Raw genomic sequence first — 56,065 nt, 5'->3', positions numbered from 1 at the left:
CGGCATCGCCTGGGCCGTTCCACTGAGCACCTTCACAGCAGGCAGAGAGACACTGAGTTGCTCTCTCATGGCCGCCACCGGCTCGATGGCGGTGACCTGCGCACCGGTGCGCAGCAACAGAGAAGTGAACTTCCCGGTACCCGCACCGAGGTCGACCACTTCCTTGCCGTTACCTATGCCCAACTCCTCGCCGAGCCAGCCCAGCAGCTCGTCGGGATAGTCCGGGCGCCCATGGGCGTATGCCTTCGCTTCGCGGGAGAAACCGTCCTGCGCACTGCCATGTACATCCGTCATCGTGCCTCCAGAGCCCGCCCGGCCCGAGCATCAGCGCTCAGCGGAACCGGCAGGCCTTGCCGTCGAGATAACTACGGTAGCAGCTGAGCAGGCGCGATTCCTTGATACGGCAGCGCTTCTGCCGGCATTCGCTGGAGAATTCGAAGCGCCCACCATCCGGATCGGCCAACTGGATGCGGATCGCCGGCCAGCCTTTCTTCGGTGCCTTCTCCGGCGTACTGAGCACGCCGTTCTCGTTTTCCACCAGGGCTGCGCCCGCCTCGGCATAGTCGAAGACGAACAGCAGGGTGCGTGAGGTCTTCAACGTGCATTCCTGGTGAGTCAGGCAGTTCTGCGCGTCCACCGGCAGGTCCACCGGCGGCTTGGCCGGCGGCGCGACAGACGCGGGCGGACGCAGCGAACAGCCGGCAAGGAGCGTCAGCAGGAGGAGGGAACACAAGGCACGCAGCATCGGCGGCTTCCTTCTGGCGGATACGAAAGAGCCCCGCGGGGCGGGGCTCTTCAGGGACAAAGCAGTAGCGGGATCAGTTGATCTTCGCGGCCAGCTCACCCTTGGCGTAACGCTGGAACATGCCTTCCAGGGAGATCGGCTTGATCTTCGAGGCATGGCCGGCGGTGCCGAAGGCTTCGTAGCGGGCGATGCAGATATCACGCATGGCGACGATGGTCTTGGCGAAGAACTTGCGCGGGTCGAACTCGCTCGGCTGCTCGGCCATCATGCGGCGGATGGCACCGGTGGAAGCCAGGCGCAGGTCGGTATCGATGTTGACCTTGCGCACGCCGTGCTTGATGCCTTCGACGATTTCCTCGACCGGCACGCCGTAGGTTTCCTTGATGTCGCCGCCGAACTCGTTGATCACCTTCAGCCACTCTTGCGGCACCGAGGAGGAGCCGTGCATCACCAGGTGGGTGTTGGGGATGCGCTTGTGGATTTCCTTGATGCGCTCGATGGAGAGCACGTCGCCGGTTGGCGGCTTGGTGAACTTGTAGGCGCCGTGGCTGGTGCCGATGGCGATGGCCAGGGCGTCGACCTGGGTCTTCTTGACGAAGTCGGCGGCTTCTTCCGGGTCGGTCAGCAGTTGGCTGTGGTCCAGCACGCCTTCGGCGCCAACGCCGTCTTCCTCGCCGGCCATGCCGGTTTCCAGGGAGCCGAGGCAGCCCAGCTCACCTTCCACGGACACGCCGCAGGCGTGGGCGAAGGCAACGGTCTGCTGGGTGACGCGGACGTTGTACTCATAGTCGGCCGGGGTCTTGCCGTCTTCCTTCAGCGAGCCGTCCATCATGACGGAGGAGAAGCCCAGCTGGATGGAGCGCTGGCAGACGTCAGGGCTGGTGCCGTGGTCCTGGTGCATGCACACCGGGATGTGCGGGAATTCTTCGATGGCCGCGAGGATCAGGTGGCGCAGGAAGGGCGCACCGGCGTATTTGCGGGCACCAGCGGAGGCCTGCACGATCACCGGGGAATCGGTCTTGTCGGCCGCTTCCATGATGGCGCGCATCTGCTCGAGGTTGTTGACGTTGAAAGCCGGAACGCCGTAGCCGAACTCGGCGGCGTGATCCAGCATTTGGCGCATGCTGATGAGTGCCATGGTCTTCGCTTCTCCCAGAAGTTAGGCTCGGTTACACGAGCCCCTTAAATACATGTTTGGAAGCCTGCCGCAGGGGCAGGCCGTGTTCAAGTCTTCCGGCGCATGCCGGACAGTCGGCGCTCAGCGCGCCTGGCAACCACGACCAATCAGGTCGTTGCTCTCGACCCAGTAGACCAGGCCCTGGTCACCTTTGATGCTCAAGCCGATCAGCCCGTCGCTATAGAAAGCGCCGGAGCCGCCGGGTTCCTCTTCCAGGTGATGAACCACGTCGTCCTCACCCAGCTTCAGGTCGACGACCGACTTGCTGGGGTCGACGTAGCGCCATCGCACCTCGGCCTCGCTGTCGCAGACCCAGTGGTTCCAACTGCCCTTTGAGGCAGTGCTGCCGCCTGTCGAGTGGCTGGAACAACCCGCCACCAGCGCAAGCGCCAGGGTCGGGACGAGATAACGCAGCATCGGGCGACTCTCCTTCGGGCGGACGCGCCGCCGGATATCCAATACGCCAGATTGCCCGTCCCGCCGCAGGAACGCCAGTGCCGCCTGTACTCACGCACAGGCGGCACTCTCGGATCGTTATCCCGACCGGCCACCCCTGTCTCAGGGACAGTTCACCGGCTTCTGGTCGGGCGTCGGATCGCCGCTGCTCTGGCTATCCACCCGTTCGCGGTTCTGGTCCGAAGGCACCATGACCGAAGGCGGGCTCATCACTTCACAGGTACTGGGAGCTCCACCGCTTCCGGCACAGCCGACCAGCACGAGGCAAAACGACAACAGAGGGACGACAGCTCGCATGACCGTTCTCCTTGACATCCGTACAAGGCTTGTGACCCGGGGATGCCGCAGAGGTTTGCTTTACTGTCGCCCGGCGGTGTCGCCAGGATCAGGCCTTGGCGCGCTGCTCCAGCACTTCCACGGCCGGCAGGACCTTGCCCTCGACGAACTCGAGGAAGGCGCCACCACCGGTGGAAATGTAGGAGATCTGCTCGCCGATGCCGTACTTGTCGATAGCCGCCAGGGTGTCGCCACCGCCGGCGATGCTGAAGGCGGTGCCTTCAGCGATGGCCTTGGCCAGGGTTTTGGTGCCTTCGCCGAACTGGTCGAACTCGAACACGCCGACCGGACCGTTCCACAGGATGGTCTTCGAAGTCTTCAGCAGCACGGCGAACTGGGCGGCGGTCTTCGGACCGATGTCCAGGATCATGTCGTCGTCGGCCACGTCAGCGATGTCCTTGACGGTGGCAACGGCGGTCTCGGCGAACTCCTTGGCAACCACGACGTCCACCGGCAGCGGAACGCTGACCTTGGCGGCGATGGCCTTGGCGGTGTCGACAAGATCAGCTTCGTACAGGGACTTGCCGACCTTATGGCCCGCCGCAGCGAGGAAGGTGTTGGCGATGCCGCCGCCGACGATCAGCTGGTCGCAGATCAGCGCCAGGCTGTTCAGCACATCGAGCTTGGTCGACACCTTGGAGCCGGCAACAATGGCCGCCATTGGCCGGGCCGGGTTACCCAGGGCCTTGCCGAGGGCTTCCAGTTCGGCGGCCAGCAACGGGCCGGCCGCGGCGACCTTGGCGAACTTGGCCACGCCGTGGGTGGAACCCTCGGCACGGTGGGCGGTGCCGAAGGCGTCCATGACGAATACGTCGCACAGGGCTGCGTATTGCTGGGCCAGTTCGTCGGCATTCCTCTTCTCGCCCTTGTTGAAGCGCACGTTCTCGAACAGCACGACTTCACCGGCCTTCACTTCGACGCCGCCCAGGTAGTCCTTGACCAGCGGCACGGCGCGGCCCAGGGCTTTGGACAGGTAATCGGCGACCGGCTGCAGGCTGTTCTCTTCGGAGAATTCGCCTTCGGTCGGGCGGCCCAGGTGCGAGCAGACCATCACCGCCGCGCCCTTCTCCAGGGCCAGCTTGATGGTCGGCAGCGAGGCCAGGATGCGCGCGTCGCTCTTGACCACACCGTCCTTCACCGGAACGTTGAGGTCTTCGCGGATCAGTACGCGCTTACCTTGGAGGTCGAGGTCGGTCATCTTCAACACGGTCATGACAGTCAGTCCTGTTGGGGCTGTTTGATTAACGTTCGGTAGCGGCGACCCGCAGGAAGTGCCCTGCGGTGTCGAGCATGCGGTTGGCGAACCCCCACTCGTTGTCGAACCAGGCCAGCACGTTCACCAGGCGGGGGCCGGAAACGCGGGTCTGGCTGCCATCGACGATGGCCGAATGCGGGTCGTGATTGAAATCGCAGCTGGCGTGGGGCAACTCGGTATACGCCAGCAGGCCTTTCAGCGGGCCTTCGGTGGCGGCCTGGCGCAGCACGCGGTTGATCTCCTCGGCGGATGTATCGCGGGAGACCTGCAGCGTGATGTCCAGGGCCGAGACGTTCACCGTCGGCACCCGAATGGCTTTGGCCTGGATTCGCCCGGCGAGTTCCGGCAGCAGGCGCTCGATGCCCCGCGCCAGCCCCGTGGACACCGGGATCACCGACTGGAAGGCCGAGCGCGTGCGGCGCAGGTCTTCGTGGTGGTAGGCGTCGATCACCGGCTGGTCGTTCATCGCCGAGTGGATGGTGGTGATCGAGACGTACTCGATGCCCACGGCCTCGTTCAGCAGCTTGAGCAGCGGCACGCTGCAGTTGGTGGTGCAGGAGGCGTTGGATACCAACATCTCAGCGCCGGAAAGGCCTTGCTGGTTGATGCCGAAGACCACGGTGGCGTCGATGTCCGCCTCGCTGGCCATCGGCTGCGAAAACAGCACCCGCGGCGCGCCTGCACCGAGGAAGCGCTCGCCGTCGGCGCGGGTGTTGTAGACGCCGGAGCATTCCAGCACCAGATCGATGTCCAGGGCGCGCCAGTCGATGGCCTCGGGTTCGGCTTCGCGGAACACCTTCACGCAGTCGCCGCCCACGTGCAGGCAGCCGTCGGCCACACTCACCTCGCCGGGGAAGCGGCCGTGGGTGGAGTCGAAGCGGGTCAGGTATTCCAGGCTGGCCAGGTCCGCCAGGTCGTTCAATGCGACGATGGAGAAATCAGCCTTGGCGCCGCGTTCGTGCAGGGCACGGAACACGCAGCGACCGATACGGCCGTAGCCGTTGAGGGCAACTCGGTAAGGGCGCTTGGACATTGTTATCCCTTGGGGTTCTTCGTAGGAGCGAGCAGGCTCGCGAACCGAGCAGTGCCATTCGCGAGCAAGCTCGCTCCTACAAGAGCCGGATCAAGCTTCGAGCAGCTCGGCAGCGACTTCCAGCACGTTCTCGACGGTGAAGCCGAAGTGCTCGAACAGCGCCGGGGCCGGGGCCGATTCACCGAAGGTGGTCATGCCGATGACGCGGCCTTCCAGGCCGACGTACTTGTACCAGTAGTCGGCGTGGGCGGCTTCGATGGCGATGCGCGCGCCGACCTGCACCGGCAGCACGGCCTGCTTGTAGCCGGCGTCCTGCTGGTCGAAGACGCTGGTGGACGGCATGGAAACCACGCGCACCTTGCGGCCTTCGGCGCTGAGCTTGTCGAACGCCTGGACGGCCAGGCCGACTTCGGAGCCGGTGGCGATCAGGATCAGTTCCGGCTCGCCGTCGCAGTCCTTCAGCACGTAGGCGCCACGGGCCACGTCGGCCAGCTGGGCGGCGTCGCGCGGCTGGTGCGGCAGGTTCTGGCGGCTGAAGATCAGCGCGGACGGACCATCAGCACGCTCGATGGCGTACTTCCAGGCCACTGCGGATTCCACGGCGTCGGCCGGGCGCCAGGTGTCCAGGTTCGGGGTCAGGCGCAGGCTGGCCAGTTGCTCGATCGGCTGGTGGGTCGGGCCGTCTTCGCCCAGACCGATGGAGTCATGGGTGAACACGTAGAGCACGCGCTGCTTCATCAGGGCGGACATGCGCACCGCGTTACGGGCGTACTCCATGAAGATCAGGAAGGTCGCGCCGTAGGGGATGAAGCCGCCGTGCAGGGCCACGCCGTTCATGATGGCGCTCATGCCGAACTCGCGTACGCCGTAGAACATGTAGTTGCCGTTGGCATCGTCGGCGGTCACCCCCTTGCAGCCCTTCCACAGGGTCAGGTTGGAACCGGCAAGGTCGGCGGAGCCGCCCAGCAGTTCCGGCAGCAGCGGGCCGAAAGCGTTCAGGGCGTTCTGGCTGGCCTTGCGGCTGGCGATGGTCTCGCCCTTCAGGGCGACATCGGCGACGTAGGCGGCGGCCTTCTCGGCGAAGTCCGCTGGCAGTTCACCGGCAACACGGCGCTCGAACTCGGCGGCCAGTTCCGGGTGCGCAGCCTGGTAGGCGGCGAAACGCTTGTTCCACTCGGCTTCACGGGTGGCGCCGATGTCCTGGGCGCTCCACTCGGCGTAGATGTCCGCCGGGACTTCGAACGGCGCGTGGTTCCAGCCCAGCGCGGCGCGGGTGGCGGCTACTTCGTCGACGCCCAGGGCGGCGCCGTGGCTTTCTTCCTTGCCCTGCTTGTTGGGCGAGCCGAAGCCGATGATGGTCTTGCAGCAGATCAGGGTCGGCACGTCGCTCTTGCGGGCGGTCTCGATGGCGGTCTTGATCTCGTCGGCGTCGTGGCCGTCGACGTTGCGGATCACCTGCCAGCCGTAGGCTTCGAAGCGCTTGGGGGTGTCATCGGTGAACCAGCCGTGGACTTCGCCATCGATGGAGATGCCGTTGTCATCGTAGAAAGCGACCAGCTTGTTCAGGCGCAGAGTGCCGGCCAGCGAGGCGACTTCATGGGAGATGCCCTCCATCATGCAGCCGTCGCCCAGGAAGGCGTAGGTGTAGTGGTCGACGATGCTGTGGCCGTCGCGGTTGAACTGGGCAGCCAGCACCTTTTCGGCCAGCGCCATGCCCACGGCATTGGCGATGCCCTGGCCCAGCGGGCCGGTGGTGGTCTCGACGCCGGCGGTGTAGCCGTACTCCGGGTGGCCCGGGGTGCGCGAGTGCATCTGGCGGAAGTTCTTCAGGTCATCGACGGTGACGTCGTAACCGGTGAGGTGCAGCAGCGAGTAGATCAGCATCGAGCCGTGGCCGTTGGACAGCACGAAGCGGTCACGGTCGGCCCATTGCGGGTTGCTCGGGTTGTGCTTGAGGTAGTCGCGCCAAAGCACCTCGGCGATATCCGCCATGCCCATGGGGGCGCCGGGATGGCCGCTGTTGGCTTTCTGCACGGCATCCATGCTCAGTGCGCGGATGGCGTTGGCTCGCTCACGACGGCTGGGCATCGCTAATCTCCTGCGGGGGCTGCTTCGAAAGATCGAAGGGAATGAAAAAAGGCCGGTATTTTCGCCCAGCCGGGCCCCGCGGGGCAATGACAGATCGGCAGATGCCTGATGCAAGGCACGCGCTTGGATAGTGCAACTGGTCAAAAACCACTCATCAGCCAATATCAAAACTTTTTGATACAGCTATTGCCCACCCTGAAAGCCGCGACTAGACTGCGCGACCTATGAGTCTGCGCCTGCCCGAAATACGCCACGACGATTGCGATCAACTAGCTGCCCTGTGCAAGGCCGGCGGCGATCCGCTGCGGCTGAACGTACTGCGGGTGCTGGCCAACGATTCGTTCGGCGTGCTGGAGCTGGCGCATATCTTCGGCGTCCGCCAGTCGGGCATGAGCCACCACCTGAAGGTGTTGGCCCAGGCCGGCCTGGTCGCCACGCGCCGCGAAGGCAACGCGATCTTCTATCGCCGCGCCCTGCCCCAAGGCGAAAGCCTGGGTGGCACGCTGCACGGTGCGCTGCTCGAAGAAGTGGACGAACTGGCGCTGGCCGACGACGTCAGCGCCCGCATCGATGGCGTACATGCCCAGCGTGCCGCCGTCAGCCGCGACTTTTTCGCCCGCAGCGCGGAGAAGTTCCAGGCGACCCAGGACCTGATCGCAGGACTGCCGCAATACCGCGAAAGCGTGCTGGCGGTGCTCGATGCCTTGAGCTTCGCCCCTGGCGCTACGGCGCTGGAAGTCGGCCCCGGCGACGGTGGATTCCTCCCCGAGCTGGCCCGGCGTTTCGATCAGGTCACGGCGCTGGACAACAGCGAGACCATGCTCGAGATGGCGCGGCAACGTTGCGCCAGCGCAGGTTTGAACAACGTCCGGCTGCGGCTGGGCGATGCCTTGCAGGACGTCGACGACGCGGCGGACTGCGTGGTGCTGAACATGGTGCTGCACCATTTCGCCGCACCGGCAGAGGCCGTGAAGCAGTTGGCCCACCTGGTGAAACCCGGTGGCAGCCTGCTGGTGACCGAACTCTGCAACCACGACCAGAGCTGGGCGCGCGAGGCCTGTGGTGATCTCTGGCTGGGGTTCGAACAGGAAGACCTGGCCCGCTGGGCCGACGCCGCCGGGCTCGCGTCCGGCGAAAGTGTGTACATCGGTTTACGCAATGGCTTTCAGATCCAGGTACGGCACTTCGCCAAACCGGATTCGCGAAGCGTCCTCACCCACCGGTAAATGATAGGAACCGTTAGATGAGCGAATACTCTGTTTTCACCTCCGAATCCGTCTCCGAAGGCCATCCGGACAAGATCGCGGACCAGATTTCCGATGCCGTGCTCGACGCCATCATCGCCAAGGACAAATACGCCCGCGTGGCCTGCGAAACCCTGGTGAAGACCGGTGTCGCGATCATCGCCGGTGAAGTCACCACTTCTGCCTGGGTCGACCTGGAAGACCTGGTGCGCAAGGTCATCATCGACATCGGCTACAACAGCTCCGACGTCGGCTTCGACGGCGCCACCTGCGGCGTGCTGAACATCATCGGCAAGCAGTCGGTGGACATCAACCAGGGCGTCGACCGCGCCAAGCCGGAAGACCAGGGCGCTGGCGACCAGGGCCTGATGTTCGGCTACGCCAGCAACGAAACCGACGTACTGATGCCCGCGCCGATCTGCTTCTCCCACCGTCTGGTGGAGCGCCAGGCCGAGGCCCGCAAATCCGGCCTGCTGCCGTGGCTGCGCCCGGACGCCAAGTCTCAGGTCACCTGCCGCTACGAGAACGGCAAGGTGGTCGGCATCGACGCCATCGTCCTGTCCACCCAGCACAACCCGGAAGTCAGCTACAAGGACCTGCGCGAAGGCGTGATGGAGCTGATCATCAAGCAGGTGCTGCCGGCTGAACTGCTGCACAAGGACACCCAGTTCCACATCAACCCGACCGGCAACTTCGTGATCGGCGGCCCGGTGGGCGACTGCGGCCTGACCGGTCGCAAGATCATCGTCGACTCCTACGGCGGCATGGCCCGTCACGGCGGCGGCGCGTTCTCCGGCAAGGACCCGTCCAAGGTCGACCGTTCCGCTGCCTACGCCGGCCGCTACGTGGCCAAGAACATCGTCGCTGCCGGCCTGGCCGAGCGTTGCGAGATCCAGGTGTCCTACGCCATCGGCGTGGCCCAGCCGACCTCCATCTCGATCAACACCTTCGGCACCGGCAAGATCAGCGATGACAAGATCATCCAACTGGTCCGCGAGCACTTCGACCTGCGCCCGTACGCGATCACCAAGATGCTCGACCTGCTGCACCCGATGTACCAGCCGACCGCGGCCTACGGCCACTTCGGTCGCAACCCGTTCGAGATGACCTACGGTGACGACACCTTCACCGCCTTCACCTGGGAGCGCACCGACAAGGCTGCCGCCCTGCGTGACGCCGCCGGCGTGTAAGACCCGGTAGCAGGAAAAGCCCCGCCTCGGCGGGGCTTTTTCGTTTCTGTTCTCCCACAAAACCTCGCGAAAAATCCATGTCCTTCTCGGCATCGAGCGCTGCTTTCCGGTCCTAGCCTTGCGGGTTTCCTCCATCCGGACGCTCGCCATGCCTCGCCTCGCCCTAGTTTTCCTGCTGAGCCTTCCCCTCGTCGCCAACGCTTGTCCCGACTGGCCGGCCGAGCAGGTCCTCCGTCATGTCGACGCGCTCCGCATACAACTGGAACAGTGGGATAACGCCTACCATCGTGACGGCCAATCACCGGTCGCCGACGAACTTTACGACCAGGCCCGCGAGCGCCTGCATCAATGGCAGGCGTGCTTCCCGCAGGTCGTTTCCGCCCCCGAATCACCGCTGGCCAATAGCACTGGGGAGGTTCGGCACCCCTTCGTCCACACCGGCCTCGACAAACTTCCCGACGCCTCGGCCGTAGATACCTGGCTGGCCAATCGCAGCGATCTCTGGGTGCAGCCCAAGGTCGACGGCGTGGCGGTCACGCTGATCTACCGCAACGGCCGGTTTACCCGGGCGATCAGCCGCGGCGACGGTACACGCGGACAGGACTGGACCGCCAATGCACAACGGATCGCCGCAATCCCCAAGGAACTACCCGACACGCGCGATACGCTGGTCCTGCAAGGCGAGCTTTACTGGCGCCTGCCACAGCATGTGCAGGCGCTGAAGGGCGGAGCGGGTGCACGCGGCAAGGTCGCCGGACTGATGGCGCGCAAGGAGCTTGGCGATGAGGGCACGCAGATCGGCCTGTTCATCTGGGAATTGCCAGACGGACCGCTGGAGATGGCCGAGCGCCTGGCACGCCTGCGTCAACTGGGATTCGGCGACAGCGCCGAGCTGACCAAGGCGGTGGCGGGGCGACCCGAAATCGAAGCCTGGCGCGAACGCTGGTATCGCCAGCCCCTGCCGTTTGCCAGCGACGGCATCGTCATCCGCCAGGGCCGCCGGCCACCCGGCAAGGCCTGGAGCGCACAGGCACCTGGCTGGGCAGTGGCCTGGAAGTACGCGCATCAACAGGCACTGGCCGAAGTGAGGCGTGTGGAGTTCAAGGTCGGCCGCAGCGGGCGGGTTACACCAGTGCTGCATCTCGCCCCGGTAGAGCTGGATGGACGGACCATCCAGCGCGTCGGCGCCGGCTCGCTCAAGCGCTGGCGCACTCTCGACATCCGCCCCGGCGATCAGGTCGCCGTCGCCCTCGCCGGACTGACCATCCCTCGCCTGGACGGCGTGGTCTGGCGCTCGCCAATTCGCCCCGAGATGGTTGTGCCGGCGGACGAACAGTTCAACGCCCTCTCCTGCTGGCAGCCCACCGAGGGCTGCGCGGAACAGTTTCTCGCCCGCCTGCAATGGCTGAGCAGCAAGAACGGTCTGGGACTATCGGGCGTCGGTCCGGGCACCTGGCGGCGCTTGCACGAAGCCGGCCTGCTGTCGGGACTGCTCGACTGGATGACGCTGACCCCGGAACAACTGAGCCAGGTGCCCGGCCTGGGCGAGCGCAGCGCCGCTAGCCTGCACCAGCAGTTCCAACTGGCTCGCCAGCGCTCGTTGGTTGTCTGGTTGCGCGCCCTCGGTGCTCCCTCCCCAAGCGCCCATCCGGCGGGAGAGGACTGGTCCGCACTGGCCGCCCGCAGCGCGCCGCAATGGCAGGAGCAACCGGGCGTCGGCAAGATCCGCGCGGCGCAATTGGAAGCCTTCTTCAAGGCGCCGGAAGTCGTGCAACTACGCGAGCGGTTGCACGACCTCGGTGTCGCCGGCTTCTGAGCGCCTCAGCGCATCTGGAAGGCTTCCTGATGGAAGCGGCTGCCCGGCATGCCTTGGCGGCGCAGGTCGCGGCGCAGCAGTTCGGCAAGCGCCTGCGGACCGCAGAACCAGACGCTCGGCCAGCGCCCCTGCGATCCGGGCTGCAGGCCAAGCTCCGCCGCCTGCAGGTAACCCTCGCTTTCGCTGTAATGCACGCGCAGATCGATGCGCGGCAACTTCGCGCACAACTCACGCAGCCGGCCCGCGTAGATGGCATCGGAGGGCGAGCGCACGCAATACAGCAGCCTCACTTCCGGGCAGTCCTCCGGCCGCGCCTGGAGCGACTCGAGCCAGGCCAGGAATGGCGTGATGCCGATGCCACCGGCGATCCACACTTGCCGCTCGCCCTTGTCGCGGCGGAAGTCGAAGCGGCCGTAGGGGCCTTCCACCTTCACCGGATCACCGACCTTCAGGGCATCCTGAAGACGCTGCGTGTAGTCGCCGAGCGCCTTGATGCTGAAGCGCACCTCGCCGTTGCCCTGATCGCCGCTGGAGAGGGTGAAGGGATGCTGCCCCTCCAGGCGATCACAGGTGAGGAAGGCGAACTGCCCAGCACGGTGCTGCCAGCGGCCCTGCAGCTTGCACGTCACGTCCAGCATGCGCTCGCCGGGGCGCTCGATCGCTACGACGACGCCTTCATGGGTGCGCCGGCGGCCGATCTGCCCGGTCAGCGCCCAGAGCGCGCAGAGGCTGCCCACCACTGCACAGAGGGCCACCAGCCAGCCCACCGGCTGAGCCCAGTAGCCCGCTGGCGCCAGCACCACGCCATGGAAGGCGAGCACCAGGTAGACCACCGCGAGGGTTTTGTGGACGTAGCGCCACAGGTGGTAAGGGAAGCGCTGCCAGAGGGTGATGACCAGCATCGCCGCCAGCAGCCAGGCGGACCACTCGCCCAACTCCTTGGCCGAGCCACGGAACGCGTCGAGGAAGGTTTCCACCCGAGGCCCCTTGGCCGGCTTGGCGATGAACTCGGCAAGCAGCGGCCCGCCCAGTTCCATCAGGTAGTGCAACAGGCCCAGCACGATGGCCAGGATGCCCGCCCACTTGTGCGCGCGGTACATGCGGTCGAGGCCGTCCAGCGGCTTTTCCAGCCAGACCGGGCGCACCGCCAGCAGCATGATCAGTGACATCAGCGCGAAGGATGCGACGCCGGTAAAGAGTATCGCCTGCTTGCGCAGAACCCAGATGTCCAGGGTTGCCGGCGGGTCGACGAACAGCGCCAGGCCAAAGGTGGCCGCGACGGCCAGAAGTACGATCCAGATAAGTTTCATGAGTCCTCCTTGGGGCGCCAAAGCAGCGAACCCAAGCGGAAGCTGAAGGAACCTTCTGAATTATCCCTTAATTTCGAAAGGTCTTTAGGCGGGCAACGGCGATGCCATGATTTATGTCAAAAGCATTGTCCTTCGTTATGCTCGGAACATCCTCCTTAGACCAATGACATGCCATGCGTCTGCGAGTCCTATCTGACCTCCACCACGAACACTTTCCCAACGGCCGCCGCGAACTACCGCAGGCAGCCGCGGATGTCGTTGTGCTGGCCGGCGACATTCACGAGCACCTGCAAGGCCTGCACTGGGCGCGCGAAGAGTTCCCGGACAGTGAAATCATCTACGTCGCCGGCAACCACGAGTTCTACAATTCCGATCTGCCCGAACTGACGCAGTCCATGCGCAACCTGGCACAGGCGCTGGATATCCGCTTCCTCGAGAAGGATGCGGTGATCCTCGGCGGCGTGCGTTTCCTCGGCACCACCCTGTGGACGGACTTCCAGCTCTACGGCGAACACGCGTCGGAACTGGCCTGCGAGCAGGCGCAATTGCTGATGCCCGATTTCACTACGGTGGATTACTTCGCCCAGCCCTTTACACCGCAGATGAGCCGCGAACTCTGCGGCGCCAGCTGCGAGTGGCTGGCGGCAGAGCTGGATCAACCCTTCGCCGGCCCGACCGTGGTGGTGACGCACCACGCGCCCAGCGCTCGCTCCATTCCCTCACACTACGTCGGCGACGCCCTGTCGCCCGCCTTCGCCTCAAACCTGGAAGGCCTGGTCGAACGCTGCGACCTGTGGATTCACGGGCACGTGCATGAGTGCCTGGACTATCGGGTCGGCCAGAGTCGGATCATCGCCAACCCCGGCGCCTACCCCGGCGAGGACAGCGGCTTCGATCCCTGTCGGGTGATCGAACTCTAGAACGGCGGTTCAATGCGTGGCGGCTCGGCAGGCACCAGCTCGCTGAAGAAGCGCCAGATCTCGGCCGGCCCGTCCAACTGCGGGTCGACCTGGCCAAGCAGGCGCGGCGGCCGGTACAGCGGCTGCGAAATCAGGTGCCCGCCGCCGAACACCGTCACCAGCTCCACAGGAGGCCCGTCGCCGGTGGCCCAGCGCTGCCGCTGCGTCCACACCGGCCCCGGCTGGGTCAGCTTGTCCACCTGCGGCTCGCCGCCTTGCCCGTTTCGCCGCGCCAGCGCGAGGGCAGATTCCTCGGCGGAGAGCACGTTGCCGCGATCACCGAAGCCGAACAGCGTGACTCGGCCCCCCGCGTAGGGATTGATCGGGTCCCGTGTGCCGTTCATCAACAGCGCCGCCTTGGGCCTTTCGGCGGGATGGCAGGCGTCGTTGTCAGTGGCCGGCAGACTGGCGGCCACGGCGGCAACGCCATCAACCTTGTCCGGCGCCTCGGCCGCCAGCCGCAACGCCATCTGCCCGCCGTTGGAGTACCCCGTGACGAACACCCGCTCGGGGTCGACGCCACGCTCGCGCTGCAGGCTATCGATCATCTGCGAGAGGAAACCGACATCGTCGATGTTCAGGCGTCGCGCGCTGTAGGAAGCAACCCGTCGACAGTCGTTCCAGTGCCCTTCGAAACCATCGGGATAGAGCACAAGGAAACCATCGCGATCAGCCAGGGCATCAAAGCGGTAGCCGCTGTCACGGCGCATGCGCTCGCCGTTGCTCTGCGAGCTGTGCAGGACCACCAGCAGCGCCGGGCGCACGGCCAGTTTCTGCGGCACGTAGAGGACATAGCTGCGGCGCCGTTCGCCCTGGCGCACCGAGGCATCCTCGCTGCTGCCGGTCAGCACCGGCTGCAGCTTCAGCTCACCGGGCACGTACCACCAGCCGCCCACCAGCAGCGCCAGCACCAGCAGCGCGATGAGTGCCTGCACGATCCGCATCGCCACCCGCATACCGCCTCTCCTTGCCCGCCTGGCGGGCCTTGCGAGTCCCGGCTTTCTCCTGGCAATCGAACGAGGGCGATTGTCCTGGGGCAGCCCCTCGCCGCACCGTCCATGGCAAACTCTAGCCGTTGACTCCAACGTCATAGTGTTTGGTAACCAAGGACTCCGAAAATGTTCCGAAGCTCTGCCCTGATGGCCGCCGCTCTCGCCCTCGGCTGCGCAAGCCCGCTGTTTGCCGCCGAGGCCGCCAAACAGCCACTGACCGGCTGCGCCGCCAAGCGCGCCGCCATCGAAACCCAGCTCGAGCAGGCCAAGGCCCAGGGCAACGGCAACCGCGTCGCCGGCCTGCAGACCGCCCTGGAGAAGGTAAAGACCTACTGCACCGACGCCAGCCTTACGCAGGAGCGCAAGCAGAACGTGCTGGACGCGGAGAAGGACGTCGCCCAGCGCGAAAAGGACCTGCGCAAGGCGATGAACAAGGGCGACGCGGACAAGATCGAGAAGCGCAAGGACAAGCTGGCCGAGGCCCGCGCCGAACTGGAGCAGGCCAAGCGCGAGCTGGAGGAGTAAAGCCCTATTTGGCGGGTCACGCTGACTGTAGGAGCGAGCCTGCTCGCTCCTACAAAGGACTACGGCGTTAGAGCGCGCGGAATTTCTTGTGGCAGGCTTCGCAGGCGTCTTCCACCGCGGCAAAGTCCTTGCGCACGCCCTCAGGCGTCGGCGCGGCATTGCGGGTGTTCTCGCCCAACGCGCGGACGGCCTGCTGGAAGGTCTTGGCGTCGGCCTGGAACTCCAGCTGGCGCTGCCAGATTTCCGCCTTGGCGCGGGTGTCGTCGCTTTCCACCTGGTCAGCCGGCGGCTGGGTGCTGGGGAAATACTGCCAGGGCTTGCCGGCCAGCTCGCCGAGCTTGGTCGAGTTCGCGCGGAACTTGTCCGCATCGAAGGGGATGCGTCCGCGCAGCATGCCGCCCATATCCTCGCTGGTCTTGAGCATCTCCTTGAACACCGCCTGGCGCTTGTACTCCGGCGAGTTGGGGTCCTGGCGATGGCAGCCGGCGAGCGCCGTGCCGGCGAGCAGCAGAACGAGCAGGGTCTTCAACTTCATGGGGGACTCTTGTAGGACGGCTATTCACGGAAGCGCCGGATTATCCGCCCCGATTTCCGAATGTTCCAGACCACGCCCAAGCAGCTGCGGCCATCCGCCGCAGCCGTGCATCTTTCGTTCAGCCGCCGTTCAGGCGGCCGAAACGACGAAGATCGCGATGATCAGGCCCATGCCGAGGAACCAGACCAGCGAGCGCAGCAGCGCCAGATCGGCGATATAGAAGATCAGGTAGAGCAGGCGGCTGGTGACCCAGGCGATGGCCAGGCGGTCGATGGTGGCCGGCTCGGCGTTGTTCACCACGTAGGCGATGATCACCGCCGCGGCGAAGGCCGGGGTCACCTCGAAGCTGTTCATCTGGAAGGCGTTGGCGCGCTTGCGATAGCCCTCCAGGGTGGCGAGGAAGGTACGCGGGTCGTGGTTCTGCCGGGGGCCGAAGCCACCGCCGGTGAACTTGGCGATGCTGGTGCCGACGTAGGGCAGAAAGATCGCGATCAGGACGCACCAGAAGGCAATGGGCATGGGGAAGTCTCGTTGAGGGGAAAGCGCGCAGCTTAGGCCATCGCCCCACACCACGTCCTTGACCGGCTTGGCGACGCGTGGCGTAGCCGGGGCCAATCCTCAGAGCTTCATCACCAACATCCCCGTCAGCACCAGGCTGCACGCGGCCAGACGCGGCAGGCCGAAGGGCTCCTTGAGGAAGCGCATGCCGAACAGCACCACCAGCAGCACGCTGGTCTCGCGCAGCGCGGCGGCCTCGGCAATGGAGCCCATCTGCATGGCCCAGAGCACCAGCCCGTAGCTGAGCAGCACGCAGAAACCGACGCTCAGGCCGAGCTTCCAGTCGTTGATCCAGAACTTGGCGAAGGCCCGCGTTCGCCCAACCAGCGCCACCAGCGGAAACGGCAGGCCAGACAGCAGCGACAGCCAGACCAGGTAGTCCAGCGGTCTGGGCCAAAGCTTCAGTGCGTTGCCGTCGGTCCAGGTGTAGCTGCCGATGCAAACGCCCATCAGCAGCACGGTGGGATAGGCGATCCACGGCAGCTTCGAGCCGCCCCCACCCTTGAGCAGGAACAGCATGCCGACCGGGATCAGCAGGATGCCGAGGATCTGCCTGTCGGTCAGGTGCTCGCCGCCGAAGGTCAGCGTCAGCGCCAGCACCACCAGCGGCGACAGGCCGCGCATCAGCGGGTAGACCAGCCCCAGGTCACCGACCTTGTAGGCCTGGATCAGTAGAACCCGGTAGACCAGTTGCAGCGACACGGCGGCCAATAGCCAGGGCCAGACCTCGGCGGGTGGAATCTCGATCCAGGGCAGCAGGGCCAGGCCGGCCGTCAGGCCGACCATATCCATGCAGGCGACTACCAGCAGGCGGTCGTTGCTGAATTTGACGAGGGTGTTCCAGGTAGCGTGCAGCAGGGCGGCCAGCAGCACCAGGGTAGTGGCGAGCACGAAAACGAACTCCTGGTATAGACCAAGCCGATTCTACCCCGAGCCACCCCATGGCCGGCAAGCATCGGCTGCTTCGGACATTTCCATCTGACTCGTCAGCCGGAACTGGCCTAGACTGGGCCTTTTCGCCAGCACGAGCGCCTGCCATGCCCCGTTTGATCAAGTTCCTTACCGGCTACATCCTGGTCACCCTGCTCTCCGGCTGCGGCTATAACGCCATGCAGGCCGGCGACGAACAGGTGAAGGCCGCCTGGTCGGAAGTGCTCAACCAGTACCAGCGCCGCGCCGACCTGATCCCCAACCTGGTCAGCACCGTGAAGGGCTACGCCTCCCATGAAGCCAGCGTGCTGACCCAAGTGACCGAGGCCCGTGCCAAGGTCGGCAGCACCACGCTCAACGCCGACCAGCTCGGCGACGAGGCTGCCGTGAAGCGTTTCCAGCAGGCCCAGGGCGAACTCAGCTCGGCGCTCTCGCGCCTGCTGGTGGTCACCGAGAACTACCCGCAGCTCAAGGCCGACGGCCTGTTCAAGGACCTGCTGACCCAGCTCGAAGGCACCGAGAACCGCATCACCGTCGCCCGCGGCCGCTACGTGAAGTCGGTGCAGGAATACAACGTGATGATTCGCCAGTTCCCGCAGGTGATCACCGCGAAGATCTTCGGCTACCAGCCCAAGGCCAACTTCAGCGTCGAGAACGAAGCCGCCATCTCCACCGCGCCTAAAGTGGACTTCGGCAACGCGCCGGCGCAGCCCGCGCAATGACCCTGCCGCGCTGGCTGCTGGCCGCCCTGCTGCTGTGCTGGGCGGCTCTGCTGCAGGCGGCGCCGGTCGCCATCCCGCCGCTCAGCGCCCGTGTCACCGATCTCACCCAGACCCTCGACGCGGGCCAGCGCACGCAGCTGGAAAGCCAGCTCGCCGGACTGGAGCAGCGCAAGGGCGCGCAGATCGCCGTGCTGCTGATCCCCAGCACTGGCGAGGACAGCATCGAAGACTACGCGGTGCGCGCCTTCGAACAGTGGAAGCTGGGTCGCAAGGGCGTGGACGACGGTGTGCTGCTGGTGGTTGCCAAGAATGATCGCGCGCTGCGCATCGAAGTCGGCTACGGGCTGGAGGGAACCATCACCGACGTGCAGGCAGGGCGCATCATTCGCGATCAGATAGTCCCGCACTTCAAGACCGGCGACTTCGCCGGCGGCATCCAGGCCGGCGTCGACAGCCTCGTCGCACTGATAGAACCGCCAGCGGCAACCCCTGCCGAACCCGATGGGGGCGCAGCGGATCAGCTGCCGCAGACGGGCCCGGTGACGGGCTACAGCGATGCGTACTCCAACCGCAACGCCAGCGCCGCCGAGGAATTCCCCCCGGCGCGCCTGCTCGGCCTGCTCGCCCTGCTGGTGGGTGTGCCGCTGCTCTGCCTGCTGTTCCCGGTGCAGTGGTTGCGCCAGCGCAGCATGGGCCGCTACCTGCTATGCAGTGCGCTGGTCGGCGGCGTGGCCTCGGCAGTATTGCTGTTCAGCGAAGCCAACCCCGAAGCCCTGCAGCAGCAAATGATCGGTTCCTTCTCGATTCCGCTGGTGCTTTACATCTTCTTCCTGCCGCCGATGTGGCTGACCTCGGGCGTACTGCAGCTGCTGTTGATGATCATCAGCTCGATCGGCCGTGGCGGCGGTGGGCGTGGGGGTGGCGGAGGCGGTGGCTTCCGTGGCGGTGGTGGCTCCAGCGGCGGCGGCGGGGCCTCCGGTCGCTGGTAAGCCCATGCACGCTTGAGAACTACAGGGCGGCGACGCCCTGTTCTTCTTCGCGGATCGAACGCAGCACCTGGCGCTGCAGGTCGATGAACTCGGCGCTGGCGGCCATGTCCTCATGGCGTGGGCGACCGAGCTTCACATCGAAGGTGCTCTTGATCCGCCCCGGGCCCAGGCCCATCACCACGATGCGGTCGGACAGATAAACTGCCTCTTCCACGTCATGGGTGACGAACATCACCGTCAGCCGGTGGGTTTCCCAGATACGCGTGAGCAGCTCCTGCATCTGGTGGCGGGTCATGGCGTCCAGCGCGCCGAAGGGCTCGTCCATCAGCAGGATCTTCGGTCGGTAGGACAACGCCCGGGCAATCGCCACGCGCTGCTTCATGCCGCCGGAGAGCTCGTTCGGGTAGGCCTCGGCGAACTTCGTCAGCTTCACCAGCTCCAGGTGCTCATCGGCGATCTCGCGGCACTGCATGCGGGACATGCCGGCCGCCTTGAGGGCGAACTCGACGTTCTGCCGCGCGGTGAGCCACGGCAGCAGGGTGTAGGACTGGAACACCACGCCACGGTCCAGGCCGGGACCTGCGATCGGCACGCCATCCACCTTCACGCTGCCGCTGTCGAATTCCTCCAGGCCGGCAGCAATGGAAAGCAACGTGCTCTTGCCGCAGCCCGAGGTACCGACGATGGAAACGAATTCGTTGTCCGCCAGGGTCAGGTAGATGCTGCGCAGCACCTCTCGGCGCTCCTTGCCGACCGCGAAGCTCTTGTTCAGGCCGGAGATTTCCAGGGTCGCCATCAGCTGCGCCTCCGGTTATAGCGGAACAGGACCTTCTCGCCGGCGCGCATGGCCTGGTCGGTGACCAGCCCGAGGAAGCCCAGCAGAAGGATGTAGCCGATGATGGTGTCGGTCTGGAAGAAGCGCTGGGACACGGTGATGCGGTAGCCCAGGCCGGAGGTTGCGGCTACCAGCTCGGCCAGCACCAACCAGGTCCAGGCCCAGCCGAGGCTGATCCGCAGCGCATCCCAGATGCCCGGCAGCGCGCTGGGCAGGACGATCTTCAGGAGGATGCGGCGGTCCGGCATGCCAAGGGTGCGGCCGAGGCCGACGAAGTCCGCCGGCACGCGCTTGATGGCGTCCATCACCATCAGCACCTGCTGGAAGAAGGTGCCGATCCAGATGATGAGGAATTTCTGGAAGTCGCTGGTGCCGGCCCAGAGGATAGTCAGTGGGACGAAGGCAACCACCGGCATGTAGCGCACGAAGTCCACCAGCGGCTCGGTGGCGGCCTTCCAGAAGCCGTAGCAGCCGGCGAACACGCCGATCACGATGGACATCGCCGAGGACACCAGGAAAGCCACGGCGATGCGGTACACACTGACCTTCAGGTCCGACCACAGGGTGCCGTCGGCAGCCAGCTTGAGCATGCGCGCCCAGACGTCGCCGGGCGCCGGCAGAAAGATCTTCGGCACTGCGCCGCTGGCGCCGGCCAGCCACCAGAGCAGCGCCAGCAGGACGAATACGGCGCCGCCGATGAGCAGGAAGTGACGCTGCGCGATCGGCTTGCCGATGGTGAACAGCGGGTTGGATTTGCGGACTTTCATGTCGGGCTCGTCGAACGGAGAAAGACGCGCGCCGGCTCAGGGCCGGCGCGCGCCGTGTCTCGGAAGATCAATGAATCAGAGAATCAGAGCGCCTCGACGAAACGCGCGTCGATGGCCTGCGCCGGGGTGACCGGCTGCTGGAGGATGCCGGCTTCGCTGGCGGCCTTCTGGATGTGCTCGAAGGAGCCCTTCTGGAAGGCGCCCTTCAGCTCGGCCTTATTCTCTTTCACCGAGTAGAAGTGCACGCCGTCGAAGGCGCTGGTCAGCTCGGACTCGTCGGCGCCCACACCCTGGGCGATGGCGGCGCGGCCTTCGGCGCTCTTCTCGTTGTAGTGCTTGAGGCCGGCTTCCCAGCTCTTGATCAGCGCCAGCACCTGGCCGGGACGCTCCTTCAGCACTTCGTCGCGCACCACGAACACGTCGCTGATGATGCCCGGATCATCCGAACCCTTGTACAACAGGTTGACCTTGGGATTCTGCTGCTTGGCAGCGGACAGGTAGGGCTCGTAGGTCACGGCGGCCGGGACTTGCCCTGCGATCAGAGCGCTGCCGGCGTTGGCGGCGGGCATTGGCACCGGCTGCACGTCGGCGATGGTCAGGCCGGCCTTGCGCAGGGCGCTGTGCAGGAGAATGTCGCTGGTGGTGCCTTCTTCGTAGGCAACCTGCTTGCCCTTGAGGTCGGTCAGGGTCTTGATCGACGGATCGACGATCAGCGCGTCGGCGCTGGTGCTCTGATCCAGCAGCAGGACGATCTTCACCGGCAGGCCGGCAGCGACCATGGCCATGGCGGTGTGGGTGGCGAGGTTACCGCCGTCGATCTGACCGCTGGCCAGGGCGGCGTTCATGTCCTTGTCTTCGGTGAAGTTGACCAGTTCGACCTGCTCCAGGCCGTTGGCCTTGAAGGCGCCGGCCTTTTCGGCGACGTACCACTGGCCGTAGCCCAGCCAGGGCTGCATGCCCATCTTGAAGGTGCCGGCCTCGGGCTTGGTGTCGGCTTTGATCGCTGCGGCGTGCGCGGCGCCGGCCAGCAGCAGGCTGGCACAGGTGGCGACGGCCAATTGGCGCAGCGCGGATGCGAAGGTGGTATGCATGGTCTCTCCCGGTCATTGTTTTGCAGCAGCATTCTAGGCAATGCGTGCTGCTGGATCGGCGGGGAGCTAGCGTCGGCCCAAGCCCGCCGTGGGCGGGCAAAGGCTCACATTCAATCGCCGTAAATGCAAAGATTTTCGCCGCGGTTCGGCTTGGCTCCGGGCCCGCAGGCAATCATCTGGCGAATCAGCCGTCAGGGCTGCGGAATGGCATCGTCCTTGAACTGATCCTTGATGTAGAGGATCTCGGTACGACCGTGGGGCGCAGGTTGGCCGTCCGGGCCGATGTTGACGAAGACCATCCTGTCGACCGTGAGGATGCTCTTGCGGGTGATCTTGTTGCGCACTTCGCAGCTCAGGGTGATCGAGGTGCGGCCGAACTCGGTGGCGGTGATGCCCAGTTCGATGATGTCGCCCTGGCGCGCGGAACTGACGAAGTTGATCTCCGAGATGAACTTGGTGACCACGCGCTGATTGCCCAACTGGACGATGGCGTAGATCGCCGCCTCTTCGTCGATCCACTTCAGAAGACTGCCGCCGAACAGGGTGCCGTTCGGGTTGAGGTCTTCAGGCTTGACCCATTTGCGGGTATGGAAATTCATGGAAGCTCCTTCTTGGGAGGTAGCGCCTCGTGAGCGCGATGACGGGGAAAGCCCCGCCGGCTATGCAAGTGTGAATCAGGCCTGTACCGAGTGCCTTGTCATGTCTCAGCCCAGCCCCGCTTCAGCGCGATAGCGCGCCGCCTCGTCGACCAGCCAGTCGCGGAACGCTCCCAGAGCCGCCGACTCCACCTTGCGTTCAGGAATCATCAGGTAATAGGCGTTTTCGCTCAAATAGGCATGTTGCATCGGCACGATCAGCCGGCCGTCGGCCAGCTCGTGCTGGATCAGCATCGGGGGAATCAGCGCGACGCCCATGCCGTGCATCGCCGCCTGGGCGAGCATGGAGAACAGCTCGTAACGGGTGCCGCTCATGTCGTGCGCCACGCTCATGCCCAGCGAACCGAACCACTGGCGCCAGGCGTAGGGCCGGGTGGTCTGCTGCATCAGCGGCAGCTCGGCAATCTGCGCGGCGGACAGCTCCCGTTGCCCGCCCAGCAGCTCGGGGCTGCACACCGGGACCGGGTTTTCGTGCATGAGGAAGTTGGCCACCGTACCGGACCAGACGCCGTCGCCGAAATACAGCGCGGCATCGAACTCAGTGTCGGCGAACAGGAAGGGCCGGGTGCGGTTGGTCAGGTTGACCGTGACCTCCGGATGCAGGCGCTTGAAGTCCTTCAGCCGAGGCAGCAGCCATTGGGTGGCGAAGGTCGGCACCACCGCCAGCTCCAGCGTGCCACCGCCCTGCTGGCCCATCACCGCGAGGGTATCGCGCTCCACAGCGTCCAGGCGCTGGGCGACGCGACGGCTGTAGTTGAGCCCCGCCTCCGTCAGCTTTACGCCGCGCCGCGAGCGGCGGAACAGCTCAACGCCGAGGAATTCCTCCAGCGTGGCGATCTGCCGGCAGATGGCGCTCTGGGTCAGCGACAGTTCGTCGGCAGCCTTGGTGAAGCTCTCGTGGCGAGCGGCGGATTCGAAGGCCACCAGCGCCGCGGTGGTCGGGATCTTGCGTCGCATCGAATGCCTCTTCGGAATATCGAGATGCGCAGGATTCGCCAGAAATACCTGAAATAGAGGCTCAAGACCACAGTTTCTCAGCAACCCGGCAGTTACGGAGTGACAAAATAGCACAACAGCTTGCGAATTAGTCGGTTGCCCGGCTTCCCGACGGCTGACTAGGATGACCCACACCCAACCCGCCTAGACTTGTGCGGGTCTTTCACTGTCTGCGTTCGAGGTTTCTCCATGGCGACCAAAGCAAGCTTCAACTGGGAAGATCCGCTGCTGCTGGATCAGCAACTCACCGAAGAAGAGCGCATGGTGCGCGACAGCGCCCAGCAGTTCGCCCAGGACAAGCTGGCCCCGCGCGTGCTGGAAGCCTTCCGCCACGAGCAGACGGACCCGGCGATCTTCCGCGAGATGGGCGAAACCGGCCTGCTCGGCGCGACCATCCCCGAACAGTACGGCGGCAGCGGCCTGAACTACGTGTGCTACGGCCTGATCGCCCGTGAAGTCGAGCGCATCGACTCCGGCTACCGCTCGATGATGAGCGTGCAGTCCTCCCTGGTGATGGTGCCGATCAACGAATTCGGCAACGAAGCCACCAAGCAGAAATACCTGCCGAAACTGGCCAGCGGCGAATACATCGGCTGCTTCGGCCTGACCGAACCGGACCACGGTTCCGACCCGGGCTCGATGATCACCCGCGCCAAGAAGGTCGACGGCGGCTACCGCCTGACCGGCGCCAAGATGTGGATCACCAACAGCCCGATCGCCGACGTCTTCGTGGTCTGGGCCAAGGATGACGAAGGCCAGATCCGCGGCTTCGTCCTCGAGAAAGGCTGGGAAGGCCTGTCCGCCCCGGCGATCCACGGCAAGGTCGGCCTGCGCGCCTCGATCACCGGCGAGATCGTGATGAACAACGTGTTCTGCCCGGAAGAGAACGCCTTCCCGGACGTGCGCGGCCTGCGCGGTCCGTTCACCTGCCTGAACTCCGCCCGCTACGGCATTTCCTGGGGCGCCCTGGGCGCCGCCGAAGCCTGCTGGCATACCGCTCGCCAGTACACCCTGGACCGCAAGCAGTTCGGCCGCCCGCTGGCCGCCAACCAGCTGATCCAGAAGAAACTGGCGGACATGCAGACCGACATCGCCCTCGCCTTGCAAGGCTGCCTGCGCCTGGGCCGGATGAAGGACGAAGGCACCGCCGCCGTCGAAATCACCTCGATAATGAAGCGCAACAGCTGCGGCAAGGCTCTGGACATCGCCCGTCTGGCCCGCGACATGCTCGGCGGCAACGGCATCTCCGATGAGTTCGGCGTCGCCCGCCACCTGGTCAATCTGGAAGTGGTGAACACCTACGAAGGGACCCACGACGTCCACGCGCTGATCCTCGGCCGCGCCCAGACCGGCATCCAGGCGTTCTTCTAAACGCCTCACTCCAGCCCGGCTCTCATCGAGGGCCGGGCTGGCGACCGTTTACCTCTCGCCCGAGAGGCCCCGGGGAGGACCGTGGCGTCCCCGCACTGCGCCCTCCCCGCCCCTATTCACGTTGCAGGTGATTGCATGTCCGGCGCCCTTTCGCACATCCGTGTCCTCGACCTCTCCCGCGTTCTCGCCGGCCCCTGGGCCGGACAGATCCTCGCCGACCTCGGCGCGGAAGTGATCAAGATCGAGCGCCCCGGCAGCGGCGACGACACCCGCGCCTGGGGCCCGCCGTTCCTCAAGGACAGCGATGGCCGCGACACCAGCGAAGCGGCGTATTACCTGTCGGCGAACCGCAACAAGAAATCCCTGACCATCGACTTCACCCAGCCCGAAGGCCAGCGCCTGGTACGCGAGCTCGCCGCCAAGGCCGACATCGTGCTGGAGAACTTCAAGGTCGGCGGCCTGAAGTCCTATGGCCTGGACTATGAGTCGCTGAAAGCGCTCAACCCGAAGCTGATCTACTGCTCGATCACCGGCTTCGGCCAGTTCGGCCCCTACGCCAAGCGCGCCGGCTACGACTTCATGATCCAGGGTCTGGGCGGCCTGATGAGCCTGACCGGCCGCTCCGACGCCGAGGAAGGCGCCGGCCCGGTGAAGGTCGGCGTCGCACTGACCGACATCCTCACCGGCCTGTACTCGTCCACCGCGATCCTCGCCGCCCTCGCCCACCGCGACGTCAGCGGTATCGGCCAGCACATCGACATGGCGCTGCTGGACGTGCAGGTCGCCTGCCTGGCCAACCAGACCCTGAACTACCTGACTACCGGTAACCCGCCGCGTCGCCTGGGCAACGCGCACCCGAACATCGTGCCGTACCAGGACTTCCCCACCGCCGATGGCGACTTCATCCTCACCGTCGGCAACGATGGCCAGTTCCGCAAGTTCGCCGAAGTGGCGGGCCACCCGGAATGGGCCACCGACGAACGCTTCGCCACCAACCAGGCGCGCGTGGCGCACCGCGAGGTGCTGATCCCGCTGATCCGCCAGGCCACCGTCATGCGCACCACCGCCGAGTGGATCGCCGTGCTGGAACAGGCCAGCGTGCCGTGCGGCCCGATCAACGACCTGGCGCAGGTCTTCGCCGACCCGCAGGTGATCGCCCGAGGCCTGCGCGTGGACCTGCCGCACCCGCTGGCCGGCAGCGTGCCGCAGGTGGCCAGCCCGATCCGCCTGTCCGAGACCCCCGTGGAATACCGCAATGCCCCGCCGACCCTCGGCCAGCACACCCAGGAAATCCTCGAAGGCGTGCTGGGCCTGGACCAGGCGGCCATCGGCAAGCTGCGCGACGACGGCGTGATCTGAGCCAACTGACAGCCGGTGCCCGCTCCCGCGGGCGCCCAACGATCCCCGCCACGACGCCCGCGCCAGGGTTTTCACGGCCCCTGGCGCGGGCGCGACGGGGATCCCGGCCGCGATCCAGTGCGCGAACGCGACCAAAAGCCTTTGGCTTGTCATGCGCCATGGCTATAATCCGCAAGCTTCAATAATGGCCGGCGCTGTCCGGCTGTTCCCGCCACCTGTCCGAGGGGCGCTGCAGCAGGTCGATTCGCTTCGACATGTCAGGCTCGGATGGGGCGCGTCACGGTCGGCATCCGCCGATCGCCAAACGCATCAACGGCGCCCATTCGCAGACAACGAATGGAGAGTTACGCATGAGCGCTGTCATGACGCCTGCCGGTTTCACCGACTTCAAAGTCGCCGACATTTCCCTGGCCGCCTGGGGCCGCCGCGAGCTGATCATCGCCGAGTCCGAAATGCCGGCTCTGATGGGCCTGCGCCGCAAGTACGCCGCCAGCCAGCCGCTGAAAGGCGCGAAGATCCTCGGCTGCATCCACATGACCATCCAGACCGGGGTACTCATCGAGACCCTGACCGCGCTGGGCGCCGAAGTGCGCTGGTCGTCCTGCAACATCTTCTCCACCCAGGACCAGGCCGCTGCCGCCATCGCCGCCGCCGGCATCCCGGTATTCGCCTGGAAAGGCGAGACCGAGCAGGAGTACGAGTGGTGCATCGAGCAGACCATTCTCAAGGATGGCCAGCCGTGGGACGCCAACATGGTGCTGGACGACGGCGGTGACCTGACCGAAATCCTGCACAAGAAATACCCGCAGATGCTCGAGCGCATCCACGGCGTCACCGAAGAGACCACCACCGGTGTGCACCGCCTGCTCGACATGCTCAAGGCCGGCACCCTGAAAGTCCCGGCGATCAACGTCAACGACGCTGTGACCAAGAGCAAGAACGACAACAAGTACGGCTGCCGTCACAGCCTGAACGACGCCATCAAGCGCGGCACCGACCACCTGCTGTCGGGCAAGCAGGCCCTGGTGATCGGCTACGGCGACGTGGGCAAGGGCTCCGCCCAGTCCCTGCGTCAGGAAGGCATGATCGTCAAAGTGTCGGAAATCGACCCGATCTGCGCCATGCAGGCCTGCATGGACGGCTTCGAGCTGGTCTCCCCCTACAAGAACGGCCTGAACGACGGCACCGAAGCCAGCGTTGACGCCGCCCTGCTGGGCAAGATCGACCTGATCGTTACCACCACCGGCAACGTCAACGTCTGCGACGCCGGCATGCTCAAAGCGCTGAAGAAGCGCGCCGTGGTGTGCAACATCGGTCACTTCGACAACGAGATCGACACCGCCTTCATGCGCAAGACCTGGGCCTGGGAAGAGGTCAAGCCGCAGGTGCACAAGATCCACCGCACCGGCGCCGGCGAATTCGATCCGGCCAACGATGACTACCTGATCCTGCTGGCCGAAGGCCGCCTGGTGAACCTGGGCAACGCCACCGGCCACCCGAGCCGCATCATGGACGGCTCCTTCGCCAACCAGGTGCTGGCGCAGATCTTCCTGTTCGAGCAGAAGTACGCCGACCTCTCCGCCGAGAAAAAAGCCGAACGTCTGACCGTCGAAGTACTGCCCAAGAAGCTCGACGAAGAAGTGGCCCTGGAAATGGTGAAAGGCTTCGGTGGTGTGGTCACCCAGCTGACCCCGAAACAGGCCGAGTACATCGGCGTGACCGTGGAAGGCCCGTTCAAGCCGGACACCTACCGCTACTGATGTGCCGGAGGGCAGACGAGCAATCGTCTGCCCTCTTTGCCATCTGGTGCCCCATGGATCTGCAGGACAGCTACAACCAGGCCTGGCTCTTCGCCGCCGGCGCTCACGCCGGGCAGACGCTGACCGCCTCGTCGCTGCCCTACGCAGTCCACCTGGCGATGGTAGCCAATGAAGTGATGGCGGCCGACCGCGAAGCGCCCATCCAGCGCCTGGCGGAAACCGTCCAGATCGCCCTGCTGCACGACGTGCTCGAAGACACCCCGGTGCCCTTCGAGGAACTGCAGACGCGTTTCGGCGAGTTCGTCGCCGACGGCGCCCAGCGCCTGAGCAAGATGGTGAATGGCGAGAAACTGCCATTCGACATCTACCTCGAAAGGCTGGCGACCGGCGCGCCGCAGTATGCGATCGTCAAGCTGTGCGACCGGATCACCAACCTGCAGCCGCCACCCTCGACCTGGGCGCGGAGCAAGATCGCCGAATACCATGTTCAGTCGCAGCGCATCCTGGCCGTCCTCGGCCATGCGCACGAGCCCAGCGCCGAGCGACTGCGCACGAAGATAGACAACTACCGCCGTTACTTCTGAAGTCGACGGCACATGCCGGCAGCCACGCGATGACGGGGCGCCGAAGGAACGACCATGAGTCAGAAAGAACGCCGTTTCAGCTTCGAGTTCTTCCCCGCCAAGACCGAAGCCGGCCATGAAAAACTGCTGGCCACCGCAAGCCAGCTGGCCGCGAAAAAGCCCGACTTCTTCTCCTGCACCTATGGTGCCGGCGGCTCCACCCGCGACCGTACCCTGACCACCGTGCTGCAGCTGGATGGCGAAGTGAAGGTGCCGACCGCACCGCACCTGTCCTGCGTCGGCGACACCAAGCCCGAGCTGCGTGCCCTGCTGGCCCACTACAAGGATGCCGGCATCCGTCGCATCGTCGCCCTGCGCGGCGACCTGCCCTCGGGCATGGGCATGGCCAGCGGCGAGCTGCGCTACGCCAACGAACTGGTGGAATTCATCCGCGCCGAAACCGGCGATCACTTCCACATCGAAGTTGCCGCCTATCCGGAAGTTCACCCGCAGGCGCGCAATTTCGAGGATGATTTGGCGAATTTCGTGCGCAAGGTCAAAGCCGGCGCCGACTCTGCCATCACACAATACTTCTTCAACGCCGACAGCTACTTCCATTTTGTCGAGCGTGCGGAGAAACTCGGTGTCAGCATTCCGGTCGTACCGGGTATCATGCCGATCACCAACTACACCAAACTGGCCCGCTTCTCCGACGCCTGTGGCGCGGAAATCCCCCGTTGGATTCGCAAGCAGCTGGAAGCCTACGGCGACGACATCGCCAGCATCCAGGCCTTTGGTGAGCAGGTCATCACCGACATGTGCGAACGCCTCCTCGAAGGCGGCGCACCCGGTCTGCATTTCTACACCCTGAACCAGGCTGAACCCAGCCTGGCGCTCTGGAACAACCTCAAGCTCCCCCGCTGAGGATCATTGCTCCGGGCTTACCGTCCGCGATCCCGGCCAGCGCAACGCCGGCGTATCGTGGACGGGGTGCTTCCAGCCATCGGCTGAGCGCTCGCCCCGAGCCTGAAATCACGCGCCCTCGAGCCGGCAGGTCGCCGGCCTACAGGAACCCCGCATGTCCTTTACTTCCCTCGGTCTCTCCGAGGCCCTGGCTGGCGCCGTTGAAGCCGCCGGCTACGCGCGCCCCACTCCCGTTCAGGAACGCGCCATCCCCGCCGTACTGCAAGGCCGCGACCTCATGGTTGCCGCCCAGACCGGCACCGGCAAGACCGGCGGCTTTGCCCTCCCGGTACTCGAACGCCTGTTCCCCGAAGGCCACCCGGACCGCGAGCACCGCCACGGCCCGCGCCAGGCCCGCGTCCTGGTACTGACCCCGACCCGTGAGCTGGCTGCCCAGGTGCACGACAGCTTCAAGGTCTACGCCCGTGACCTGCCCCTGAAAAGCGCCTGCATCTTCGGCGGCGTCGGCATGAATCCTCAGGTGCAGGCCATGTCCAAGGGCGTCGACGTCCTGGTCGCCTGCCCCGGCCGGCTGCTCGACCTGATCGGCCAGGGCAGCGTCGATCTGTCCCGCGTGGAAATCCTCGTCCTCGACGAAGCCGACCGCATGCTCGACATGGGCTTCATCCACGACGTGAAGAAGGTCCTCGCCAAGCTTCCGGCCAAGCGCCAGAACCTGCTGTTCTCGGCGACCTTCTCCAAAGACATCATCGACCTCACCAACAAGCTCCTGCACAACCCGGAGCGCATTGAGGTCACCCCGCCGAACACCACCGTCGAGCGTATCGAGCAGCGTGTGTTCCGCATTCCGTCGGTACAGAAGCGCGCGCTGCTGGCGCACCTGGTGACCATGGGCGCCTGGGAACAGGTGCTGGTGTTCACCCGCACCAAGCACGGCGCCAACCGCCTGGCCGAGTACCTGACCAAGCACGGCCTGCCGGCCGCCGCGATCCACGGCAACAAGAGCCAGAACGCGCGCACCAAGGCGCTGGCCGACTTCAAGGCCAACGACGTGCGCATCCTGGTCGCCACCGACATCGCCGCCCGCGGCCTGGACATCGACCAGTTGCCCCACGTGGTCAACTACGAGCTGCCCAACGTCGAGGAAGACTACGTTCACCGCATCGGCCGTACCGGCCGCGCCGGTCGTACCGGTGAAGCCATCTCGCTGGTGGCGCCGGACGAGGACAAGCTGCTCAAGGCCATCGAGCGCCTGACCAAGCAGCGCATCCCCGATGGCGACATGCAGGGCTTCGACCCTGATACCGTGCTGCCGGAAGTCCAGCAGCCCGAGCCGAAGGAAGCCCCGCAGCGCCAGCCGCGCAAGGACAAGGCCAAGCGCGGCGAGCGCAAGGACCGCAACAAGGACAAGCCGCAGCAGGCCCAGGGCGAAGAACAACAGCACGCCGCCCCCGCCGCTGAAGGCGAAGCCGCCGACGGCGACAAACCCGCCGGCAAGCGCCGCCGTCGCGGCGGTCGCGGCAAGAAGAAGGGCGACGGCCAGGGCGGCGACGCTCAACCAAACGCCAACACTCAGGCTCGTGAGCCGCGCGAACCCCGTCAACCGCGCCAGCCCCGCCAGCAGCAAGACCAGCAGGGCCAGGGACGTCAGCAGCAGGCCAAGCCGGCTCGCGCACCGAAAGCCGACGGCAACCGCGACCCGGAAGAATTCCTCGACGACGACTTCGACAACTTCGGCAACCGCGCCGACTACGTCAGCCCGTTCCCGGACAAGGACCAGCAACGCGGCCAGCGCCGCCGTGGCGGTCAGGGGCAAGGCGCAGGTCAGGGCCAGAACCAGGGTCAGCAACGCGCCCGCGGCCAGGGTGGTCAGGGCGGCGGCCAGGGTGGAAGCGGTCAAGGCCGCAGCCAGGGTCAGGGACAAGGCCAGGGCCGTGCCGCCAAGAAGCCTAACGGCGGCGGTCGTACCCAGGGACATGGCCAGGGCGGCAACGCCCAGGGCAAGGCCGGCCAGCGCAAGCGTGGCGGCAAGGCTCCGGCTTCGCGCATGAACGACGCCCCGCTGCGCGAGCCGAGCGAGTACGGCGCCGCCAAGCCGACCCGCCAGCCGGTAGTGATCAACAAGCGCGACCTGGTTCGCACCGACCGCTTCCCGACGCCGGAACAGCTGGAAGAGCTGGAACCGCGCCGCAAGACCGAGCGTCCCGCGCTGCTGACCCGCAACCGCGAGTGATGCTGTAGAAGAAACCGCCCTCCGGGGCGGTTTCTTTTTGCCCGCGATTTGTCGCCGATACACCTTGTGATCCTACAAAAGCCCTGCACCTCACCTGCCCGCGTAGGGCGCATAACGCCTACGGCGCTATGCGCCGCCCTGGCGGATAACCCGTTCCGGATTATTCACCCTACGGGTGCCAGCGGCTGATCACAGAGAACAGACTTCCCCTCCGGGCAGGCACAAAAAAGCCGCCCGGAGGCGGCTTGCTCACCGAGGCAGCGGTCTCACAACACCTGCCGCAGGAAGGTCTGCGCACGCGCGTCCTTAGGCTGGGCGAAGAATTCCGCCGGAGCGGCGTCTTCCAACAGCTTGCCGTGATCGAAGAACAGCACGCGGTCCGCCACTTCACGGGCGAAGCCCATCTCGTGAGTCACGCAGACCATGGTCATGCCTTCCAGCGCTAGGGTCTTCATCACGTCCAGCACCTCGCCGACCATCTCCGGGTCGAGCGCTGAGGTGGGTTCATCGAACAGCATCACCTTCGGCTCCATGCACAGCGCACGGGCAATCGCCACACGCTGCTGCTGGCCGCCAGAGAGCCGCGACGGGTACTCGTTGGCCTTCTGGCCGATGCCGACCTTGTCCAGCAACGCACGGGCCTTGGCCTCGCGCTCGGCCTTGCCGCGCTTGCGCACGACTTTCTGCGCCAGGCACAGATTCTCCAGCACGGTCATGTGCGGGAACAGGTTGAAGTGCTGGAACACCATGCCGACTTCGCGGCGGTAGGCGTTGATGTCGGTCTTCGGGTTGGCGAGGTCGACGCCGTCGATGCTCACCGAGCCGGAGTCGAACTCTTCCAGGCCGTTGAGGCAGCGCAGGAAGGTGGACTTGCCCGAGCCGGACGGCCCGATCACCACCACCACTTCGCCCTTGGCCACGCCGGTGGTGACGTCATCCACCGCGCGCACGACCTGCCCGCGAGTGTCGAAGACCTTGGTCAGGTTACGCACTTCAATCACTTTGGCCGAGCCTCCGCTCCAGGCGCCCCGCCAGATGCGACAGCGGCAGGTTGATCACGAGATAGAGCGCGGCGACGCAGAACCAGATCTCGAAGGTGGAGAACGAGGTGGTAATCGCCTCGCGGCCGCTCTTGGTCAGCTCGGTGATGGCGATCACCGAGACCAGGGAAGTGTCCTTGACCAGGCTGATGAACTGCCCGGCCAGCGGCGGCAGCACGCGCTTGAAGGCCTGCGGCAGGATCACGTGGCGCATCGACTGCGCAGCGTTCAGACCCAGGGAGCGCGCGGCTTCGTCCTGACCACGGGCGATGGACTGCACGCCGGCGCGGACGATCTCAGCGACGTAGGCGCCGGTGAACAGTGCCAGCGCGGCCACCCCGGCGAACTCGCGGGACAGGTTCAGCACGGTGCCGATGAAGAAGTAGAAGATGAAAATCTGTACCAGCAGCGGCGTGCCGCGCACCAGTTCGACGTAGAGGGTCGAGAGGTCGTGCAGGGTCGGGTTCTTCGACAGGCGGCAGAGACCGGTGAACAGGCCGATGAACAGGCCCAGCGCGCCAGAAACGAAGGAAATCCAGACCGTGGTCCACAGGCCCCAGGCCAGCGGACCGGCGGCCCAGTGACGGGTCGCGCCGACCACATCGCCCTCGGCGACATCGTCGTTCTCGGAGAACTGCAGGCTGTCGGCGGCCACGGTCAGCACCTGTTGCTTGCCGTCGTCGTCCACCAGGGTGACGCGGGCCTTGTCGCCCTGATCCTCGATCTTTTCCACCCGCGAGATGCTGTCCGCACGCTGCGGTTCTTCGGCCTGGTAGGCGAAGTACTGCGGGACGCGGTTCCAGCGCCACTCGTAGGAAATCAGCGAAGTGGAGTACCAGAGGGCCAGGCCGATCAGCAGGAGGATCAGTCCGGTCAGCCCGTGCCAGGGCCAGGTTGCGCGTTTCGTTCTAGCCACGAATCTCTACCGTGAAAATGCGAACGCGCAGGCTTGGGGCCTGCGCGTCGGGTCGATCTGAGTCAGACGCGGATTATTCCATGTCCTTGAGCCAGTCGGTGTTCTTGAACCACTTGTCGTGAATGCGATCGTAGGTGCCGTCTTCACGGATCTGCTTGAGGAAGTTGTTGATGAAGTTGATCGAGTCGTAGTCGCCCTTCTTCAGACCAAAGGCCAGCGGCTCGTAGGTGAACGGCTGATCCAGGTGCACCAGCTTGCCGGCGCCGAACTTGCTCACGCCGACGACGTTGTAGGGCGAGTCGTAGATGAAGGCGTCGGCCTTGCCGTTGACCACGTCCATGACTGCTTCGGGCTCGTTGTCGAAGCCATGGTATTGGGCCTTGGACAGCTGCTTCTTGGCGACGAATTCGCCGGTGGTGCCGATCTTGGAGGTGATGCGGTATTTCGCGTCGTTCAGGTCCTTGTAGGACTTGATCTCGCCTTGCAGTTCCTTGCGGATCAGCAGGGTCTGGCCGACCACGATGAAGGGATCGGAGAAGTTCAGGCGCAGGTTGCGTTCCTGGGTCAGGGTCATGCCCGAGCCGATCATGTCGAACTTGTCGGTAAGCAGGGCCGGGATGATGCCGTCATAGGCGGTGGAGACCAGCTCCAGCTTGACATTCATGGATTTGGCCATGGCCTTGAGCAGGTCCACTTCGAAACCGACGATCTGACCGCGCTTGTTGGTCATCTCGAACGGCATGTAGGTCGGGTCCATGCCCACGCGCAGCGTGCCGCGCTTGGCCGCTTCATCGATGGCGCCGGCCTGAGCCGCGCTCACGCTGACCAGGGCGCAGACGCCCATCACCAGCGATGCCAGGTACTTTTTCATCCCCATACTCCCAAGCAAGTGAAAGAACTTGTTGTTTTTTCCAGCGATCGAATCGCGCGCGACCAGGCATGCCGGGCACAGAAGGGTGCGAAGCGTACCCCATGCGGCGGATATCTCAATCTTTTCTGGATAGCTGGCGAAGGGTACCAGCAGCGGTGCGTGGGGAAAACAGGCTAAACCGCCACCCCTCCCTCGCCCCGGACGGGACGAGGGAGGCGCTGGGTCAGGATTGCGCGGCGGGCAGTGCCATGGCGCCTTGCTCCGCGACCGGCGCCAAGGGCACGGCCGGGGCATGGGCGTCGGCCTTCAGCGATTGCCGCCAAGGGCCGATCCACTGCTCCTTGTCACCCTGCCAGAGCGCCAGATGCAGGCGCGACAGCGCCACCGGGTCGCTCAGCAGCGCCAGGCGACGGTTGCCGTCGAGCTGCTCGGGGCCGGCTTCCAGCGCCTTCTCGACCAGTGCAGTGCGGGTCGCTTCGATGGCGGCGGACTGACCGTGACGGGCAGTGCCCATGGCGCATGCCAGGGCATTCAGTACCGGGTCGACGGCGGAACGGACGAAGCCGTCCTTCAGAGCCTGCCAGCGATTCTGGTAGGTGTACTCGTCGGTGGCGCGCAGCTCGCGGGGAGTGTCGTATTCCTCGGGGATGAGGAACAGCTTCTCGTCGCGCGAGGCCAGGCCCAGCTTGACCCGGCTGCTGATCACCGAAACCGGGATCGACAGCATCAGGGCGCCGACGATGGGCGACAGCCACCACAGGAAGCGCGGGTTCAGCCACGCGACCAGCAAGGCCCAGCACAGGCCCAGCAAGGTCTGCAGGCCGTGGCGGCGGATCGCCTCGCTCCACGGGGTATCGTCGTCGTCACGCTGCGGCGACTTCCACTGGGCTTCCCAGCCGAGGAACGCGGCCAGCACGAAGCGAGTGTGGAAGAGCATGCGCACCGGGGCGAGCAGCACGGAGAAGAACATCTCCAGCAGCATGCTCAGGGTCACCTTGATCACACCGCCGTAGCCCTTGGCGCCCTTGGCCCAGATCAGCATGACGCTGAGCAGCTTGGGCAGGAACAGCAGGGTCAGGGTGGTGGAGAACAGGGCGATGGCCTTTTCCGGGTGCCACTGCGGCCAGATCGGGAACAGCTGGCGCGGCTCCAGGAAGTACTGCGGCTCCATCAGCTGGTGCACCGCCAGCAGCGCGGTGGACAGCACCAGGAAGAAGAACCACAGCGGCGCCGACAGGTAGGACATCACGCCGGTGAGGAACACCGCGCGGTGCACCGGGTGCATGCCCTTGACCAGGAACAGGCGGAAGTTCATCAGGTTGCCGTGACACCAGCGGCGGTCACGCTTGAGCTCGTCCAGCAGGTTGGGCGGCAATTCCTCGTAGCTGCCCTCCAGGTCGTAGGCGATCCACACGCCCCAGCCGGCGCGGCGCATCAGCGCGGCTTCGACGAAGTCGTGGGAGAGAATCGCGCCAGCGAAGGAACCCTTGCCCGGCAACGGCGCCAGGGCGCAGTGCTCGATGAAGGGTTTCACCCGGATGATCGCGTTGTGTCCCCAGTAGTGGGATTCGCCCAGCTGCCAGAAGTGCAGGCCGGCGGTGAACAGCGGGCCGTAGACGCGGGTGGCGAACTGCTGCATGCGCGCGTAGAGGGTGTCCATGCCCGACGCCTTGGGCGCGGTCTGGATGATGCCAGCCTCGGGGTTGGCCTCCATCAGGCGCACCAGCTTGGTCAGGCAGTCGCCGCTCATCACGCTGTCGGCGTCCATGACGACCATGTACTTGTACTGGCCGCCCCAGCGACGGCAGAAGTCGTCGATGTTGCCGCTCTTGCGCTTCACCCGGCGGCGGCGGCGGCGGTAGAAGATGCGACCAAAGCCCAGGGCTTCCTTGCACAGCTCGATCCAGGCCTTTTCTTCGGCCATGGCGATGTCGGGCTGGTTGGTGTCGCTGAGCACGAAGAAGTCGAAGCGATCCAGCTCGCCGCTGGCCGCCACCGACTCGTAGGTCGCCCGAAGGCCGGCGAAGACGCGCGGGACGTCCTCGTTGCAGATCGGCATGACGATGGCCGTGCGGGCGTCGGCGGCAATCGGCTCGCTGCCTGCGCTGCTGCCGGAAATGCGGTAGCGGTCGCGACCGGTGAGCAGCTCCCAGAAGCCCATCAGGGCGGTCCAGAAACCTGCCGAGACCCAGCAGAAGAGAATGGCAAAGAGCGTCAGCACGCCGAACTGGATGGCATAGGGCAGCACCTGCTCCAGGGTCTGCAGGAAGGTCTGGCGATTGATCTCTTCGAGGTCGACGAAGGCCCAGCCCTGGTAGGGCAGGATGCCTTTCATGTAGTAGGTGGCGACGCTGGTCTGGCCCAGCATGAGCAGGACCAGGATGAACCGGCGCAGCGAACCGACGCGTTGCCAGCGGGCCTTGGGCAGGTCGCGGGCAGGCTTGGCCGGGTTGCTGCGCCCGGTCAGGCGGCGCCAGCCGCGCATGATCGGGTTGGTGCGCCAGGGTTCGGGGATCACCTTGGTGCGCTGGATCGGCGGCGCGGCCTTGAGGTAGGTACGACCGTTGTCGTCCATGCCCAGCATCTGGGCATCGTCGAGGTCCTGGCCGTAGCCGTGGCGCAGACGCGCACCGACCGAAGCCAGCGCAGCGTCTTCACCCTCGACGTCGCCAGCGAGTTGCTCGTGCAACTCGCTGAAGGAACCGGCCTTGGCCAGCCGCTCACGCTCCTGCGCCGACAGGGGCAGGTGCGCGAGATAATCGGCCACCGGCGCGGTGGTAGCGGTGGAGTTATTCATCGGCAGGCAGCTGGTAGCTCCAGGTTTCGGAAATTGTCTGGCCACCGTTTACCAGGGCAGCGCGCATTTCCGTCGGCTTCTTCGGATCCTTGACCTTGATCCGCAGGGTCAGACGCCAGCCCTGGGTCACTGCGTTGTAGCGCAGGCTGTTTTCCTTCACTTCAGCGTTGTCGTCGGTGCTCACCTGGGTGCTCACCGGGGCATCGCCTGCCAGCGCCTTCAGAGTCGGGCCGACGAAATCGACGACCAGAGCGACGCTGCCATCCGGCTGGCGGATCAGGTTCTTCTGCTTCACATCACCGACCGAGCGCAGGGTCTGCATGACCCAGGCGTTCTTCGGATCGTGCAGGGCCTGCTCGTCCTTGGTCCAGCGCATGCGGTAGGCGAAGTCCAGCGGCTCGCCGGCTTCCGGGCGCTTCTCGGGGTTCCAGAAGGCAACGATGTTGTCGTTGGTCTCGTCCGGAGTCGGGATCTCTACCAGCTCGATGGTGCCCTTGCCCCAATCGCCCTGCGGCTCGACCCAGGCGGAGGGACGCAGGTCGTAGCGGTCGTCGAGGTCTTCGTAGCGGGAGAATTCACGGCCACGCTGCAGCAGACCGAAGCCACGCGGGTTCTCGACGCTGTAGGCGCTGACGGACAGGTGTTTCGGGTTGTTCAGCGGGCGCCAGATCCACTCGTCGTTGCCAGCGTGGATCTGCAGGCCGGTAGAGTCATGCAGCTCCGGACGGAAGTTATGCTCCGGCGACGGCTGGTTGGAGCCGAACAGGAACATGCTGGTCAGCGGCGCGAGGCCCAGCTTGCTCACCTTGTCGCGCAGGAACACGCGTGCCTTCACATCGACCACGGTGTCATTGCCCGGACGGATGGTGAAGCGGTACGCGCCAGTCGCACGGGGCGAATCCAGCAGCGCGAAGATCACCAGGTGTTTGTCCTTGGGCTTGGGTTTTTCGATCCAGAACTCCCGGAAGCGCGGGAATTCCTCACCCGACGGCAGCGCGGTGTCCAGCGCCAGGCCACGGGCAGACAGGCCCCACCACTGGTCCTTGCCGATGATGCGGAAGTAGCTCGCGCCCAGGAAGGTGGCGATCTCGTCCTGCTTGTCAGGCGAGTTGATCGGGTACAGCAGGCGGAAGCCGGCGTAGCCCAGGTCTTTGGTGGCGTTGGCGTCGAACTTCAGGGAACCGAAGTCGAAACGGGAGGGATCGTACTTGATCTCCTTGACGTCGGTCGCCGTGACTTCGTTGATCTTCACCGGGGTATCGAAGTGCATGCCCTGGTGATAGAAGCTGATCTTGAAGGGGGTCTTCTCGTCGGCCCAGTAGGCCTTCTCGTTACGGAAGCGAATCTGCTGGTAATCGGCGAACTTCATTTCGCTGAATTCCGATGGCAGGTTGCTCGTCGGTGCGCTGTACTTCTCTGCAGCCAGCGCCTTGGCCTTTTCGCCAACGTCGTCGAGATTGAAGGCCCAGGCATGGGTAGCGCTCAACGCCAACAGGGCGGAGCCGACCAGTCCGCGAAGGATTTGGCGCGAAAGCGGTTGTTGAACGGAACGGAAAATCACGAGTCCCCCTCGTCCGTGAACACAAAACGATTAAAGCCAGCAAAGGCGATGCCAATCTGCTGGCGATTGAGTTCCGACCCCGGTGAGCCTGAATGATTCCCCGATTTTTTCCACGGGTACTTCGGGCTCCCGGAGGCGCATTGTTCTAAGTGCATAAGCCCTAACCATCATCCCACGGCGATATGACAAGCTGCCGCGCGTTCAAGCCTCCAGTAGAAAGGTCACCGGACCGTCATTGACCAGGTGGACCTGCATGTTGGCGCCAAAACGGCCAGTGGCGACCAGCGGATGACGCTCTCGCGCCTGTTCCACGAGCAGATCGAACAACGCGGCGCCCTTTTCAGGTGGCGCCGCGCTGGAAAAGCTCGGCCGCAGCCCCTTTCGGGTATCCGCGGCCAGGGTGAACTGCGAGACCAGCAGCAGGCCGCCGCCGACATCGCTCAATGAAAGGTTCATTTTACCTTCATCGTCGCCAAACACTCGATAGTTAAGCAGCTTGTGCAACAAACGGTTCACTGACTCTTCATCATCCTGGGGTTCGACCCCCACCAGGGCCAGCAGTCCATGGTCGATGGCACCGACAATTTCGCCGTCGACCTCGACGCGGGCGCCACGCACTCGCTGGATCAGTCCCTTCATTCAGCCTCCGGCGGCAGGTTCAGCAGGCGCCGGCCGATCTCGTTGGTGGCGCGCACCAGTGCATCGGTGATGCCCGGCTCGCCGGCCACGTGACCGGCGTCGCGGACGATCTGCAGCTCGCTGTTGGGCCAGGCCTTGTGCAGCGCCCAGGCGTTGTCCAGCGGGCAGACCACGTCGTAGCGGCCATGGACGATCACGCCCGGCAGGTGGGCAATCTTGTGCATGTCGCGCAGCAACTGGTCGGGTTCGAGGAAGCCGTCGTTGACGAAGTAGTGGTTCTCGATGCGGGCGATGGACAGCGAACGGTGCGGGTCTGCGAAGCGCTCGACCACCGCCGGGTTCGGTCGCAGCGTGGCGGTGCGGCCTTCCCAGGTGGACCAGGCGCGGGCAGCGTGCATCTGGGCGATCTGGTCCGGGCCGGTCAGGCGGCGGTGGAAGGCGTGCAGCAGGTCGTCGTGCTCGTCGGCGGGAATCGGTGCCAGGTAATCCTCCCAGTAATCGGGGAACAGGCGGCTCGCGCCTTCCTGGTAGAACCAGCGGATTTCCTGCGGGCGGCAGAGGAAAATGCCACGCACGATCAGCGCCAGCACGCGTTCGGGGTGGGTCTGGGCATAGGCCAGCGACAGCGTCGAACCCCAGGAGCCGCCGAACAGCACCCACTTGTCGATGCCCAGGTGCTCGCGGATGCGCTCGATATCCTTAACCAGGTGCCAGGTGGTGTTGTTCTCCAGGCTCGCGTAGGGCGTGGAGCGGCCGCAGCCGCGCTGGTCGAAGGTGACGATGCGGTAGATATTCGGATCGAAGAAGCGCCGCGACATGGCATCGCAACCGGAGCCTGGGCCGCCATGGATGAACAGAACCGGCAATCCGTCGGGCGTACCGCTCTCGTCTATATAGAGAACGTGCGGCTCCTCGACGGCCAGTTCATGGCGCGCGTAAGGCTTGATTTCCGGATACAAAGTTTGCATGGCTCGCTCCTGGATCAGTGCGTACGGTCGCTCCGGACCAGTAACCATCCTAGGGCCTGTCGCCACCCAATAGAAAGTCGCGTTGCCGCGGCGCGACTTCCATCGAAAGTCTTCGGCCCCCACGGTGTCGGGCATGATACTCGGGCCAGCGAAAAACCCATAAGGGAGTTAGTGAGCCATGCCACGGAAGTTGTTTCTTTCTCTGTTCCTGCTGCTGCTCACCTTGACCGGCTGTGGCCGGGACGATCCACGTGCGCAACTGGACGCCGCCGTCAAACAATTGCAGGACAACCTCGAAGCCAAGAATAGCGGGGCCGTGATCGATCAGCTGGCCGGCGATTTCCGCGCCAACGGCGAGTTCGACCGCGACTGGGCCAAGCGCACCATGACGCTGATGCTCCTGCGCCACCAGCAGGTCAAGGTGATCCTGCTCAGCAGCGAGAGCCGGATCGATCCGACTTATACCAACCGCGGCCAGACCGACGCGCAGGTCGCCCTCACCGGCGCCGAGAACCTGATCCCCGACAGTGCCGGGCACTATTCCGTGAAGCTGGAATGGTGGCGCGAAGGCTCCGAGTGGAAACTGGCGAGGCTCGACTGGCAATGACGTCTCCGCTGCAACACCGCATCCGCGCCGCAGGCCTTCTGGTCCGCAACGACGAAATCCTGCTGGTGCGCCACGAGGAGGCCGGGGATATCTACTGGATTCCGCCGGGCGGCGGCTTCGAGTCGGACAAGGACCAATCCACCCGCGACACGGTACGTCGCGAGTGCCGGGAGGAAACCGGGCTGGCGGTGGAGGTCGGCCCGCTGGTCTATGTGCGCGAGTTCGCCGAGCCGGTGGCCGGGCGCTTCCACATGGAACTGTTCTACCGCGTGGATGCCTGGGATGGCCGGGTCAGCCTGGACAACCTGCGCGGCCTGGGTGGCGACGAGTTCGATATCCGCGAGGTCGCCTGGGTCCCGCGCGCGGAATTGCCACGCCTGCCCTCCTACTACCCCGCCGAATTGCTCGACGACGTCTGGGAGCGCCTGGCCGAGGCGCAACCGGTGATCCGCCACCTCGGCCTGCAACGCTAGCGGCGCTACTGCACCGGTTCGCTGGTGGGCTTAGCGATGATCGCCTGCAGCTCGGCGGTCATGGGGAATTCCAGGTTGAGGTTCTTCGGCGGGATCGGCTGCTCGAACCAGCGCTGGTAGATGCCCTTGATCTCGCCGGAAGAATACAGGTCGGCCAGGGTCTGGTTGACGAGGGCGAGAAACTGCGGGTCGTCCTTGCGCACCATGCAGGCGTAGATTTCCCGCGACTGCGGCTCGCCCACCACCACCCAGTGGTGCGGGTCGCGGGCCTTGGCCTTCTCGCCGTAGAGCAGCGCGTCATCCATGTAGAAGGCCACCGCGCGGCCGGACTGCAGCATGAGGAAGGCTTCGCCGTGGTCCTTGGCGCTGACCACGTTCATGCCCAGCTTGTGCTCGGCGTTGTAGGCCTTGAGGTAGCGCTCGTTGGTGGTCCCGGCAGTGGTCACCACGTTCTTGCCCTTGAGATCGTCGAAACCCTGGATGCCGCTGTCCTTGGCGGTCAGCAACTGGCCCTTCACATAGATGAAGCCGTAGGAGAAGGCGACCTGCTTCAGGCGCTCGACGGTGACGCCGGTAGAGCCGCACTCCAGGTCGACCGTGCCGTTCTGCACCAGCGGGATGCGCGTCTGCGAGGTCACCAGGTTGTACTTCACCTTCAGGTCCGGCTTGTCGAGCTTCTGCTTGATGCGCTCAACCACCTTGCCGGCCAGGTCCACCGAGTAGCCCATGGGCTGCCCGCTGTTGTCGCCCAGGTAGGAGAACGGCACCGAGGCGTCGCGATAACCCAGGGTTATCGCGCCTCGATCGGCGACTTTCTTCAGCGTGCCGTCCAGCGCTTCATTCGCCTGCGCCAGCGCGCAGACCAGGCTGGACGCCGCCAGCATTCCCAGTGCGAGTCGTTTCATGGGTTCGGTCCCTCTTGTTGTTGTCAGTCGGGTTGAGGTTCAAGGGCGCGCGGCGATCACGGTGATTTCCACCAGCACCGACGGCCGCGCCAGCAACGCCTGCACCGTGGTGCGGGTCGGCGCGCAACCTTCTGGCAGCCAGGCGGACCAGACGCCGTTCATGGCCTCGAAGTCCGCGGCGATGTCCTTCAGGTAGATGGTCGCGCTGAGGATGTTCGCCTTGTCGGTACCGGCTTCGGCCAGCAGTGCGTCGATCTTCGCCAACACTTCGCGGGTCTGGCCCTGGATATCGCTGGCCTGACCGGGCACCTGTCCGGAAAGGAAAACCAGCGAGCCGAAGACCATAGCGCCGGAAAGGCGGTCGTTGGTGGCGATGCGTGTGAGTTGCATGATGTGTCTCCCTATCCGATGGAATCAGCCCGCCAGTCGCTCTGGCGTCAGGCCGCTGGTGTCGATACCGGGTTTGCGCCCGCTGATCTGCGCGGCGATCAGCTGTGCGCTGCCGCAGGCCAGGGTAAAACCGAGAGCGCCGTGGCCGAGATTCAACCAGAGCCCGCGCGGCCCGCAGGCGCCCACCAGCGGCACGCCCGTGGGCGTGGCCGGGCGCATGCCGGCCCATTCGATGGCGGCGCCGTAGTCGCAGGCTTCGGGCAAGGTGTCCGCCGCCTGCTGGCGAATCAGAGCCAGGCGCTTGGGCTCCAGGCGCGGGTCGAAGCCGACGATGTCGACCATGGCGGCAATGCGCAGACGGTCGCCGATGCGTGCGTAGACCACCTTGCGGTCGTAGTCGGTCAGGCTCACGTCCGGCGCGTGGTCACCCACGCGAATCGGCGCGGTCAGGCTGTAGCCCTTGAGCGGATAGAGCGGCAGGCGCGGCCCGCCCGGCAGCAACGCAGCGCTGCGGTAGCCGGCGGCGAGCACCACGTGATCCGCCTCGAAGCTTTCCACACCAGCCGCCCCGCCCGCCTCCACTCCGACCACGGCGCCATTGCGCTGGATCAGCCGGGACGCCAGGTGACCATAGAGAATCCGGCAGTGACCGGATGCCTGGAGACGCTCGGCCAACCGCTGGCAGAACAGGAAGCAGTCGGCGACCTCCTCATCCGGCGTATGAATGCCGCCCACGAAGGGCGCGCGCTCCAGCGCCGGGTCCAGCTCGCGGCACTGCTGCGCCGAGAGCACAAACTGCTCGGAGGGATCGGACAGGTTCTGCCGCGCGCTGCGGAAGCTGCCTTCATCACGGAAGGCCACCAGCTTGCCGTTGCGCCGCCAGTCGAAACCGTCCAGCCCGTCTTCGCGCCACTGCGCCAGCGTAGCCTGGCTGAACAGCGCGAGGCGCAGCAGGTGTTTCGCGTTGGTCTGGTTCACCGAGCGCCGGCAGGCGGCGGTGAACTCCAGCAGCCAGCGCCATTGCGCCGGGTCCAGGCGCGGGCGCAGGCGCAGCGGCGAATCCCCGCGCAGCAGCCAGCCCAGCGCCTGCTGCGGCACACCGGCATCGGCCAGCGGCGCGACATAGCGGTAGGACAACTGGCCGCCATTGGCGAAGCTGGTTTCCAGCCCGGCCCGATCCCGCGCCTCCAGCACGGTGACGTCGAAGCCTTCGAGGACCAGCGCCTGCGCCGTGGCCAGCCCGACCACGCCCGCGCCGATGATGCATACCCGCTGTGCCATTGCTGTCTCACTGCCCATCCATTCCTGGCCCCGACCTTAGGCCCGGGTGACAGGCGGCGAACAATGAATAAACATGGGCAACCCATAACCTTGCGTTATACGCGCAGGTTATCCACACGACGGGAGACGCCCATGCGCCTGCGCCATATCGAAGTGTTCCAGGCCATCCGCGAGACCGGCTCGGTCAGCGGCGCCGCGCAACTGCTGCACGTCTCGCAGCCGGCGGTCACCAAGGTGCTGCAGCATGCCGAGCAGCAACTGGGCTTCCCGCTATTTCTGCGCGTACGCGGCAAGTTGCAGGCGACGCCCGAGGCACTGGAACTGGAGCGCGAAGTGGCCAAGGTCAGCGAAAGCCTGCAGGGCGTGCGGCGCCTGGCGCAGAGCCTGCGCGGCCAGCCGGAGAACCGTCTGCGCGTGGGCGCCACGCCGGCCATGGCGCTGTCACTACTGCCGCCAGTGATTCGCGAATGGACCGACCGCTACCCGCAGAGCAGCTGCGAACTGGCCACCCAGCACTCCCGCGAGCTGGTGCAGAACCTGCTGATGCGCGAACTCGACCTCGCCCTCACCCTGCAGCAGACCGACCACCCCGGCCTGCGCTCGCAGCCCATCGCCAGCGGCCCGCTGGTCGCCCTGGCGCCGCGCGGCCACTGGCCGGAAGATCGTTTGGGCCAGCCCCTGACGCTGGACGAACTGGCCGGCGAACCGATGATCGGTCTGTCCACCTCCGACCCGCTGTCCGCCCGCCTGGAAGGCCACCTGGCCAACGTCGAACCGCCGCCGCGCGTGCGCATCGCGGTGCAGACCTATGCCCTGGCGCGCACGCTGGTGGAAGCCGGCACCGGACTGGCGCTGGTCGACCCTTTCACCGCGCTGGGCGCGGACGAACACCTGACGGTGCAGCGCACGCTCTCACCCACGTTCAAGGTCACGCTCTACGCCCTGACCCGCGCCGACGAAACGCCACCGCATACCCAGGCGTTGCTGCTGGAGATGCTGGTGCGGCATGCCGAGGGGCAATTGGCACGGCATCGATTTGAATTAGCAAGTTGCTGAAAATATTACCGACATTACATCCTTGACACGGTATTAGATGGTTACCTTACCGAGGGACAGGAATTAATCAAAATAGACTTTAAGGAGTAACGATCTATCTTCGCTGGGGCGCAAAACCTCGATCCGCGCGTTCATCCATCCAATCCCACCATGTTTCGCCACTCAATTTTCTATCAACGTCACTGGCAAAGTGACGATCCCCCACCGCGCTTGCAGCACGTTTATTTAGCTCTCTCCACCGTGGATACCAGAAATACCATTGATGCCTTGAACTGTACGTGACACTTGGAAAGAACACAGAATCCAGTGCGCGCACTGACAACTGCCCTTTCTTATAGGCACGCAATGCCTCCTCGGAAAAATCAAAATAGCTTGCCGCCGGCAAAAGCTGCATACTCAAAATAACCAGCAACTTTTGACCTTCGTCCATTTTCGGATCAAATATAAAACGAACAGCGGAATTATAATTCTCACACGGATGCTCATACATATAAATAAATAGATCCGAAAGAAACACAATATCCGAACGCCCTTCATTACGCAACGCCAGATAATCCCCCCTATACCTTTCAACTACCATTCCGTACAGGGGACTACCCACCTCAACTTTATCGCATCTAGAATTAGCCCCCCAAAGACCCACGCATAAAATTGCAACAGCACCTAAAATACAAAAACACAAAAACAACTTAAGAAATATTCTCACGCCCTCAGCCTTCTAAAAATGAAAAAATCATGCTCTCCGCGCCCTCCCAGCGCTGAGTTATATTCTCTCTGCTCTTCCGACATTTTGGCCACTCTAAAACCAACATCATTTACGCGAATTTTATCCTCAGCCGCTGATACTGTTACACCTGGCGCCACAACAAAGCCAACATGCCCCGTCGCATCGATATAACTTTCAACATAAGCCCCAACATCCCCTGGCAACGGGCTTGTAGCAGCAATCCAATTTTTAGAGAGCCGACTCTGATCTGCCCAAGTATCGGCCAATGGTGGATAGAGCTTCTGATAAAACGGTATATATGTGCTCCTGCCTCGCTCAACCAGCGGGACTGACAGCCCAACCTCAGTGAGAACATCATAGACAAAAAGGCTGCACTTATTCGTTTTCGGTCCAATAACTGGCGGATTACCAAGGACTGGATGTGGCAGTGGGTGTTTCGCCACCCAATAGGACCATTCCGTCGACTCTCTATGCCTCAAAGCCGTGTCAACTATTTTCTTAGGCAGATCGCACAAGGTTATTTTCGTCGTCGCAAAATTTCCAGTATTCTTGCCAATCTCGTACTCAACTTCAGCAAAACCACACATTTCCTTCCTATAACTCTCTTCTTGCTTACCCTCGGTATCCGTCCGAATCAAGGGCATCCTCACCTTCACCCAGTTGCTTCTGGCGACTATTATTTTTCTTCCCCACTGAACAGCCTCCTCGTGGAGAAGCTTCTCGGCTCCGGTATCAGTCACAATGTATATCGATAGCTTAACGCCAACATTCGAAACCGCAGCCTCCGGTAATTTCTGGCGAAGTCCTTTCCTGATATCAGACAGCTGTTGCGGGGATAACGAGTTTTCGTAAAGAAGAATTGGTCCCATCTGTCCAAGATCATTGCTTGAGCCATCAAATACCGAGCCTTCGCAGATAATCTTGCACTTAAGACCAGTTATTGGTGCATTCAGTTTATCGACCAAGTGAACGCTAAATATCTCGAATTTACTCATGACTGCTCGCTCTGCTGAGTATCATCTGAAAATGGCTCAAAGAACTCCAAAACCTCCCATCCGTCACGATCCCCGCCGACGTAAGCAGCAATTACCGCGGATGCATCCTGCTCGTGATAGGGAGACCGCCCGGTACCGTCAACTGCGCCACGGCTAATTGGCCCCCCTGAGGCGTCGACGAATTTGTATTCAAGCCCGGATATTGGAGCTCCTTCCAAATCAAGAAGCTGGACACGCCCCTTATAGGTAGGGCGTTCGAGGGCGGTATTCAGTAAAGTATCTGTCGCGGATATTTCGCCTGAAGAGCGCGTTGAAGCAGCCGCAGGAGAAGTGGTGAATTGAGTTGTAGAGCCATACACCACATGGTCTGGGCAGCGACAAGCCACCTTGTCACCGGTAGCGACGTACGGTTGTTTTTCCGACCACTCATAGGCCGTGCCAATAATGGGAAAGGCACCATTGCACTTCCCGCACCACGCCTTATCGCCCAATTGAGCAATCGCCTTATCGCCCTCGAACCAAGTGGCTGTTGCCGAAATGATGTTTCCGTACGTTGTCTGATCGCCCAGACAGGCCAGAGCCCTCATTGTGCTTCTCCCATTGTCGTCCCGACTTCCGGCGACATACCGAAAACTCGAAGCTAACAGTGCGAAAAGAACCCAAGAGAGCTTGGAGAGAGAATGGGAATTTTCTCAAAACTTTGCGGCAAGGAGACTCAGACAGAGAGGAAGGTTCGACACTGAAGCCCAGAACCGTTGAGCTTGTCAGTGCGAATGAAAAAACAGCCCCCTGCCACACCGGGGCAGCGCCGCCGGGATGCGTGGTCCGGCGGCGCCGCGCCGACAGTCCCGGCGCGGCAGGAGGCTGCGTAAAACTCAGCGACCGTAGTGCTCGCGGCCCCAGGCGATGAAGGTTTCCAGCATCCGGCGCAGCACCTGGGCGGTGGGCGCGGAGAGGTCTTCGCGGTAGCCGAACGGCGCGTGTTCATCCATGTAGTTGCACTGGGCGAGCTCCAGCTGCACGGCGTGTACGTTGTCCTGCGGCTGGCCGTAGTGACGGGTGATGTGCCCGCCCTTGAAGCGGCCGTTGAGGATGTGTCGGTAGGCCGGGGCGTCGGCGCAAACGGCGACCAGGCGCTCGGCCAGCGCCGCATCGCAACTCGCGCCGCTGTTCGTGCCGATGTTGAAGTCCGGCAGCTTGCCGTCGAACAGGTGCGGGATCACCGAGGCGATGGAGTGGGCATCCCACAGCAGCGCGTAGCCGAACTCGGCCTTCAGGCGCGCCAGTTCGTCGGTCAGGGTCTGGTGGTAGGGCGTCCAGACTTCGGCGAGGTAGCGCGCGCGCTCTTCGGGCGACGGCGTCTGGCCGTCCTTGAACAGCGGGCGGCCGTCGAACAGGGTGTCCGGGTAGAGGCCGGTGGTGGCGGTGCTGTACAGCGGCTTGTCGTCGGCCGGGCGATTCAGGTCGATGACGTAGCGCGAGTAGTTGGCGGCCAGGGTGCTGGCGCCCAGTTCCTCGGCGAAGGCGTAGAGCCGCGGGATGTGCCAGTCGGTGTCGGCCAGTTCGCGGGCCTCATCCACCAGACCGGCTTCCACGGCCGGGGTCAGGCGGATGCCGGGGTGCGGCATGCTGATCAGCAGCGGGACGTGGCCGCGTTTGAAGGTGAGAACGTTATTCATGGGGTGCTATCTCCAGTACGGGCGAGATGAGTTCGTTTTTCTCAGGAGCGAGCGGGCTGATGAAACCTCGTGCCATTGCTGCCCTCACCCCAGCCCTCTCCCGGAGGGAGAGGGAGCTGTCCGTGCCGGCTGATGCTGCGGTTTCATCCTGCACCGTACGGTCCCCTCTCCCTCTGGAGCGGGGCGCGCAGCCAGGGTTAGGGTGAGGGGCATTTGATCTTGTGGCCTCACAGCTCTTCGCCATGACGAATGACGCGCTTGGGCAGGTCGCCGCCGAGCCAGTAGCTCAGTTCGGCAGGGCGCTGGATGTCCCAGGCGATGAAGTCGGCGACCTTGCCGGCTTCCAGGCTGCCGTGGCTGCTGGCCATGCCCAGGGCGCGGGCGGCGTTGAGGGTGACGCCGGCCAGCGCCTCTTCCGGGGTCAGGCGGAAGGCGGTGCAGGCCATGTTCAGCATCAGGCGCAGGGACAGCGCCGGCGAGGTGCCGGGGTTGAGGTCGCTGGCGATGGCGATGTTCACACCGTGCTTGCGCAGGGCGTCCATCGGCGGCAGCTGGGTCTCACGCAGGACGAAGAAGGCGCCGGGCAGCAACACCGCAACAGTGCCAGCCTCGGCCATGGCGATGGCGTCGCTCTCGTCCATGAACTCCAGGTGGTCGGCGGACAGTGCGCCATAGCGCGCGGCGAGGCTGGAACCGTGCAGCGAAGACAGCTGTTCGGCGTGCAGCTTCACCGGCAGGCCCAGGCGCTGTGCGGCCTGGAATACCCGCTCGACCTGCGCCGGGGAGAACGCCAGGTGCTCGCAGAAGGCGTCCACCGCGTCCACCAATCCGTCGTCGGCCAGCGCCGGGAGGATGTGCTGGCAGACCTGCTCGATGTACTCGTCGGCACGCCCGGCGTATTCCGGCGGCAGCGCGTGGGCGGACAGGCAGGTGGTGCGCACCGTCACCGGCAACTCCTGCTCCAGCCGGCGCGCCACGCGCAGCATGCGTCGTTCGCTGTCGAGGTCCAGGCCATAGCCAGACTTAACCTCCAGCACGGTCACGCCATCGGCCAGCAGCGGGCGGGCACGCTTGATGGCGCTGGCCAGCAGTTCGTCTTCGCTGGCCTCGCGGGTGGCACGCACGGTGCTGGCGATGCCGCCGCCGGCCGCGGCGATCTCGGCATAGCTGACGCCGTTCAGGCGCTGCTCGAACTCGCCGCTGCGGTCGCCGCCGAACACCAGGTGGGTATGACAGTCGATGAAACCGGGCGTGACCCAGGCGCCACCGAGATCGGTGCTCTGGATCGGGCGTTCGGGCAGTTCGGCGCGCGGGCCGATCCAGCGGATGCGTTCACCTTCGGTGATGATCGCGGCGTCCTCGATGATCGAGTAGCGGCCGTCTTTCATGGTTGCCGCGTGGCAGTGCTGCCAGAGGTGTTTCATTGCAGTCTCCCGATGCTCGCGCCGACGCTCTGCAGCGCAGCGGGTTCGCCCAGCAACGCGGCGGCGCGGGCGATGTCCGGCGCCAGCCAGCGGTCGCTGTCGTAGGCCGGCACGCGTTCGCGCAGCAGGCTCCAGGCGCAGTCGGTGCCGCTGCCGAAGCGCTGCGGCTTGAGGAATTCGAAGGCCTGGGCGGCCAGCAGGTATTCGATGGCGAGGATCTGCGTGACGTTGCCGACCACCTTGCCAAGCTTGAGCGCGGCGCTGGTGCCCAGGCTCAGGTGGTCTTCCTGCAGGCCGGAGGTGACGTAGTTGTCCACCACCGCCGGTTGCGCCAGCTGGCGGTTCTCGCCGGCGAGGGCGGCGGCGACGTACTGCACGATCATCATCCCGGAGTTGACCCCCGGCTGGCTGACCAGGAAGGCCGGCAGGCCGCTGACCAGCGGGTTGATCAGGCGGTCCAGGCGCCGCTCGGCAACCCCGCCCAGCTCGGCCACGGCGATCGCCAGCAGGTCGGCGGCCATGGCCACGGATTCGCCGTGGGGGTTGGCCTGGGAGACCACGCGGTAGTCGTCCGGGGTGCCCAGCACCAGCGGGTTGTCGGTGGCGGAGTTGAGTTCGGTCTCGATCTGTTTCGCCGCGTGCTCCAGCTGGTCGCGCACGGCGCCGTGGATCTGCGGCATGGAGCGGATGCTCAGGGCGTCCTGGGTGCGGATGCCCTTGCTGGCGGCGATCACCTCGCTGCCTTCGAGCAGCGCGCGCAGGTTGGCGCCGACCTTCTGCATGCCCGGGTGCGGCTTGAGCGCGATGATCTCGGCGTCGAAGGCGTCGATCTGCCCGCGCAGGGCCTCGAAGCTCATGGCGCCGATGACATCGGCCCATTGCGCCAGGCGCGTGGCGTCATCCAGGGCGAGACAGCTCAGGCCGGTCATGCACGGCGTGCCGTTGACCAGGCAGAGCCCGTCCTTGGCGCCCAGCTGCACCGGTTCCAGCCCTTCGGCGGCCAGCGCCTGGAAGGCCGGGACGATTTCGCCGCGGTAGCTCACCTCACCAATGCCCAGCAGCGCCACGCCGACGTGGGCCATGTGGGTCAGGTAGCCCACCGAACCCTGCGAGGGCACGCGCGGGGTGATGCCGTGGTTGAGCAGCGCCAGCAGCGCTTCCACCACCCGGCGGTGCAGGCCGGATTTGCCGTGCGTGAAGTTGGTAATCGCCGCGCAGATGATCGCGCGGGTCTGCTCGTCCTTCAGCGGCTCGCCGACGCCGCAGGCGTGGCTGAGCAGGGTGTTGCGCGACAGCTGCGCCAGTTGCTCGCCCTGCAGCACCACGTTGCACAGCGCGCCCAGCCCGGTGCTGATGCCATAGGCCCGTTCACCCCGGCTGACGATGCGCTCGACGATGCCCCGGGCGTTGTCGATGCGCGCCCAGGCGGCCGGTGCCAGTTGCAGACGCGCGCCATGGCGCGCCACGGCGACCAGGTCCTGCCAGCGCAGCGGGCCGTTGCCCAGGGTGATGGTGGAAGCGGACGACATGCGGAACTCCTGTAGGCGGGGAAGCGCCCTTCCCCGCCGGTGAATGGCGTTACAGCGCGGCGACGCGGCGCTGGACGAAGCGGTCGACGTACTCGTCGGCAGGCTTGTGCAGGATGTCGGCCGGCGCGCCGACCTGGATCAGCTGGCCGTCCTTGAGGATGGCGATGCGGTTGCCGATGCGCACCGCTTCATCGAGGTCGTGGGTGATGAAGACGATGGTCTTGTGCAGGGTCTTCTGCAGCTCCAGCAGCTGGTCCTGCATGTCGGCGCGGATCAGCGGGTCGAGGGCGCTGAAGGCTTCGTCCATGAGGATGATGTCGGTGTCCGCGGCCAGGGCGCGGGCCAGGCCGACCCGTTGCCGCATACCGCCGGAAAGCTGGTGCGGGTAGGACTTCTCGTAGCCCTTCAGGCCCACGGTGGCGATCCAGTGCAGCGCGCGCTCCTGGCACAGCGCCTTGCTCTCGCCACGGATCTTCAGGCCGTAGGCGACATTGTCGAGCACGCTCTTGTGCGGCAGCAGGCCGAAGCTCTGGAACACCATGCTGATCTTGCGCCGGCGGAAGTTTTCCAGCGCGGCGGAGTCATAGGCGAGCACGTCCTCGCCATCCACCAGGATCTGCCCACTGGTGGGATCGATCAGGCGGTTGAAGTGGCGCACCAGGGTCGACTTGCCGGAGCCGGAGAGGCCCATGATGACGAAGATTTCCCCCGCCTCGATGGACAGCGAAAGATCGTTGACGCCGACCACGCAATCGGTGGCGGCGAGCACCTCGGCCTTGCTCTTGCCCTGGCGGATCATGTCCAGTGCGGCATCGGCCTTGGCGCCGAAGATCTTGTAGACGTTCTTGACCTGGATCTTGCTCATTTGCTGGCCTCTGTGTGGCGCGAGCGGCCGTAAGCCTGGGTGATGCGGTCGATGACCACGGCGAGGATGACGATGGCGAGACCCGCCTCCAGGCCCTTGCCGACGTTGAGCGTCTGGATGCCCACCAGCACGTCCTCGCCCAGGCCGCGGGCGCCGATCATCGAGGCGATGACCACCATCGACAGGGCCATCATGGTGGTCTGGTTGATGCCGGCCATGATGCTCGGCAGCGCCAGCGGCAGTTGCACGCCAAACAGCTGCTGGCGGCGGTTGGCGCCGAAGGCGGTGATGGCTTCCATCACCTCGCGGTCGACCTGGCGAATCCCCAGGTCGGTGAGGCGGATCAGCGGGGGCGCTGCGTAGATCACGGTGGCGAAGATCGCCGGCACCTTGCCCAGGCCGAACAGCATCAGCACCGGGATCAGGTACACGAAGCTGGGCATGGTCTGCATGATGTCCAGCATCGGCAGCAGCACGGCGCGGAAGCGATCGCTACGCGCGGCGACGATGCCCAGCGGGATGCCGATCAGCACCGAGATGATGGTCGCGACCATCATCAGCGCGAGGGTCTGCATCAGCTTGTCCCACAGGCCCACGGCGCCTACCAGGAACAGCAGCCCGACGATCACCACGGTCGGCAGAATGCGCCGGGTGGCGTGCCAGGCGATGCCGGCGACGATGGCCAGCATCAGCCACCAGGGAGTGGCCCGCAGCACGCTCTCCAGGTTGACGATGGCCCACAGCAGGGTGTCGGAGATGTGGCGGAACACGTCGCCGTAGTTGGTAACCAGGGCATCGACCCAACCGTTGACCCAGTCGGCGATGGAGAAAGTGAAGCGTTCGGGAAACATGGCACGTACTCGTCAGGAGTGGGCATCACCGGAAGGAGCCAGGGCTCCTTCCGGGTTCGGCGGCGTCAGAGCGCTGCCTGGACCTTCTTCGCAGCGTCCTCGCTGACCCAGGTGGTCCACACCTCCGGGTGCTCCTTGAGGAAGGCCTTGGCCAGTTGCTCGGAAGTGAGCTTCTCCTTGGCCATCTTCGCCAGGTTCTGGTTCAGCAGGTCGATGGGCAGGTTGACCTTCTCCAGCACGGCCACCAGCTCCGGGGCCTGCTCGTGGAACGCCTTGGACAGGCCGACCTGGATCTTGACGTCCTTGTTCACGCCTGGCTCATCCAGCTTTACCAGGTCGGCCTGGCCCATCAGCGGCGTCGGCGACCAGTAATAGAAGAGAATAGGCTCCTTGCGCTTGTAGCTCGACAGCACGGCGGCATCCAGAGCCGGGCCGGTGCCGGGGCGGAAGTTGGTGTACTTGTCCTCAAGGCCGTACTTCTTCAGCATCTCGGAGTTTTCCAGCTCGCAGGTCCAACCGGCCGGGCAGTTGTAGAAGCGGCCCTTGCCCGGCTCTTCCGGGTCACGGAAGACTTCGGAGTACTGCGCAAGGTCGGTCACGGCCTTCAGGTTCGGCGCCTTGGCTTCGATGTTGCGCGCCTTGTCGCCCTCGATCACGAAGCGCGGCACGTACCAGCCTTCGGTGGCGCCGACGATGGGCGCGCCCACGCCGACTACCTTGTTCGCGGCGGCGGCCTTGTTCCAGGCGTCGCTGCGGCCGATCCACTCTTCACTGAAGATCTGGATGTCGTTGTTCGCCAGCGCCTGTTCCATGGTGATGGAGTTACCCGGCAGGCTGTCGGTTTCGCAGCCGTAGCCGTGCTTCAGGATGATCTGCATGAGATCGGTGAGCAGCATGCCGCTCTCCCAGTTCAGCCCGGCAAACTTCACCGGCTTGCCACTCTCGCACCAGCCGGCGGCCTGGGCCGATGCCAGGTTGCCGCCCAGCAGTCCGGCGGAAAGGAACAGGCCCAGCAGCGTCTTCTTGGTGTTGTTCATCTGATGCTCCTAAACGTGAATGAGGTTGGGGCAGTGCAAGGGCCGCGCCTGCTTGTGGCCGCGCGGCCGGGCCGGTCTGTTCAGGTGCGGGCCGGCAGGATCAGCCGGTCCGGTACTGCCCGCGTGACGCGCCGGGCGACCAGGTAATAGAGAACGGCCGGAACCACGAGGCCGATGATCCAGGAGATATCCACGCCACCCAGGGCATCGACCAGCGGGCCGGTGTAGAACTTGGTGGAAATGAACGGCAATTGCACCAGGACGCCGATCACATAGACGCTGATGCCGGGCACGTTCCAGCGGCCGTAGCGGCCATCGGGGTCAGCCAGCGCCGGCACGTCGTAGTGCTCGCGGGTGATGCAGTAGTAATCAACCAGGTTGACCGCGCTCCACGGGGTGAAGAAGGCCAGCAGGAAGAGGATGAAGGACTTGAACGCGCCGAGGAACGAGTGCTGGCCGAGCAGCGCGATCAGGGTCGCGGCGCCGACGATCAGCAGGACGAACACCAGGCGCTGCAAGCGACTCACTTCCAGGTGGCCACGGAAGCCGCTGATCACGGTGGCGATGCACATGAAGCTGCCGTAGGAGTTCAGTGTCGAGATGGTGATCTTGCCGAAAGCGATGCTGAAGTAGAGCAGCGCGGCAACGGCGCCACTGCCGCTCAGGCCGACGACGTAGGCCACTTCATGGCCGGCGAACTGACCGTTGGCCCCGGCGGCGGCGAACACGCCGAAGATCATCGCCACCTGCGCGCCGATCACCGAACCCGCTCCTACGGCGAGGAAGGTCTTCAACGAGGACGTCTTGCTCGGCAGGTAGCGCGAGTAGTCGGCGACGTAGGGGCCGAAGGCGATCTGCCAGGAGGCCGCCAGGGACACCGCGAGCAGGAAGCTGCTCCAGCTGAAGTGACGAATCTGCAGCAGCGCGCTGACGTCGGTCTGGCTCATCAGGCGGCTGAACAGGTAGACGAAGGCGATCACCCCGATGACGCTGGCGATGCGGCCGATCACATGGATCACCCGATAGCCGAGGACGGTCACCAGCACGATGACGCTGGCGAACATCAGGATGCCGACGCTGTCGCTGACGCCGAACAGCTGGCCCAGCGCCTGGCCGGACAGCACGGTGCCGGTGGCGGTGAAGCCCAGGTACATCAGGCACACCAGCACGATCGGAATAGCCGCGCCATAGACACCGAACTGCACACGGCTGGAGATCATCTGCGGCAGGCCTAGCTTCGGCCCCTGGGCCGCGTGCAGCGCCATGACGCCGCCGCCCAGCAACTGACCGATAAGCAGGCCGATCAGCGACCAGAACACATCGCCGCCCAGCACCACGGCCAGGGCGCCGGTGACGATGGCGGTGATCTGCAGGTTGGCGCCCAGCCACAGGGTGAACTGACTGTAGAGCTTGCCGTGGCGCTCGGCCTCGGGGATGTAGTTGATCGAACGCACTTCGATCAAGGGTTTGGAGCTATCACTGGCCTGGGACATCGTTATTGTTCTCCCGACGGGATTTCTTGTCTGTCGATGTACTGCTGCTGTACGGACCGGGCCGCCGCACCACGCCGTGCGGCGGCCCTCTCCCTGGTCCTGGACTGCTGAATTACTTGCCGGTGATCATCGGCAGGTTCAGGCCCTGCTGCTTCGCGCAGTCGATGGCGATCTGGTAGCCAGCGTCGGCGTGACGCATCACGCCGGTGCCTGGGTCGTTGGTCAGCACGCGGGCGATGCGCGCCGCCGCTTCGTCGGTGCCGTCGCAGACGATCACCATCCCCGAGTGCTGCGAGAAGCCCATGCCCACGCCGCCGCCGTGGTGCAGCGAGACCCAGGTGGCGCCGCTGGCGGTGTTCAGCAGGGCGTTGAGCAGCGGCCAGTCGGACACGGCGTCGGAGCCGTCCTGCATGGCTTCAGTCTCGCGGTTCGGGCTGGACACCGAGCCGGAGTCGAGGTGGTCGCGGCCGATCACGATGGGTGCCTTCAGCTCGCCGCTGCGGACCATTTCGTTGAACGCCAGGCCGAGCTTGGCGCGCTGGCCCA

General features: G+C 64.9%; 53 protein-coding genes, 1 pseudogene and 1 riboswitch (1 of these 55 cut by a window edge). Of the genes and pseudogenes, 16 read left to right on the top strand and 38 right to left on the bottom strand.

Features of this window, described 5'->3' with window-relative positions:
• The 7 genes from IB274_RS27495 to tkt all read right to left on the bottom strand — a co-directional run.
• A protein-coding gene (locus IB274_RS27495) for a class I SAM-dependent methyltransferase (protein WP_192435940.1) crosses the window boundary here: on the bottom strand, window positions 1-294 show its start. 477 nt of this gene lie to the left of the window's left edge; only the first 294 of its 771 coding nucleotides appear in the window; it begins with the start codon at window positions 292-294; its stop codon lies beyond the left edge, outside the window.
• Window positions 295-331: 37 nt separating this feature from the next.
• The gene (locus IB274_RS27490; protein WP_192435939.1) at window positions 332-745 is read right to left on the bottom strand and encodes a hypothetical protein; all 414 of its coding nucleotides are present in this window, start codon (window positions 743-745) and stop codon (window positions 332-334) included.
• A gap of 73 nt (window positions 746-818) precedes the next feature.
• On the bottom strand, window positions 819-1,883 hold the full coding sequence (gene fba, locus IB274_RS27485) for a class II fructose-bisphosphate aldolase (RefSeq protein WP_192435938.1): 1,065 nt from the start codon (window positions 1,881-1,883) through the stop codon (window positions 819-821).
• Between the two features lie 120 nt (window positions 1,884-2,003).
• Entirely contained in the window at window positions 2,004-2,339 is a 336-nt protein-coding gene (locus IB274_RS27480) for an MliC family protein (RefSeq protein ID WP_192435937.1), read from the bottom strand.
• Between the two features lie 424 nt (window positions 2,340-2,763).
• The gene (locus IB274_RS27475; protein ID WP_192435936.1) at window positions 2,764-3,927 is read right to left on the bottom strand and encodes a phosphoglycerate kinase; all 1,164 of its coding nucleotides are present in this window, start codon (window positions 3,925-3,927) and stop codon (window positions 2,764-2,766) included.
• Between the two features lie 28 nt (window positions 3,928-3,955).
• Entirely contained in the window at window positions 3,956-5,002 is a 1,047-nt protein-coding gene (gene epd / locus IB274_RS27470; RefSeq protein WP_192293181.1) for an erythrose-4-phosphate dehydrogenase, read from the bottom strand.
• Window positions 5,003-5,092: 90 nt separating this feature from the next.
• Window positions 5,093-7,090 (bottom strand): transketolase, encoded by a 1,998-nt coding sequence (gene tkt / locus IB274_RS27465; protein WP_192435935.1) that lies wholly within the window; start codon window positions 7,088-7,090, stop codon window positions 5,093-5,095.
• Window positions 7,091-7,314: 224 nt separating this feature from the next.
• Here tkt and IB274_RS27460 point away from each other — a divergent pair, with 224 nt between their 5' ends.
• The 3 genes from IB274_RS27460 (at window position 7,315) to ligB (ending at window position 11,340) form a co-directional block, all read left to right on the top strand.
• Complete coding sequence (locus IB274_RS27460) at window positions 7,315-8,316, top strand: ArsR/SmtB family transcription factor (protein WP_192435934.1); 1,002 nt, start codon at window positions 7,315-7,317, stop codon at window positions 8,314-8,316.
• 17 nt (window positions 8,317-8,333) lie between these two features.
• Window positions 8,334-9,524 (top strand): methionine adenosyltransferase, encoded by a 1,191-nt coding sequence (gene metK, locus IB274_RS27455; RefSeq protein WP_192435933.1) that lies wholly within the window; start codon window positions 8,334-8,336, stop codon window positions 9,522-9,524.
• A gap of 148 nt (window positions 9,525-9,672) precedes the next feature.
• Window positions 9,673-11,340, top strand: coding sequence for an NAD-dependent DNA ligase LigB (gene ligB / locus IB274_RS27450; protein ID WP_192435932.1), 1,668 nt, complete (start codon window positions 9,673-9,675; stop codon window positions 11,338-11,340).
• A 5-nt stretch (window positions 11,341-11,345) separates the two neighbouring features.
• On the opposite strand, the gene IB274_RS27445 is transcribed toward ligB, so the two are convergent.
• Window positions 11,346-12,650, bottom strand: coding sequence for a ferric reductase-like transmembrane domain-containing protein (locus IB274_RS27445; protein ID WP_192435931.1), 1,305 nt, complete (start codon window positions 12,648-12,650; stop codon window positions 11,346-11,348).
• A gap of 173 nt (window positions 12,651-12,823) precedes the next feature.
• On the opposite strand from IB274_RS27445, the gene IB274_RS27440 reads away from it, so the two are divergent.
• Window positions 12,824-13,570, top strand: coding sequence for a metallophosphoesterase (locus tag IB274_RS27440; protein WP_192435930.1), 747 nt, complete (start codon window positions 12,824-12,826; stop codon window positions 13,568-13,570).
• Here IB274_RS27440 and IB274_RS27435 read toward each other — a convergent pair.
• Window positions 13,567-14,565: an alpha/beta hydrolase family esterase gene (locus IB274_RS27435; protein ID WP_192435929.1), complete on the bottom strand. Its 999-nt coding sequence runs from the start codon at window positions 14,563-14,565 to the stop codon at window positions 13,567-13,569. The two genes, IB274_RS27440 and IB274_RS27435, sit on opposite strands and share 4 nt — an antisense overlap.
• A 162-nt stretch (window positions 14,566-14,727) precedes the next feature.
• On the opposite strand from IB274_RS27435, the gene IB274_RS27430 reads away from it, so the two are divergent.
• Entirely contained in the window at window positions 14,728-15,126 is a 399-nt protein-coding gene (locus IB274_RS27430; RefSeq protein WP_192435928.1) for a DUF1090 domain-containing protein, read from the top strand.
• 67 nt (window positions 15,127-15,193) lie between these two features.
• On the opposite strand, the gene IB274_RS27425 is transcribed toward IB274_RS27430, so the two are convergent.
• The 3 genes from IB274_RS27425 to IB274_RS27415 all read right to left on the bottom strand — a co-directional run bounded on the left by IB274_RS27425 (window position 15,194) and on the right by IB274_RS27415 (window position 17,110).
• Complete coding sequence (locus IB274_RS27425; protein ID WP_192435927.1) at window positions 15,194-15,661, bottom strand: c-type cytochrome; 468 nt, start codon at window positions 15,659-15,661, stop codon at window positions 15,194-15,196.
• 129 nt (window positions 15,662-15,790) lie between these two features.
• Window positions 15,791-16,180: an MAPEG family protein gene (locus IB274_RS27420; protein ID WP_192435926.1), complete on the bottom strand. Its 390-nt coding sequence runs from the start codon at window positions 16,178-16,180 to the stop codon at window positions 15,791-15,793.
• Between the two features lie 99 nt (window positions 16,181-16,279).
• Complete coding sequence (locus IB274_RS27415; RefSeq protein WP_192435925.1) at window positions 16,280-17,110, bottom strand: EamA family transporter; 831 nt, start codon at window positions 17,108-17,110, stop codon at window positions 16,280-16,282.
• Between the two features lie 146 nt (window positions 17,111-17,256).
• Between IB274_RS27415 and IB274_RS27410 the strand changes: the two genes are divergently transcribed.
• Window positions 17,257-17,871 carry a LemA family protein gene (locus tag IB274_RS27410; protein ID WP_192435924.1) on the top strand — a complete coding sequence of 205 codons (615 nt, stop codon included), beginning with the start codon at window positions 17,257-17,259 and terminating at the stop codon, window positions 17,869-17,871.
• Entirely contained in the window at window positions 17,868-18,860 is a 993-nt protein-coding gene (locus IB274_RS27405) for a TPM domain-containing protein (protein WP_192435923.1), read from the top strand. Before IB274_RS27410 ends, IB274_RS27405 begins: the two co-directional genes overlap by 4 nt.
• Window positions 18,861-18,879: 19 nt before the next feature.
• Here the strand turns inward: IB274_RS27405 and IB274_RS27400 are convergent, their stop codons facing one another.
• The 5 genes from IB274_RS27400 to gcvA all read right to left on the bottom strand — a co-directional run bounded on the left by IB274_RS27400 (window position 18,880) and on the right by gcvA (window position 23,166).
• Window positions 18,880-19,656, bottom strand: coding sequence for an ABC transporter ATP-binding protein (locus IB274_RS27400; protein ID WP_192435922.1), 777 nt, complete (start codon window positions 19,654-19,656; stop codon window positions 18,880-18,882).
• Window positions 19,656-20,462, bottom strand: coding sequence for an ABC transporter permease (locus IB274_RS27395; RefSeq protein ID WP_192435921.1), 807 nt, complete (start codon window positions 20,460-20,462; stop codon window positions 19,656-19,658). Before IB274_RS27395 ends, IB274_RS27400 begins: the two co-directional genes overlap by 1 nt.
• An 83-nt stretch (window positions 20,463-20,545) precedes the next feature.
• A complete protein-coding gene (locus IB274_RS27390; protein WP_192435920.1) occupies window positions 20,546-21,553 on the bottom strand; it encodes an ABC transporter substrate-binding protein in 1,008 nt (335 codons plus the stop codon).
• A gap of 191 nt (window positions 21,554-21,744) precedes the next feature.
• Window positions 21,745-22,152, bottom strand: a complete 408-nt coding sequence (locus tag IB274_RS27385) for an acyl-CoA thioesterase (RefSeq protein ID WP_192435919.1) — start codon at window positions 22,150-22,152, stop codon at window positions 21,745-21,747.
• A gap of 105 nt (window positions 22,153-22,257) precedes the next feature.
• Window positions 22,258-23,166, bottom strand: a complete 909-nt coding sequence (gcvA, locus tag IB274_RS27380; protein WP_192435918.1) for a transcriptional regulator GcvA — start codon at window positions 23,164-23,166, stop codon at window positions 22,258-22,260.
• A 228-nt stretch (window positions 23,167-23,394) separates the two neighbouring features.
• Here gcvA and IB274_RS27375 point away from each other — a divergent pair, with 228 nt between their 5' ends.
• The 6 genes from IB274_RS27375 (at window position 23,395) to IB274_RS27350 (ending at window position 31,415) form a co-directional block, all read left to right on the top strand.
• On the top strand, window positions 23,395-24,576 hold the full coding sequence (locus IB274_RS27375; protein ID WP_192435917.1) for an acyl-CoA dehydrogenase: 1,182 nt from the start codon (window positions 23,395-23,397) through the stop codon (window positions 24,574-24,576).
• 135 nt (window positions 24,577-24,711) lie between these two features.
• Window positions 24,712-25,935 (top strand): CaiB/BaiF CoA transferase family protein, encoded by a 1,224-nt coding sequence (locus tag IB274_RS27370; protein WP_192435916.1) that lies wholly within the window; start codon window positions 24,712-24,714, stop codon window positions 25,933-25,935.
• Between the two features lie 215 nt (window positions 25,936-26,150).
• A riboswitch (S-adenosyl-L-homocysteine riboswitch) is annotated at window positions 26,151-26,263 on the top strand.
• 22 nt (window positions 26,264-26,285) lie between these two features.
• On the top strand, window positions 26,286-27,695 hold the full coding sequence (ahcY, locus tag IB274_RS27365) for an adenosylhomocysteinase (RefSeq protein ID WP_192435915.1): 1,410 nt from the start codon (window positions 26,286-26,288) through the stop codon (window positions 27,693-27,695).
• Between the two features lie 53 nt (window positions 27,696-27,748).
• Window positions 27,749-28,279 (top strand): HD domain-containing protein, encoded by a 531-nt coding sequence (locus IB274_RS27360; RefSeq protein WP_192435914.1) that lies wholly within the window; start codon window positions 27,749-27,751, stop codon window positions 28,277-28,279.
• Between the two features lie 54 nt (window positions 28,280-28,333).
• Window positions 28,334-29,182 (top strand): methylenetetrahydrofolate reductase [NAD(P)H], encoded by an 849-nt coding sequence (metF, locus tag IB274_RS27355; RefSeq protein WP_081515389.1) that lies wholly within the window; start codon window positions 28,334-28,336, stop codon window positions 29,180-29,182.
• Between the two features lie 154 nt (window positions 29,183-29,336).
• Window positions 29,337-31,415, top strand: coding sequence for a DEAD/DEAH box helicase (locus IB274_RS27350; RefSeq protein ID WP_192435913.1), 2,079 nt, complete (start codon window positions 29,337-29,339; stop codon window positions 31,413-31,415).
• 266 nt (window positions 31,416-31,681) lie between these two features.
• Here IB274_RS27350 and IB274_RS27345 read toward each other — a convergent pair whose 3' ends face one another.
• From IB274_RS27345 to pip, 7 genes are all read right to left on the bottom strand, one after another.
• Window positions 31,682-32,416: an amino acid ABC transporter ATP-binding protein gene (locus IB274_RS27345; RefSeq protein WP_192435912.1), complete on the bottom strand. Its 735-nt coding sequence runs from the start codon at window positions 32,414-32,416 to the stop codon at window positions 31,682-31,684.
• Window positions 32,409-33,371 (bottom strand): amino acid ABC transporter permease, encoded by a 963-nt coding sequence (locus IB274_RS27340; RefSeq protein ID WP_192435911.1) that lies wholly within the window; start codon window positions 33,369-33,371, stop codon window positions 32,409-32,411. Before IB274_RS27340 ends, IB274_RS27345 begins: the two co-directional genes overlap by 8 nt.
• A 73-nt stretch (window positions 33,372-33,444) precedes the next feature.
• Entirely contained in the window at window positions 33,445-34,242 is a 798-nt protein-coding gene (locus IB274_RS27335) for a transporter substrate-binding domain-containing protein (RefSeq protein ID WP_192435910.1), read from the bottom strand.
• A gap of 223 nt (window positions 34,243-34,465) precedes the next feature.
• The gene (mdoH, locus tag IB274_RS27330) at window positions 34,466-37,039 is read right to left on the bottom strand and encodes a glucans biosynthesis glucosyltransferase MdoH (RefSeq protein ID WP_192435909.1); all 2,574 of its coding nucleotides are present in this window, start codon (window positions 37,037-37,039) and stop codon (window positions 34,466-34,468) included.
• The gene (locus IB274_RS27325; RefSeq protein ID WP_192435908.1) at window positions 37,032-38,600 is read right to left on the bottom strand and encodes a glucan biosynthesis protein G; all 1,569 of its coding nucleotides are present in this window, start codon (window positions 38,598-38,600) and stop codon (window positions 37,032-37,034) included. The genes mdoH and IB274_RS27325 overlap by 8 nt, the downstream gene beginning before the upstream one ends.
• A gap of 201 nt (window positions 38,601-38,801) precedes the next feature.
• On the bottom strand, window positions 38,802-39,239 hold the full coding sequence (gene dtd, locus IB274_RS27320; protein ID WP_081515381.1) for a D-aminoacyl-tRNA deacylase: 438 nt from the start codon (window positions 39,237-39,239) through the stop codon (window positions 38,802-38,804).
• Entirely contained in the window at window positions 39,236-40,207 is a 972-nt protein-coding gene (gene pip, locus IB274_RS27315) for a prolyl aminopeptidase (protein WP_192435907.1), read from the bottom strand. Before pip ends, dtd begins: the two co-directional genes overlap by 4 nt.
• 178 nt (window positions 40,208-40,385) lie before the next feature.
• Between pip and IB274_RS27310 the strand changes: the two genes are divergently transcribed.
• Complete coding sequence (locus IB274_RS27310) at window positions 40,386-40,814, top strand: hypothetical protein (protein WP_192435906.1); 429 nt, start codon at window positions 40,386-40,388, stop codon at window positions 40,812-40,814.
• Window positions 40,811-41,287, top strand: a complete 477-nt coding sequence (locus IB274_RS27305; protein WP_192435905.1) for an NUDIX domain-containing protein — start codon at window positions 40,811-40,813, stop codon at window positions 41,285-41,287. The genes IB274_RS27310 and IB274_RS27305 overlap by 4 nt, the downstream gene beginning before the upstream one ends.
• A 5-nt stretch (window positions 41,288-41,292) precedes the next feature.
• Here the strand turns inward: IB274_RS27305 and IB274_RS27300 are convergent, their stop codons facing one another.
• From IB274_RS27300 to IB274_RS27290, 3 genes are read right to left on the bottom strand one after another with little or no spacing between them, the layout of a single operon-like run.
• Window positions 41,293-42,192, bottom strand: coding sequence for a transporter substrate-binding domain-containing protein (locus IB274_RS27300; protein WP_192435904.1), 900 nt, complete (start codon window positions 42,190-42,192; stop codon window positions 41,293-41,295).
• Between the two features lie 39 nt (window positions 42,193-42,231).
• Window positions 42,232-42,582 (bottom strand): RidA family protein, encoded by a 351-nt coding sequence (locus IB274_RS27295; RefSeq protein WP_192435903.1) that lies wholly within the window; start codon window positions 42,580-42,582, stop codon window positions 42,232-42,234.
• Window positions 42,583-42,606: 24 nt separating this feature from the next.
• On the bottom strand, window positions 42,607-43,863 hold the full coding sequence (locus tag IB274_RS27290) for a D-amino acid dehydrogenase (protein ID WP_192435902.1): 1,257 nt from the start codon (window positions 43,861-43,863) through the stop codon (window positions 42,607-42,609).
• Between the two features lie 63 nt (window positions 43,864-43,926).
• Between IB274_RS27290 and IB274_RS27285 the strand changes: the two genes are divergently transcribed.
• Complete coding sequence (locus IB274_RS27285; protein WP_412548455.1) at window positions 43,927-44,919, top strand: LysR family transcriptional regulator; 993 nt, start codon at window positions 43,927-43,929, stop codon at window positions 44,917-44,919.
• 94 nt (window positions 44,920-45,013) lie between these two features.
• Here the strand turns inward: IB274_RS27285 and IB274_RS27280 are convergent, their stop codons facing one another.
• From IB274_RS27280 to IB274_RS27230, 11 genes and pseudogenes are all read right to left on the bottom strand, one after another.
• Window positions 45,014-45,625: a hypothetical protein gene (locus IB274_RS27280; RefSeq protein ID WP_192435900.1), complete on the bottom strand. Its 612-nt coding sequence runs from the start codon at window positions 45,623-45,625 to the stop codon at window positions 45,014-45,016.
• The gene (locus tag IB274_RS27275) at window positions 45,622-46,641 is read right to left on the bottom strand and encodes a hypothetical protein (RefSeq protein ID WP_192435899.1); all 1,020 of its coding nucleotides are present in this window, start codon (window positions 46,639-46,641) and stop codon (window positions 45,622-45,624) included. The genes IB274_RS27280 and IB274_RS27275 overlap by 4 nt, the downstream gene beginning before the upstream one ends.
• On the bottom strand, window positions 46,638-47,228 hold the full coding sequence (locus IB274_RS27270; RefSeq protein WP_192435898.1) for a PAAR domain-containing protein: 591 nt from the start codon (window positions 47,226-47,228) through the stop codon (window positions 46,638-46,640). The genes IB274_RS27275 and IB274_RS27270 overlap by 4 nt, the downstream gene beginning before the upstream one ends.
• A gap of 288 nt (window positions 47,229-47,516) precedes the next feature.
• On the bottom strand, window positions 47,517-48,320 hold the full coding sequence (gene hutG / locus IB274_RS27265) for an N-formylglutamate deformylase (RefSeq protein ID WP_192435897.1): 804 nt from the start codon (window positions 48,318-48,320) through the stop codon (window positions 47,517-47,519).
• A gap of 227 nt (window positions 48,321-48,547) precedes the next feature.
• Window positions 48,548-49,744, bottom strand: a complete 1,197-nt coding sequence (gene hutI, locus IB274_RS27260) for an imidazolonepropionase (RefSeq protein ID WP_192435896.1) — start codon at window positions 49,742-49,744, stop codon at window positions 48,548-48,550.
• Complete coding sequence (hutH, locus tag IB274_RS27255) at window positions 49,741-51,273, bottom strand: histidine ammonia-lyase (protein WP_192435895.1); 1,533 nt, start codon at window positions 51,271-51,273, stop codon at window positions 49,741-49,743. Before hutH ends, hutI begins: the two co-directional genes overlap by 4 nt.
• A gap of 49 nt (window positions 51,274-51,322) precedes the next feature.
• On the bottom strand, window positions 51,323-52,138 hold the full coding sequence (locus IB274_RS27250) for a quaternary amine ABC transporter ATP-binding protein (RefSeq protein WP_184588045.1): 816 nt from the start codon (window positions 52,136-52,138) through the stop codon (window positions 51,323-51,325).
• On the bottom strand, window positions 52,135-52,989 hold the full coding sequence (locus tag IB274_RS27245; protein WP_184588043.1) for an ABC transporter permease: 855 nt from the start codon (window positions 52,987-52,989) through the stop codon (window positions 52,135-52,137). Before IB274_RS27245 ends, IB274_RS27250 begins: the two co-directional genes overlap by 4 nt.
• A 65-nt stretch (window positions 52,990-53,054) precedes the next feature.
• Window positions 53,055-54,026, bottom strand: coding sequence for an ABC transporter substrate-binding protein (locus tag IB274_RS27240; RefSeq protein ID WP_192435894.1), 972 nt, complete (start codon window positions 54,024-54,026; stop codon window positions 53,055-53,057).
• Between the two features lie 80 nt (window positions 54,027-54,106).
• Window positions 54,107-55,519 carry a purine-cytosine permease family protein gene (locus IB274_RS27235; RefSeq protein ID WP_192435893.1) on the bottom strand — a complete coding sequence of 471 codons (1,413 nt, stop codon included), beginning with the start codon at window positions 55,517-55,519 and terminating at the stop codon, window positions 54,107-54,109.
• Window positions 55,520-55,631: 112 nt separating this feature from the next.
• A pseudogene (locus tag IB274_RS27230) lies at window positions 55,632-56,065 on the bottom strand (urocanate hydratase); the annotation flags it as partial.

This window comes from Pseudomonas sp. PDM18, assembly GCF_014852585.1.
Classification (GTDB): domain Bacteria; phylum Pseudomonadota; class Gammaproteobacteria; order Pseudomonadales; family Pseudomonadaceae; genus Pseudomonas.
This window is presented reverse-complemented; position numbering and strand designations above follow the sequence as displayed.

Coding starts and splice junctions, on each gene's coding strand:
- IB274_RS27490 (WP_192435939.1), bottom strand. CDS start 745: ATGCTGCGTGCCTTGTGTTCCCTCCTCCTGCTGACGCTCCTTGCCGGC.
- fba (WP_192435938.1), bottom strand. CDS start 1,883: ATGGCACTCATCAGCATGCGCCAAATGCTGGATCACGCCGCCGAGTTC.
- IB274_RS27480 (WP_192435937.1), bottom strand. CDS start 2,339: ATGCTGCGTTATCTCGTCCCGACCCTGGCGCTTGCGCTGGTGGCGGGT.
- IB274_RS27475 (WP_192435936.1), bottom strand. CDS start 3,927: ATGACCGTGTTGAAGATGACCGACCTCGACCTCCAAGGTAAGCGCGTA.
- epd (WP_192293181.1), bottom strand. CDS start 5,002: ATGTCCAAGCGCCCTTACCGAGTTGCCCTCAACGGCTACGGCCGTATC.
- tkt (WP_192435935.1), bottom strand. CDS start 7,090: ATGCCCAGCCGTCGTGAGCGAGCCAACGCCATCCGCGCACTGAGCATG.
- IB274_RS27460 (WP_192435934.1), top strand. CDS start 7,315: ATGAGTCTGCGCCTGCCCGAAATACGCCACGACGATTGCGATCAACTA.
- metK (WP_192435933.1), top strand. CDS start 8,334: ATGAGCGAATACTCTGTTTTCACCTCCGAATCCGTCTCCGAAGGCCAT.
- ligB (WP_192435932.1), top strand. CDS start 9,673: ATGCCTCGCCTCGCCCTAGTTTTCCTGCTGAGCCTTCCCCTCGTCGCC.
- IB274_RS27445 (WP_192435931.1), bottom strand. CDS start 12,650: ATGAAACTTATCTGGATCGTACTTCTGGCCGTCGCGGCCACCTTTGGC.
- IB274_RS27440 (WP_192435930.1), top strand. CDS start 12,824: ATGCGTCTGCGAGTCCTATCTGACCTCCACCACGAACACTTTCCCAAC.
- IB274_RS27435 (WP_192435929.1), bottom strand. CDS start 14,565: ATGCGGGTGGCGATGCGGATCGTGCAGGCACTCATCGCGCTGCTGGTG.
- IB274_RS27430 (WP_192435928.1), top strand. CDS start 14,728: ATGTTCCGAAGCTCTGCCCTGATGGCCGCCGCTCTCGCCCTCGGCTGC.
- IB274_RS27425 (WP_192435927.1), bottom strand. CDS start 15,661: ATGAAGTTGAAGACCCTGCTCGTTCTGCTGCTCGCCGGCACGGCGCTC.
- IB274_RS27420 (WP_192435926.1), bottom strand. CDS start 16,180: ATGCCCATTGCCTTCTGGTGCGTCCTGATCGCGATCTTTCTGCCCTAC.
- IB274_RS27410 (WP_192435924.1), top strand. CDS start 17,257: ATGCCCCGTTTGATCAAGTTCCTTACCGGCTACATCCTGGTCACCCTG.
- IB274_RS27405 (WP_192435923.1), top strand. CDS start 17,868: ATGACCCTGCCGCGCTGGCTGCTGGCCGCCCTGCTGCTGTGCTGGGCG.
- IB274_RS27400 (WP_192435922.1), bottom strand. CDS start 19,656: ATGGCGACCCTGGAAATCTCCGGCCTGAACAAGAGCTTCGCGGTCGGC.
- IB274_RS27395 (WP_192435921.1), bottom strand. CDS start 20,462: ATGAAAGTCCGCAAATCCAACCCGCTGTTCACCATCGGCAAGCCGATC.
- IB274_RS27390 (WP_192435920.1), bottom strand. CDS start 21,553: ATGCATACCACCTTCGCATCCGCGCTGCGCCAATTGGCCGTCGCCACC.
- IB274_RS27385 (WP_192435919.1), bottom strand. CDS start 22,152: ATGAATTTCCATACCCGCAAATGGGTCAAGCCTGAAGACCTCAACCCG.
- gcvA (WP_192435918.1), bottom strand. CDS start 23,166: ATGCGACGCAAGATCCCGACCACCGCGGCGCTGGTGGCCTTCGAATCC.
- IB274_RS27375 (WP_192435917.1), top strand. CDS start 23,395: ATGGCGACCAAAGCAAGCTTCAACTGGGAAGATCCGCTGCTGCTGGAT.
- IB274_RS27370 (WP_192435916.1), top strand. CDS start 24,712: ATGTCCGGCGCCCTTTCGCACATCCGTGTCCTCGACCTCTCCCGCGTT.
- ahcY (WP_192435915.1), top strand. CDS start 26,286: ATGAGCGCTGTCATGACGCCTGCCGGTTTCACCGACTTCAAAGTCGCC.
- IB274_RS27360 (WP_192435914.1), top strand. CDS start 27,749: ATGGATCTGCAGGACAGCTACAACCAGGCCTGGCTCTTCGCCGCCGGC.
- metF (WP_081515389.1), top strand. CDS start 28,334: ATGAGTCAGAAAGAACGCCGTTTCAGCTTCGAGTTCTTCCCCGCCAAG.
- IB274_RS27350 (WP_192435913.1), top strand. CDS start 29,337: ATGTCCTTTACTTCCCTCGGTCTCTCCGAGGCCCTGGCTGGCGCCGTT.
- IB274_RS27335 (WP_192435910.1), bottom strand. CDS start 34,242: ATGAAAAAGTACCTGGCATCGCTGGTGATGGGCGTCTGCGCCCTGGTC.
- mdoH (WP_192435909.1), bottom strand. CDS start 37,039: ATGAATAACTCCACCGCTACCACCGCGCCGGTGGCCGATTATCTCGCG.
- dtd (WP_081515381.1), bottom strand. CDS start 39,239: ATGAAGGGACTGATCCAGCGAGTGCGTGGCGCCCGCGTCGAGGTCGAC.
- pip (WP_192435907.1), bottom strand. CDS start 40,207: ATGCAAACTTTGTATCCGGAAATCAAGCCTTACGCGCGCCATGAACTG.
- IB274_RS27310 (WP_192435906.1), top strand. CDS start 40,386: ATGCCACGGAAGTTGTTTCTTTCTCTGTTCCTGCTGCTGCTCACCTTG.
- IB274_RS27305 (WP_192435905.1), top strand. CDS start 40,811: ATGACGTCTCCGCTGCAACACCGCATCCGCGCCGCAGGCCTTCTGGTC.
- IB274_RS27300 (WP_192435904.1), bottom strand. CDS start 42,192: ATGAAACGACTCGCACTGGGAATGCTGGCGGCGTCCAGCCTGGTCTGC.
- IB274_RS27295 (WP_192435903.1), bottom strand. CDS start 42,582: ATGCAACTCACACGCATCGCCACCAACGACCGCCTTTCCGGCGCTATG.
- IB274_RS27290 (WP_192435902.1), bottom strand. CDS start 43,863: ATGGCACAGCGGGTATGCATCATCGGCGCGGGCGTGGTCGGGCTGGCC.
- IB274_RS27285 (WP_412548455.1), top strand. CDS start 43,927: ATGAATAAACATGGGCAACCCATAACCTTGCGTTATACGCGCAGGTTA.
- IB274_RS27275 (WP_192435899.1), bottom strand. CDS start 46,641: ATGAGTAAATTCGAGATATTTAGCGTTCACTTGGTCGATAAACTGAAT.
- IB274_RS27270 (WP_192435898.1), bottom strand. CDS start 47,228: ATGAGGGCTCTGGCCTGTCTGGGCGATCAGACAACGTACGGAAACATC.
- hutG (WP_192435897.1), bottom strand. CDS start 48,320: ATGAATAACGTTCTCACCTTCAAACGCGGCCACGTCCCGCTGCTGATC.
- hutI (WP_192435896.1), bottom strand. CDS start 49,744: ATGAAACACCTCTGGCAGCACTGCCACGCGGCAACCATGAAAGACGGC.
- hutH (WP_192435895.1), bottom strand. CDS start 51,273: ATGTCGTCCGCTTCCACCATCACCCTGGGCAACGGCCCGCTGCGCTGG.
- IB274_RS27250 (WP_184588045.1), bottom strand. CDS start 52,138: ATGAGCAAGATCCAGGTCAAGAACGTCTACAAGATCTTCGGCGCCAAG.
- IB274_RS27245 (WP_184588043.1), bottom strand. CDS start 52,989: ATGTTTCCCGAACGCTTCACTTTCTCCATCGCCGACTGGGTCAACGGT.
- IB274_RS27240 (WP_192435894.1), bottom strand. CDS start 54,026: ATGAACAACACCAAGAAGACGCTGCTGGGCCTGTTCCTTTCCGCCGGA.
- IB274_RS27235 (WP_192435893.1), bottom strand. CDS start 55,519: ATGTCCCAGGCCAGTGATAGCTCCAAACCCTTGATCGAAGTGCGTTCG.